Origin of the sequence: Streptomyces anulatus (genome assembly GCF_000721175.1) — a bacterium.
GTDB classification, from domain to species: Bacteria; Actinomycetota; Actinomycetes; order Streptomycetales; family Streptomycetaceae; genus Streptomyces; species Streptomyces anulatus_C.
The window spans coordinates 1-56215 of sequence record NZ_JOEZ01000020.1; the positions used below are offsets into that span (position 1 = coordinate 1).

Consider the following 56215-nt stretch of genomic DNA (forward strand, 5'->3'; position numbering starts at 1 on the left):
CTGTGGTGCTCAGCCACCGCCGCCACACCGGTGGACGTGGAGCGCTGGTGGCAGTCGTTCCTCCGCAGATTCGATCTCGAGCACACGTTCAGGCTCCTGTGATCTGCCCGAAATGCGGAAACGTGCTCGGCGGAGCCACCCAGAACCGAGGCAGCCTGATCCGGGAACCACAGCGCGACGACCTCCACCCTCTGCAGTGCCGCAACCCGACGCCGGAGCAACGCGCTGCCGGGAAACGCAGGGACGTCTGCGGGGCCCGGCTGGACACGGCTCCTCAGACCAGCGGAAGCCACCTGTCCGCGACGGAGCGAGCCCGCCTGATCGACCTGCAGGAACGCCTGGACCGGCGGCTCGCACCAGCCCCTGCCGAACCCACTGCCGGAGAGCCGGGCGATCCCTTCCCTGACCTCATCCTCGCCGCCCAGTTGATCAAGCTCAGCTGGCCTGCCGGCGCCGATCTCTCGCCCACGCACGCGACAGCCGCTCTCATCGACGCCCACGCCACACCGTTCACCGCGGTCCTAGACGGGCCCTTGGCCACCACCAGCAAGTACCTGCGGATGGCGGACCTGCGGCCGGCCCCGAGTGACCCGGCAACGTGCGGATCCCTCCTCCTTGCTGCTGACACCCTCCTCGGCGATCGCGAGCCGTCGTCCCTGCGAGAACGTGTCCAGCCACTGGTACAGGCGGCCTACGAGCGATCTTCGAAGCGTGCCTACCAAATCCTGCGAGGCACGAAGGTTTCCGCGTCCCTGGCCCGCGCCCTGGTCCGGCGACGTCAGATCTTCCACGCCGGCGGCAGCAGCCGTGGACCCGGTCGCCTGCGCGTTCCCTCACGGGACTGCGCCTTCAGCCCCGAGGAGGTCCCGCAGCTGCTGCCGCAAGCCTGGTTCGACGACCATCTCGCTCACCTCATCGACGACATGTTGCAGGTCAACAGCGGGACCGTGCGCCACCTGCGGCGAGCAGCATCCCTGAAACTGATGGAGATGACCGCCGGCGGCACCTGGGCCGAATGCGCCGAAACGCTGGGCATGCCGCGGGGCTCGGCCGCCGGGACGCTCGCCGTACTCGACGGGGCGATGCCAGGCAATCTCTGGGAAGAGTTCGAAGCCGGCGTCGAGCGGATCGCCGCCGGGCTCGACAGCAACCCCCACCGGGTCAACTACGCACGACGGCGTCGCACCATGGCCACTTGGCAGATGCCGGCTCGCGATTGGCCCGAATTGTGCAACGGGATTCCCAAGCTCGGCCGCCTGGCGCGGCAAGAGCCTGACTTTGCCACGGTTCTCGTCTGGGTTGAGGTCACCCAGTCCGAGCATCTCAACTGCCCTCTTCTTGCGACGGCGGCTCTTTCCCGCCAGGACAGGAGGCTGCTGGTCGACCAGGTTGCCCAGTTCCTCACCCCGGCCAACCAGAAAGCCGGACGGCTCGAGCTCCGCCGCCGGCTCAACGTGTATGCCGCCCGTCTCGCCGTGCAATGCGACCGCAAGGGCGAGCCGAATGCGGCCTCTGTGTGAGGGGCGGGGGCGGCGGGAATCACGTGCTGAGGCGCTCGAGTGGTCAGTCGGGCGGGGTGCGCGGGGCAAGGATGGCCAGTCGTGTCGGCTCACCGTGAGGCGGAGGCGGGTGGCTGACGGGCTGTGAAGCGAGGGCCGGAGGCGTCGCATCCGTCGTACCGGGGTGGGCGGGTTGTGCGCCCCGGGGCTTACTCGCTCTGGTGGTCGACAGGGTCGCCGGAGGTCTCGGCCGTGTTCTGTTCGGGGTGGTGTTGCAGGCTGAACACGGTGTTGCGGATGTCGCGGATGATGTCATCGAGGCGGCCGACGGTGCGCATGAGCTGTTGCTGCTGTTCGGGGGTGAGGGTGGTGGCCAGGCTGTTGAGAGTGAGGCTGACAGCGAAGATCTGCTCGATGACGCGGTCGCGCAGGCCCTGGGCGATGCGGTCGTGGTCGTGAAGGCGGGTGAGTTCTTCGGCGTTGGTGCGCTGGCGGGCGAGTTGCTGGGCGAGAGCGGCGTGGGCGGCGAAGGTGCCGATCATGGTGAGCTGTTCGGTGTCGAAGCCTTCCCGTCCGGGGTGGCGGGTGACGAACAGGACCCCGGCCGGCGTGCCTCCGTTGGTGAGCGGGGCGAGCATGGCAGGGCCGAGCGCGGTGGACCAGGCGGCGCCGGCGGTGTGGGCGCGTTCGTCGGCGGCCATGTCGGGGCTGACTATGGGTTTGCGGTCGGACATCACTTTGCCGCACAGAGATGTGTGGACAGGCAGTTGCTGTCCGGTCAGATGTTCGGCGTCGTGGCCGGTGGCCACGTGGATCACCAAGGTGTCGGGGGTGTGGGGCAGGGCGACGGCGGCGAGGTCGGCGTTGGCTGTCGTCCGTGCGTGTTCGGTGATCAGCTCCAGGGCCTCGTCGGTGTCGATGCCGGCGAGGAGGGCGGCGGTGATACTGGCTGTGGCGTGCTGCCAGGCTTCGCGCTGACGGGCCAGGCCGAACAGGCGGGCGTTGTCGATGGCCACTCCGGCCGCGGCGGCCAGGGCTTGCAGTAGTTCCTCGTCCTCGGTGGTGAACGGCTCCGGGGCGGGGCCGGTGCCGTGTTTGTCGGCGAGGTAGAGGTTGCCGAAGACCTGCCCGCGTACCCGGATGGGGGTGCCGAGGAAGGTGTTCATCGGCGGATGGCCGGGCGGGAACCCGACGGATTCGGGGTGGCTGCCGATGTCGTCCAAGCGCAGCGGTTTCCGGCCCTGGCCCAGGGTGCCGAGGACGCCTTTGCCTTCGGGCCAGTGTCCGATCTCGCGGACGCTTGCCTCGTCCATCCCTGTGTGGACGAACTGGGACAGGCGGCCATCGGCACCAAGGACGCCGAGGGCGGCGTAGCGGGCGTCGGTCAGTTCCTGGGCGGCGCTTACCAAGTGGCGCAGCACGTTGGGGGAGCTGACATCGGTGGTGACCGCCAGGACGGCGCGCAGCAAATCTTGGAGGCGTCCTTCGGTGCGCAGTACCTCCCCGGCGAGGGTGACCAGGTCTTGGACGGCGCGGTCGAGGGCGAGGCGGGCGGGGTCGGGGAAGTGCAGCAGGCTGGGGGCGCCGCCGGCCTGCTTGCCGGTGCCGGGTTCGGGCTCCGTGGTCGATGGCTCGCCCACCGGTGGCCTCCCTGGGGTGCGGCATGACTTCGCTCTTCCAGGCTAAGGCTGCGGGTACTCGGGGGCAGGCCGGTCATATCGGGGCTGCCGGGAGGCTGGGGGGGGCGGGGGCGCCGCCCGGCCAGGGCAGGGGGTCGGCCTGGCCGTCGGCGGAGCGGTCGAGGAGGGGGAAGACGCGGCCGGTGACCTCTGTCGTGGCCAGACGCAGCAGCGGCTCGTCCGGCTGGGGCAGCCAGCGCGCACTCACCACGCGCAGACGTTGACCGTCGGTGAGGGGGCGGGCGTATCCGGTGACGGTCACGCTCCAGGCGTGACCGGCGGTCGTGTCCTGCCCGCCGGCCTCGAAGCAGACCACCGTGTCCCCCGCGGTCTGGGTGAGCCCGGCGCGGGACCCGGCACCGATCACCACCTCGTCACTGGCGGTCAGGCAGTAGTTCACCGGCACGATCACCGGCAGTGCCCGCTCGGTGACCGCCACCCGGCCGTAGCCGCCGTCACGCAGCAGTTCCATGCACCGTCGGCGCGCCAGGTCGCCTGTCAAGGACAGGACGTCGTTCATATCCGCCATATTTCGCCGCCTGCCGCCGTGCGTGTAGGGGGCAGACGGGCCCTGTGTGGGACCGAACGGCCCCGCCGCACCCCAGGCGGCGTTGTGACCGGGCCTGTGCGGCCGGTCCTGCCTATGGTGAGAGGACCGCAGGATCGAAGCCGTGTCGCGCGGGCAGGTGGATCGTGGATGGACCCGTAATCGACTACCAGGCCGTCTTTCAGGCTCTGCCCGGCGCGGTCGCGCTGCTGACCACCGACTTGGTGTACGCGGACGCCAACGAGGCGTTCCTGTCCATGTCCGGGCGCACCCGTGAGCAGGTGGTGGGCCGCTACTTGTTCGACGTCTTCCCCGACAACCCCAACGATCCAGGGGCGACCGGTATGCGCAACCTGTACGCCTCCCTGCGGCGGGTCGCGGCCACGGGGGAGCGCGACACCATGGCCTTGCAGCGGTACGACGTGGAGTACCCCGACCGGCCCGGGGTGTGGGATGAGCGTTACTGGAGCCCGGTCAACGTCCCTGTCCTCGGCATGGACGGCACCGTGGTGCTGTTGCTGCACCGGGTGGAGGAGGTCACCGAACTCATCCGCGCCCGCGGCACGCGCGGTGGCGGGGACCGGGCCCAGGTCCTGGAAGCCGAGCTGTACACCCGCGCCCGGGAACTGCAAGAAGTCAACGAACGCCTGCGCCAGGCTCACGCCCGCGAACGCGAAGTCGCCCTCCACCTGCAAGAAGCGATGCTGCCCCCGCCCCGCCTGCTCGGACACCACCCGGCCGCCGTGCGCTACCGGCCCGCAACCGGCGCCCTGAACGTGTGCGGGGACTGGTACGACCTCGCCGACCTGCCCGGTGGCGACCGCATCGCGGTCGCTGTCGGTGACGTCGTGGGCCACGGCCTTCGAGCGGCCGGGGTCATGGGCCAGCTGCGCAGCGCGCTGTCCGCCGCTTCCCGCGTCGCCGCAGGACCCGCCCAGGCCCTCGAGGTCCTCGACCTGTACGCCCGGTCCGTCGACGGCGCCGAGTCCACCACAGCGGCAGCAGTCTTCATCGACTGCGACGACCACACCCTCACCTACAGCAGCGCCGGGCAGCCCCCGCCCGCCCTTCTTCACCCCGATGGGACCGTCGCCTTCCTCGACCAGGCCACCGACCCCCCACTCGGTGCCCGTCCCGAACACGCTCCCCGCCCTCAAGCGCAGACCGCGTTCAGCGACGGCTCCACCCTCGTCCTGTACACCGACGGACTCGTCGAACGCCGCCACGAAGACATCGACACCGGCCTTCACCGCCTCGCCGACTCCCTCACCCGCCACCACACCGCCGCCCCTGAGGCACTCGCCGACGCCCTCCTTGCCGACCTGATCCCGCCTGCCGGCGTCACCGACGACACCGCCCTGGTCATCATCAGCTTGTAGGCGGGCCGCACCCCGGTGGCATTTCAACGGGGGTGAGAGGGCCGTCCGCCGACGGCACGAATCACCGAGGTTGCTCAATCCGGGTGGCGGCCGGCGCTGGATGGCGGAGCCCGCGAGCCCGCGACGGGTTCACGCACCAGGATGGGCAGCACCCGTAACTCCCTGGACCGCTGGAAGGAACCCGCCCATGCTGGAACGAAGGCAGCGCAAGGATCGCACCGAAGTCACCTTCGTTCTGCCCGCCGACGACCCGCCCGGGCCGGTCAGCGTGGTCGGTGACTTCAACAACTGGCAACCCGGCGCCCACACCCTCACCCCGCGCAAGAACGGCACGCGCGCCGTCACTCTTGCGCTGCCCGGGAACCAAGTCCACGCGTTCCGCTACCTGGCCGCTGGGGACTACTGGTTCAACGACGACCATGCCGACGGGCAGGACGGCCCCAACAGCCGTCTGCACACCTGACCCGGCGGCACAGCGGCTCGGAAGCACGCGTCACCCGGCCCCCGCCGGGAAGAGCGGGCCACCGCGCCTGCGCTGACCGGCCGGGCCATCCCCGGGAGCCTGTGCCCGTGTGGCGGGCTCCCGGCTGCCGCGGGGATCATTCCCGGACGAGGCCGGCTCGGTCGACGGACCGGCGGCGAGTCCGGCGCCTCCGCCGTGACCAGCCGAGCGGGCGCCCGCACGCGGGTCGCGTTTGTCGTCGGAGGGTTGTTGGGCGCGATGGGATCAGGCCACGCGTGGCCGCGGCGGTTCGTCGGGCGTTGAGTGCTGCGATGGTCACCGATGGGGGGTGCGGATGGCCACGGCAGCCAGGAGGGCGGCGGCGAGCGCGATCGCGGCGTTGACCTGGAATCCGATGGCGATGCCGTCGGTGAACGCCTGGGGGTCGACTCCGGAGTCGGCCAGGTCGCCCGGCCACTGGGCCGCGACGATGGCGCCCATGATCGCGATTCCCAGGGAGAGGCCGATCATTCTGGAGGCGTTCAGGGTGCCGCTGGCGATGCCTGTGCGCTCCGCCGGCACGGCGCCCATCGCGGCTGTGGTGATCGGTGTGGTGGCCAGCCCGATTCCGACGCCGGCGATCACAAGTCCGGGCAGCAGCTGCTGTGTTCCCCATCCGGGGTTGATGCCGGCCAGTGTGAAGAGCCCGGCCGCTGTCAATGTCATTCCCGCGCCGATCAGGATGCGGGCGCCCGTTCGGGAGACCAGCCATCCGGCGACCGGCGCCACCACGGCGACGAGGAGGCTCAGCGGCAGCAGTGCCACCCCGGCCCGCACGGGTGAGAAACCGGTGGCGAACTGGAGGTAGAGGGAGAGGAAGAAGAACAGGCTGCACATGACGGCGAGGCTGGCCAGGCCCAGGAGATTGGCGGTCAGGACGTTGGGGAGCCGCAGCAGGGTCCGGTCCAACAGCGGTGTGCTGACGCGTCGTTCGATCAGGGCGAAGACGGTGAAGCCGGCCACTGCGAGGCCCATCACGCCCCACAGCGCGACTGATCCCCATCCGTAGGCGTTGGCCTGGGTGAGGCCGAAGATCAGGGCCGACAGGCCGAGTCCCGAGGTGATGCCTCCGGCGATGTCCATCTTGCCTGGGCGACCAGTGCGTTGAGCTCTTCTCGGCAGTACCGCGCGGGTGATGATCAGCATGAGGATGCCGAGTGGGACGTTGAGGAAGAAGATCGAGCGCCAGCCGAAGGCGTCGGTGAGCATGGCGCCGAGCAGGGGGCCGATGGCCAGGGCGGTGGCGCCGACGCCGGACCATACGCCCAGGGCCAGCGCTCGGCGCGGTCCAGCGAAGGACGTGCACAACAGGGCGAGGGCGGCCGGTCCCATCAGTGCCGCTCCCGCGCCCTGGCCGGCACGCATGCCGATCAGGACGCTGCCGGTCGGCGAGAGGGCGGCCCCGAGGGAGAGGCCCACGAAGATGGCCAGTCCGGTGAGGAAGACCGGCCGTGCGCCGTGCCGGTCGGCGAGCATGCCGCCCCACAGCGTGAGTACGGCGAACGTGAGGGTGTAGATGTTGACGACCCATTCCAGCCCTGCCAGGCCGAGGCTGAGGTCACGGCTGAGCGAGGGCAGCGCGATGGCCACCGCGGTGTCGTCGAGCAGCACCAGGAACCAGGCGAGGGAGACCGCCGCGAGGAGGAGCCACTGGCTGTGGCTCCCTCGCGTCGCCTCGGGCAGGCCGCCTCGGGCGCCGGTGCCGGCGGCCGTGTCCTCTTTCACCGGGACGGCACCGGCGTCGTTGCGACCCACTGAGGCGTCGCCCGCAGAGAAGCCGCGCCCGTCATCGTTCCTGTTCCGTGTACTGGTCCGGGTCGGCGGTGAAGCGGTCCTTGCAGGCTGCGCTGCAGAAGAGGTATGTGCGCCCCTGGTAGGTGGTGCGGGGCGTGGTGGGCGAGTCTTCGACGGTCATGCCGCAGACCGGATCGGTGGTTGTGGCTGCCATGTCCTTCTCCTTGGTGCGGTGTTGAGTCCTGGGGGTTGCCGAGGTCAGGTGCTGGGGTGGCCGCTGTCATGGCCGTTCCCCGTGCCGGGGGCTGCGGGGGTGCCGGGCAGTGATGGTGAGCGGGACGTTGCCGCCTGTGGCAGGCGGAGGCGTTTGAGGGCGAGGGCGTTGACGGCGACGATGATGCTGGACCCGGACATGGACAGCGCGGCGATCTCCGGCCGCAGCACCAGGCCGAGGGCGGGCTCGAAGACGCCTGCGGCGATGGGCAGTGCGATGGCGTTGTAGCCGATGGCCCAGCCGAGGTTCTGCCGCATCTTGCGCAGGGTGCCGCGGCCGATGCGCAACGCGGTCGGCACGTCGAGGGGGTCGGAGCGCATCAGGACGAGGTCGGCGGTCTCGATGGCCACGTCGGTGCCGGCTCCGATGGCGATGCCGAGGTCGGCCTGGGCGAGGGCGGGGGCGTCGTTGACGCCGTCGCCGACCATGGCGACCTTGCGGCCGCCGCGCTGAAGTTCGGAGATCTTGGCGGCCTTGTCGCCGGGGAGGACCTCGGCGATGACGGTGTCGATGCCGAGGTGCTGCGCGATCCGCTGGGCGGTGGCCTGGTTGTCGCCGGTGAGCATGACGACCTCGACGCCGAGCGCGTGCAGTTCACTCACGGCGGCGGCGGAGGTCTCCCGGGGGGCGTCGGCGATGCCGATCAGTCCTGCCGCCTGGCCGTCGATTGCGGCGATGACGACGGTGCGGCCGGTGGCGGCCAGTTGCTCGCGCCGGGTAGCCAGTGGGCCGAGGTCGACGCCTTCGCGCATCGCCAGGCGGCGGTTGCCGACCGCGACGCGGTGGCCGTCGACGACGGCCGTCGCGCCGTGACCGGGAACGTTCTCGAAGTGCCGGGCACTCGCAGCCTCAACGGAGCGTGCCAGGGCGTGGCGGACAACGGCTTCGGCCAGCGGGTGCTCGGACTCCCGCTCGACCGCCGCGACCAGCCGCAGCAGATCGGCCTCATCGGTCCCCGGAGCGGTGATCACGTCGGTGACCTCCGGTTCGCCCCTGGTCAGGGTGCCGGTCTTGTCCATGACGACGGTCTGGATGCCGGCGGATGCCTCCAGGGCGACGGCGTTCTTGAACAGCACTCCGCGTTTCGCACCGAGGCCGGTCCCCACCATGATCGCGGTGGGGGTGGCCAGGCCCAGGGCATCCGGGCAGGTGATGACCACGACGGTGATGGCGAACAGCATTGCGGTGCCCAGAGTGCGGTCGGTGGCCAGCAGCCAGATGGCCAGCGTCGCCGCTCCGCCGAGCAGGGCGACGAAGACCAGCCAGAACGCCGCCCGGTCGGCGAGCCGTTGGCCGGGGGCCTTGGAGTTCTGGGCCTGCTGGACGAGTTTGACGATCTGGGCCAGCGCCGTGTCGGCGCCGACCTTGGTGGCCCGTACCCGCAGCGTGCCGTTGGCGTTGATGGTCGCGCCGACGACCGGCGAGCCGGGGGCCTTGTGTACGGGCAGGCTCTCCCCGGTGACCATCGACTCGTCGACCTCGCTCTCCCCCTCCTCGACCAGACCGTCGACGGCGATCTTGGCTCCGGGGCGGACCAGCAGCAGGTCCCCGGCCATCACCTCGGCGGTGGGAATCTCGACCGGTTCGCCCTCGCGTACGACCAGGGCCTTGGGCGGGGCGAGGTCGAGAAGGGTGCGGATGGCGTCGTTGGCGCCGCCGCGGGCGCGCATCTCGAACCAGTGGCCGAGCAGGACGAAGGAGGCCAGCACGGTGGCCGCCTCGTAGAAGACGTCTCCGCCGCCGGTGAGGGTGACGATGAGGGAGTACAGCCAGCCGGCGCCGACGGCGACCGCGACCAGCACCATCATGTCCAGGGTGCGGGCCCGCAGGGCCCGCACGGCGCCGCCGAAGAAGATCGTGCACGAGTAGAAGATCACCGGCAGGCTCAGCAGCAGCGCCCACACGTCCTGGCGCAGGCCGAAGGGTACGGGGGCGTGCCAGCCGAAGACGTCCTCGCCGATCGGCGACCAGACCACGATCGGGATGGAGAACAGCAGCGCCACCAGGAAGCGGTTGCGCATGTCGGCGACCATTGAGGCCATCGACATCTCGCCGTGCCCGCCGTGGCCCATGACCTCGTGTGGCGACGGCATCCCCTCCGGTGGGGCCGGGGCCTCGGCGCGTTCCGCGTGCGCCGCTCGTGCCGGTGCGGCGGGCTCGGGCAGTACGGCAGCAGCGCCTGCCCCGTGCTCGTGCCCGGCGCGCCCGTGGAGCATCTCGACGGCGGGCGGGTCGGGTTCGGCCATCGGGTCGCACACATGGGCGGGCACCGACTGGCCGGCGCAGTGGTAGCCGCATGCGGTCACCCAGCCGCGCAGCTCGGCCAGAGAGGTACGCCGCGGGTCGAAGACGACTGTCGCCGACTGCGCGACCGGGTTGACCTCGACGTCCAGGACACCGGGCCGCCGCCCCAGCACGGTGGTGACCGTGCTCTGCTGCGAGGCCCACGCCAGGCCGCGTACATCCAGCACGGCGGTACTGCGCTCCTTGCCCGGGGCGGCCGGGGGATGCGCATGATGGCCGTGTTCATGTGCGGAGTCGGACACCGTCGATCCCTCCCTTCAGCGTTCGTGTCCGCCGTGGTCAGCCGGCTGGGAGCCTGGGGTGCGTCGCCATGTCGGCAGGCGGGGCGGGCTGGTGAGTACGGTCAGAATCCGCGCGGCCTGGACTGCGGACGCGGCCAGTACCAGGGCGCTGGCAAGTACGAGCAGGCCGGTGCCGGGTCCGGGAGCAGAGCGGAGCGCCTCGTACAGCACGCCCGTCGCGAGGACGGCGGTGGTGGTGAGCGCCCAGAACCAGCGTCGCGCGCGCCGCAGGGCGGTGGCGGTGGCGGTCATCAGTGGCCCTTCGGGTTGGCGATCCAGACCTGGATCGTGATCGCGGCGAGCGCGAGCAGCAGCACGAGGGCGGTGCCGAGGGCGAGTTTGCGTTCGCGCCAGTGCCGCTTGGGGCCGCGGTCGAGGAAGGGCACGAGGAAGATCAGTGCGAAGACGCCCGCGATGACGTAGGCAATGGAGGCGACGCCGAACCACTGCTCCATCGGGAAGAACCACCAGAACATCCACAGCGGGCGGGTGACCTCGATCCCGGCGACCGGGGTCGGGCCGACCACGGGGGGCACCAGCACGCCGAGGAGCGACAGCACGCCCAGCAGCACCAGCCCGAACGCGGCCACCCGCTTGAGGTGTGCGGTGAACGGCTCGGGCGATTCGACCTCGGGCAGCTCGATCTCGGGATGCGGCGAGATCTTGTGCCGCTTGACCAGGAGCGCGTGCCACACGAACAGCAGCAGGACCAGACCGGGGATGATCACCGCGTGCGCGCTGTACAGGCGCAGCAGGATCGGCACCCGGTCGGTGAGCTCCTCGCTGAACCAGATGCCTGCCCCGCCGAGCAGTTCGGCCACGTCCAGGTTGTGGATCAGGGCCTCGTATCCCTCCTGGTCCCACTTCAGGACGGTGCCGGTGAACACGGCGAGGAAGGTGAGAAGGAACATCGCAGCGCCGACGACCCAGTTGCCCTCGCGCGGCTTCTTGTAGGAGGCGTGGAAGAACACCCGCAGCAGGTGCAGCAGCGCCGTGACGAACATGGCCTGCGCCGCCCAGTAGTGCAGGCCGCGGGCGAACGAGCCCAGCCACACGTCGCTCACCAGATCACGCACCGACTGGTTGGCGTCCTCCGGGATCGGCGAGTAGAACTGCGCGATGTAGATCCCGGTGGCCAGCAGGATCACGAACGCCACGGCGGTGATGCCGCCCAGACTCCAGGCCAGGTTGTTGGCGTGCTCGGGTACCGGGTAGGTCAGCGCCTTGAGGCCCATGCGTTCGTCGATCGCGTCGACGGCGCGATGGAACCGGCCGCGTTGGGCCGGCCGCGCTGAGGCCGCGGGGGCCGGCGTGGTCGCGTCGTCGGTCATCGGTCTCGGCCCCCTTCCTCGTTGGAGCGGCGCTCGAGTTCCCGGATGCTGTGAGGGGGGCGTAGCCGTACCGACAGCCACAGCCCGAGCACGATCACGGCCAGGGCCAGCGCGAGAAGGGTCGCGTCCCCGGCATCGGCGATGCCCCGTGCAGGCCGGAATTCATCCAGCACCACGCTTGTGCCGGTCTCGGTGGCCGTCGCGAAGCGCCCCGGTGCCGGAGCGGACGGCAGCTTGCCGTCCAGCGACTTCAACAGGAGCTCGCGGGCCTCCCGCAGATTGGCCTCGTCCTGGCCCGGACGCTCGACGACATCAAGGGCCTTGCCCACCAGGCTGAGATCGACGCCCTCCTTGTCCGGGGCCTCCAGGGCGTCTTGGATCCGTTCGGCGACTCGTTCCTCACCGGCGTCGTTGGCGATCAGGGCGATGGCCTGCTCGACCAGCACCGGCGCCTCCTCGCTCTCCATCTCGTCCGCCCAGGCGACGCCGGGCACGGCGAGGAGGAGCAGAGCAACTGCCGCGTCTGCCAGGCCGGCAGGACGCCGGGCGGGGATGAGGAGACACGCCCGCCGCCGCACGGTCACCTTCGGGCTGGATGGGTCCTTGCGCATGACGATTGCCTTTCGTGGCGTCAGGGACACGGCCCCTGCTTGACCAGCACCAGCCGAGTGTGGGTGATCCGAGGAGGGTTTCCGGTCTCTGACCCGCCGACCTGCCTGGCCGTTCACCCGAGCGAGCACAACGCCGCGAGGACGTCGGCGGCGCGTGGCCGGTCGATGCCGGCGAGCCCTGCACGGTGTCCCGCCGTTCTCCGGCCGCGGCACGGTCAGTCTTCGCGCCAGCCGAGTTTGATGAGCAGGTTCTTGGCCTCTTCGGCGACCTCCGCGTCGGCGACCACGTCGTAGCGGGCGGCCACGATCTGGCTGCGGGAGGCGAAGTCGCGGTGGCCGCCGCTGAGCGAGTGGCCCGCGAAACCGAAGACCGCGCCGAACGCCGCGCCGTACAGCAGCCCGCTGCCGACCAGTACCAGGACGTGGTGGCTGCCGGCGGCGAACAGCGACAGCAGCAGCCCGATCAGCAGTCCGAACCAGGCGCCGCTGCCGGCGCCGGCCAGGGTGGCCCGGAGGCGGGTGAGGCGTCCAAGGACGGTCTCGACCATGCGCAGGTTTGTACCGATGATCGCGGTGCGCTCCACCGGGAACTTGCTGTCGGACAGGAAGTCGACCGCGCGCTGGGCACCGGTGCAGGTCGGGTACGAGCCGACAACAGGACGGTCCACCGCCGCGGTAGGCGACTGCTCGGTCATCAAAGACTCCCTCTGCTCGGGGATGACTGGCCTGTGCCCTGCCTCTTGGCCGCCGGGCCGCAGGCCGCCGGTGGGGCAGGCGGCATGCCGCCTGCCCGCCCTTGTGGGTCAGCTCTTGCCCAGCATCGTCTTCATCTGGGCGATCTCGGTGGTCTGGGCGGTGATGATGTCGTCGGCGAGCGTCTTGGCTGGGCCGTAGGCGCCTTCGGCCTTCTCGGTCTTGGCCATCTCGACCGCGCCCTCGTGGTGCTCGATCATCATGGTGAGGAACATGGTGTCGAAGGCTGTGCCGGAGGCACCGCGCAGCATGTCCATGCGCTGGTCGTCCATCATGCCGGAGCCGTCGTGGTCCCCACCGTCCATGCCGTCCATGCCCGTGGGGACCTTCTCGCCCCAGGCTTTCAGCCAGCCGGTCATGGTGGCGATCTCCGGGTCCTGCGCCTTCTTGATCTTCGCGGCGAGGGCCTTCACCTCGTCGGAGGCGGCGTGGGTCTGGGCCATCTCGGACATGAGGATGGCCTGGCGGTGGTGCGGGATCATGCCCTGGGCGAAGGTGACGTCGGCCTGGTTGTGCTCGCCCGTGGGGACGGTGGCCGGGGCGGAGGCAGTGGCGGGCGGCGGGGCGCTGGTCGCGCTGCTGTTGCCGTCGTCTCCGCAGGCGGTCAGTGCGAGTGCGGCGACCGCCGTTGAAGCGGTGGCCAGAGCGGCACGGCGGCGAAGGCGGAAGGGGGTTGCGTTCATGGTCCACAGCTCCTGGACGTGGGGGATCGAGGAAATGCCGGTGTGCGGCGGCGAGCCCAGCGGGCCCCGCACCGCGGGGGCGATTCCTAGATCCGCAGGAGCTGGAGCTGGGCGAGTGTGGGCGGGGAGCGCCCTCCAGACGGCTCGTACGGCACCGGCAGGGGAGACGATGCCGGCGTGTCGATGCCGCTCGGCGCGCACGCGGTCAGTGCGGGGACGAACACTGCGCCGGGAACGGCTCCCGACGCGCACATCTGGTCGGCGTGGCCGGCGTGCCTGTCCGCACGGCCGTCGTCGGGACACGCGCATGGCTGTGCGGCTGCCGCCGGCACCGCCTGGTGCGCCGAATGCGGCAGGACAGCGCCCGCCGGCATGAGGCTGGCAGAGCCCAGGCCGTGCATGGCCACCAGCCGGTCAGTACGGCAAGCACCAGCAGCATCGTGAGCCGCAGCACCGGCTGCGGCGACGCACTCGGCTCGCCTCGGCTCACGGTTTCAGCGTAGGCGAGGTCGGCATGTGGCGCGCGGGCGTGGAGCCCTGGTGATGGTGTCAGGTCACGGTGAGGGTGCCTTTCATGTTCGGGTGGATGGTGCACAGGTAGGAGTAGCTGCCGGGCGTGGACGGCGCGGTGAAGGTGGCCGTCGCACCGGCCCTGATGGTGCCGGTGTCGAACGCCTTGTCCCCGGTGGCGGTCACGGTGTGTGAGGCCGAGTCCCGGTTGACGACGGTGACCTGCGCCCCGGGGCGCACCTGAAGATCGGCCGGGCTGAAGGTGAAGTTCTCGATCACGATGCGCACCGCGCCGGGTACGGCGCTGGACGTGGTGGGGGCTGCGCTGGTCGAGGTGGGGGCTGTGCCGTAGCCGTTGTCGTTGCCGCTGTTCGAGCAGCTGGCCGTCGCGAGCAGCAGGCAGGCTACTCCCACAAGGGCGGTGCGGCCCCGCCGCGGAGAGGTGAGTGACATGCGGGGCGGCCTTTCGGACAGGGGCTGCTTGTGCTGGGCGCGGCTGGTGATCGGCCGCGCACTCAGGGTCGCTGGCCAGGGTGGCGCCCGCCAGGGCAGTACCGCCATCCGCCGTATCGGCTCACCTGAAAGCCGACGTGGGGCCGTGCCTGGTACGGGCCGGGGTGTCACCGGGTCGTGGCGGCAGTGCGGCGGAACATGACGGCCGCTGCGGCGGTGAGGGCGGCGAGCCAGCCGAGGCCGAGGAGCAGGGCGCCGGTTTCGTCGAAGGTGGGGGTGACGGCGGCGTCGATGAGGACGCGGCCTGGGCCGTAGCCGGGCAGGGCGTGTGCCCAGGTGGGTGGCTGGGGGTGCAGCATGGGGCTCTGCTCGATGCCGACGTCGACGAAGGGCAGCAAAAAGGCTATGAGTACGCCCCCGACACGGCCGAAGACCGGGCCGATCAGGACGCCGACGAGACCGTAGGTGAGGGCGATGAGGATGCTGGCGGCGATGTAGAGGCCCCATTGACGGGCGGTGAAGACGGTCGCCGTGACCGCCAGGGAGGCCGCGGTCGCGAGCAGGGCCAGCAGGGTGACCACGGTCAACCGGACCGTCAGCAGACGGCTGGGGCGGAAGCCGGCCAGGACCAGGCGCCGGTCGCCGGAGCGGGCGTCCAGGACGGTGAACAGTCCGGCGAGGGTGGCCAGGGAGGCGATGGCGATCGGGGCCATCGTGCCGCCGTGGACGTCGGGGAGCCAGACCTGCTGGGAGAGGGCGTGGCCCTGCTCGCGCACGGTCAGCGAGGTGGACTCGTCGGGTGTGGTGGCCACGGCGAGGAGGACGAAGACGACCGGTACGGCGACGAGCAGCACCCACAGGACACGGTTGCGTCCGGCTTCCCGCAGGCCCGCCCGCAGCCCGGCGGGGATTTGGTCGGCGGCCGACCCCGGCGTGTGACGGTGGCGGGGCCGGGCGATACGGATGGTTGCCGTGATCACCGCCCAGCCGACGGCGGTCGCGGCTACGACCCATGCCAGCGCCCAGCCGAGATCGCCGAGCCGCCCCGCGTGCTGGGAGGGCAGCTCGATCATCCACAGGGTCACGAAGTGGGTCGGCAGGATCCGGGTGACCGGCCGGTCCGCCGAGCCGATCGCCGGGCCGAAGAACACATCCAGGATCCAGACGAACAGCACCAGGACCATGCCGTTGACCGGGTTCGCGACCAGAACGCCGATGAGAGCGCCGATGGCCAGGTAGATCAGGGCGAACATGAGCGTCCCGGCCACCACCCGGCCCGGCTCGTCGATGCCCGTGCGCAGCTGCAAGGTCACCAGGGCGGTGGTGGCGGCCAGCAGCGCGAGGACCAGACCGGTGGCCATGCGGGCGGCGACCAGCCGGGAGGGGGCGAGGCCGGCCAGGACCAAGCGGCGGTCGGCGGCGCGGGCCGCACGCATCTGGAAGTACATGGCGACGGCGGCGATGAACCCGGCGGCCCAGCCAGCCGTCGCGGTCTGCACCGCCGGTCCCCCGGGGCCGCCGAGCAACTCGGCGGCATCCGCCATCGGGCCCGAAGCCACCGCCACGAACACCACCGGCACCAGGACGAGCGTCAGCACGTTGACGGGGGTACGGGCGGCGTCGATCAGAAACCGGCGGGCGATCGGCCGGCCGGTCATCGCTCCACCGCCTGCCCGTCGCGCAGCTCCACGATCCGGTCGAAACGCTCCTGGTCGGTGACGAAGTGACTGATGATCAGCACCGTGCGTCCCGCCTGGCGCCGCTCCGCCACCAGGTCCCAGAACTTGAGGTAGGTGTCGAAGTCGAAGCCGGCGTACGGCTCGTCCAGCAACAGAACCTCTGGGTCGGCGAGCAGCGCCAGGCCCAGATTCAGCTTGGCCAAGGTCCCGCCGGACAGCCGGTCCGTACGGGTGGTGGCGTAGCGTTCGAAGCCGAGCGCCGCGTAGATCTCCCGGCGGGCGCGCGCCTCCGCTTCCCGGGACAGGCCGTAGGCGCGGCCGAACAGCTCGAAATGCTCGTCGCAGGTGAGGCGTTCGTAGAGGATCGGCTCCTGGGGGCAGTAGCCGAGCCTGCCACTGCGGGTCACGGTCCCGGCGTCGGAGGCCAGGGCCCCGACCAGGATCTTCATCAGCGTGCTCTTGCCAGAGCCGTTCTCACCGACCAGGCCGACCACCTCACCCCGGGTCAGCGTCAGGTCCGCGCCCCGCAGCACCGGCACACGGCGGCGGGCCGGCCACAGGCCGCGCTGGTACGCCTTCTCGATGCCGGCCGCCGTCAGCACCGCACGGTCGGTGTCCGGCCCGTCCTCGGGACGGCCGTCGGCTTGTGTCACGTGGTCACCTCCCCGGATCGAAGGGACTGGCCGTCCTGGTCACAGGCCGGGCACGCCCCAGAGCGGGAACCAGCGGGTCAGGTCCTGCTCGATCCGCAGGTCGTCCTTGATCACGGCCTTGACCTGGAGTTCCAGCGGATTGTCGCGCCTGTTGCCGGGCAGTGGGGCGAACGGGTAGAAGGTGCCGCGCTTGTAGAGGTAGACCAGGGCGAGGGGCCGCAGCTCGGCGTCGTGGAAGGTGACCAGGGAGCAGAGCAGTTGCGGGCCGAAGCCGCTGTCCTGCAGGGCGGTGTTCACCGCGTGGAGGTCGCCCACGAGAGCGGGCAGTTCGTCGGAGGTGCGGCGGGAGAGAAGCCATGAGTATCCGTAGGTGTCGCGGCTGAACTCCACCGGCGAGCCGCCGCGTTGGGTGTCCGCGTCGAGGAGGTCGCGTACCTCCTGCTGGACCTGCGCGAACGCCCCGCCTTCGATGGCTGCGAAGCAGACCGAGCCGGCTCCGGTCGGGGTGAAGCCGATGGCGGCCTGGAGCGTGATCGCCGCTGAGGGCAGGCCGAAGAGCTGATCCAGGTCTGGCCGGGCCGGCTTGGACCGGCCGAACAGGACGTCCAGGAATCCCACGCGCCCAGCTCCTTTCGGTCTTCCGGTCAGGCCCCGGCGCCCGGTTCGCCGCCCGCCTCGCCCAGCTGCGCGGAGATCTCGGCGAGCGCCTCGATACGGCGTTCCAGGGTGGGGTGGGTGGAGAACAGGTTCGCCACCACCGTGCCGGGCCCGAGGGCCGGGGTGAAGAAGAACGCGTTGAACGCCTGGGCGGTGCGCAGATCCTGGGTGGGGATGCGTGCGATGTCTCCGCTGACCTTGGTCAGCGCCGACGCCAGGACGGAAGGCTTTCCGGTCAGCATGGCCGCGGCCCGGTCGGCGGCCAGTTCGCGGTATCGGGACAAAGCCCGGATGAGCAGGAAGCTGACCGCGTAGACCAGGGCGGAGACCGCCATCACGGCCATGAAGACGACGGCGGTGTTCTGGTCGCGTCCACGTCCGCCGAACAGCTGGGAGTAGAAGGCGAAGCGGACGACGAGTCCGGCGATCACGCCCAGGAACGAGGCGATGGTGATCACCGCGACGTCGCGGTGCGCGACGTGGGAGAGCTCGTGGGCGAGGACGCCTTCGAGTTCCTCGGTTTCCAGACGCCGCATGAGGCCGGTGGTGACGCAGACGACGGCGTTGTCGGCGTTGCGGCCGGTGGCGAAGGCGTTGGGCAGGTCCATGTGGGAGACGGCGACCCGGGGTTTGGGCATGTCCGCGGTGGCGCAGAGCCGGTCGATGACGCCGTGGAGCTGGGGCTGCTCCTCGGGTGTGACGAGGCGGCCGTGCATGGCGTACAGGGCGATCCGGTCGGAGAACCAGTACTGCGCGCCCAGCAGGGCGGCGGCGATGACGACGACCAGAACGACGGACTTGAGCAGGACGATGAGCGCGGCGATGAACGCCACGTAGACCAGCCCGAGCAGGAACATCGTGACCACCATGCGGGCGGTCAGCTGCCGGTCGGGCTCGAAACGGCTGCGCATCACACACTCACCCGGGGATCAGGCCCTCGTCGGACAGCAGCTCGCGCACCTGCGTGAGGCTGGTGTCCTCGTCGGGCAGTACCAGGTCGGACGGCGTGATCCGCTCGTCCGGTACCCCTGTGCCGAGGCTGCGCACCGCGTCCAGCAGGGCCGACAGGGCAGAGGCGAACGCCGCCTCGTCACCTGCATCTGCTGCGGATTGCAGGTCGGAGTCCAATGCGTTGAGGTGGCCGAGGTGTTCTTCGGTGATCTCGTACTGGCCCTCGCCGAGAATCCGCATGATCATGACGTTGCCTCCTGGTCCGGCGGTGCCTGCCTGGTCCCACCCGCCTCGACGGCCCGCGCAGTCGCGGACGCGGGGAGCTGGGCCTTCATCCGGGCCAGTTCGATCTCCACGTCGCTGCCCGCGGTGACGCGCTCGAGTTCGGCCTGGATGTCGTCACGTCCGGCCGGCAGGGTGGCGTCGTCGAGCGCGCCGGAGGCGATCAGCTCGTCGAGCGCGCCGGCGCGTGCCTGGAGCTGTTCGGTCTTGTCCTGGGCGCGCTGCATGGCCAGGCCCACGTCGCCCATTTCCTCGCCGATGCCGGTGACGGCCTCGGTGATGCGGGTCTGGGCCTCGGCGGCGGTGTAGGTCGCCTTGATCGTCTCCTTGCGGGTACGGAACGCGTCCACCTTCGCCTCCAGACGCTGCGCGGCAAGGGTGAGCTTCTCCTCCTGCTCCTTCAGCGACGCCTGCTGCCCCTCAAGATCGGCGATCTGCGAGGCCGCTGCCGTACGGCGGGCCAGCGCCTCGCGGGCCAGATCCTCACGCCCCACCGCGAGCGCCTGCTCCGCCTGGCCCTGCAGCTTGCCCGCGGACTGCCGCAACTGGCTCACCTGCAGCTCGACCCGCTTACGGCTGGTCGCCACATCGGCCACGCCGCGCCGGACCCGCTGCAGCATCTCCCTCTGCTGCTCGTAGGAGTAGTCCAGGACCTCACGCGGATCCTCGGCCTTGTCCAGAGCCTTGTTCGCCTTGACCCGGAACAAGGTGGCGATGCGTTGGGAAATACTGGTCATGGCGACCGCCTTCCTCTCAATAGCGGAGTCGCGCCGGAGCGATCGGGCGAGACATACCCGGCATCCGCGCCGTCGGCCCGCCGCCGGTCCGCAGTCCGGAACGCGTCTCCTCCATTGTCCGGGTGCTTTCCCCTCCTGGCAGCCTGATCGTGTTCCGTGCGGTTTGTGGCTGGGTCATGGCCCGCTCCCGGCGTGGGTCGCCGCCTGCGGGCTGGGAATGTCGCGCAAGGTGTCACCGACGGCATAGGCCAGGGCGGCGGCAATGGTGCCGGCCCCCCACAGTCCCCAGGCCACGGCGGGCGCGTCGGCGACGAGCAGGGCGGGAACGGGCAGCGCACCGGCGGCCAGGAGGGCGGGGGCGGCGCGGTGGAGAGTGCGGGCCAGGCCCGAGGCGTCTGTCCGGTGGCGCCGGGCGAGAAGCATCGCGCACGCCGCGACGGTCAGAGCCTGGACGGTGATCAGGAGCCAGACCAGGGCAAGGGGGGCAGCCATGTCTATCGCCTCCTGCCCGGGCCGCGGGGCCGGCGGTGGCGCTCCGTGCGGGCTAGCACGACGAGCACCAGCATGATCCCGGCGAGCACGCCGGCCACGATCGCCGCCTGGACAACGACGGGGAGCGCGGTCATCGGCTCCTCCCGGTGGCGGAGCGGCGGGACGCCTCTGGCTGCGGGCCCGGCTCGTGTCCGGCCGGGGTGGCCTTGCCCGGCGACGTGGGGCTACCGCGGCGGGGCCGACGTGGCCAGAAGCGGGGAGTACGGGCGGCGTAGGCGGTCCACTGCTCACCGAAGCGGGTGGCGACCTCACGTTCCTCGCTGCGGGCCAGGCGGCCGTACACGTACACCAGGACCGGGAACATGATCAAAGTGGGGAGGGTGGGCCACTGCAGCAGGAATCCGATCATGATGAGCAGGAAGCCGTCGTACTGCGGGTGGCGCACCCAGGCGTAGAGGCCGGTAGTGGCGAGCCTGTCGTGCTGAGCGGCGTCGTGCAGGATCTTCCAGGCGGCGGCGATGAGCCAGAAGCCGACGCCGATGGCGGCGTAGCTGGCCAGGTGGAAGGGGCTTAGGTGGGGGTCGCCGCTCCAGCCCGTCAGGTCGTTCCACAGGTGACCGCCAGCGTGGGTGTCCTTCAGGAGCGGGAACTGGTTGCCGAGCCAGCTGCCCAGCAGGTAGACGGTGAGCGGGGTGCCGTACATCTCGGTGAACAGCGCCACCAGGAATGCGCTGTAGGCGCTCATCGCCCGCCAGTCCCGCTTGGTTTTAGGGTGGAAGAAGCTGGCGGCGAAGACGATGAACAGTGCCGTGTTGAGCACCACCAGCGGCCACAGGCCGTATGCGGCGTCAGCCATCACGTCCTCCTCGGGGCAGTGTCCGCTGTCCGCGGGCCAGGCCGCTCATGCGCCGCTGGTACGTGGCCGCGTCGATCCGCTCGTGCGTCCGCAGGCCCGCACACCAGCGTTCGGCGGCCTCCAGGGCGGCACGGCGGCCCCTCAGCCGCGCCAACGGAGGGCACCGGCTCTCGCGGGGTGTGACCAGGCGGCCGATGTCGTAGGCCAGGGCCGCGAGGATCAGGGCGCCGATCAAGATTGCGATCAAGGCTTGCATTGCCATGGACCGTGGCCTCGCCGGTAGTTTCAGCGGAAGGGCTTGTGGTCGTGCGGGTCGCGGTCCTTGGGCGCGTCGTCGTGACTATGTCCGTGCATGTCGTCTCCGCCGTGCCCGCCGCGCATCATGAAGAACATCATCAGCGGGCAGGCGAGCACGATGAGAAGGATGGCGAGGGTGCCCACGGGCACACCGAGCGCCAGCGCGCCGACCAGGGCGATCGCGATCGCGACCGCGTACAGGCCGTAGTTCCTGTTGTTGTTCATGGCCGGTCCTCCTCCTTGGGGGGCGTCAGGGTTTGGCGGGGCCGGAGGAGCGCAGGGCGGCCAGGCGCCGCTGGTAGTCCTCTTCGTCGATGTCGCCGCGGGAGAAGCGTTCGGCGAGCAGCTGCTCGGGCGAGGGCCCGGCGGAGACGTGGGTGTGTTCGGGGGTGCGGTTCAGGGCGCGGAAGAGTAGGATAGCGGCGGTGATGATCAGCGCCCAGAAAAGGATCATGCTGGCCGACATGGCGAACCAGCCCCAGCCGCTCATGTCGCGGTCGAACCAGAACATCATCGCGATTCACTTCCCCGGATTCGGGGGGCTGCGGGCGTGGAGCCCGCCGTCCGGCCGGTATCTGTTCCTTTCACGGTCACTCCCGCCGCACCGCGTGCACAGGGCCGACCGGTCCCCTGTATCGGGACCGTTCAGCCCCTACCTGGTTGGGGTAGCGAGGGACGAGGCTGGAGGGAGTGAACACGCAGGGAGGCCATTGCCATGGGTGTTGCCGATATCGTTGTGGTGGTCTTGGCCGCCTTGCTGATCGCCGGCCTGGGGTGGTTCTTCTTCGGCCCGCGCCGGGCCCGTGCCGCGCATCTGGAGGGAGGGGTGCAGCGGGTCGATGTGACGGTGCGGGGCGGCTACAGCCCCGATCTGATCCGGGTCCGCCAGGGGATTCCGGTAGAGCTGGTCTTCGACCGGCAGGAGTCCGGCGAGTGCACCAACCGGGTCGTCTTCCCCGACCTCAGGGTCAGCGCCGGGCTGCCAGCCTTCACCCGCACCGCCGTGCGCGTCAGCCCGGATCAGGCCGGATCGTTCGGGTTCGCCTGCGGAATGAACATGATCCACGGCACGCTGCTGGTCGAACCGGCGGACGGTTCCGGCGCCACGGAAGTCACTCCGGACGGAGACGGCAGGGAAACGGCTGCCGCCGCCACCGAAGCGGAACGTACGGGCGGCGGGGAGACCGGGGCCGACGCGGAAGCGGCCGAGGCCGCCGAGCGGCGCGCGGAGATCACAGACCTGACGCGCCGGGTCGCCGTAGGCGCCGTGCTCACCGCCCCAGTGCTCTTCGCCGTCATGGCCCATGAGCTCTTCGGCGCCGACTGGGTTCCCGGCTGGATGCTGAACCACTGGCTCCAACTGGCCCTGATCACCCCGGTGATGCTCTATACCGGCTGGCCCATCCACTCGACCGGCTGGCTCATCTTGCGCCACCGCGGCGCGGACATGAACTCCCTCATCACGCTGGGCACCACCGCCGCGTACGGATACAGCCTGATCGTCACGCTCGCCCCTGGTCTGCTGCCCGAGGATGTGCGCGAGGTGTACTTCGAGGCGGTCGGGGTGATCCTCACCCTGATCCTGCTCGGCAGGCTGCTGGAGGCACGCGCCAAGGCCGGCACCGGCGAAGCGATCCGCGCACTGCTGGGCCTGCAGGCCCGCACGGCCCGGGTGATCCGCGACGGCACCGAGACCGAGATCCCGGTCGAGGACGTGGCGGTCGGCGACGAGGTGGTGATCCGGCCTGGGGAGAAGGTGCCGGTCGACTCCGAGGTGCTGTCGGGTTCCTCGGCGGTGGACGAGTCGATGGTCACCGGCGAGCCGATGCCGGTCACCAAACGCGCCGGGGACACGGTGATCGGTGCCACGGTCAACGGCACCGGCTCCTTGCGGGTACGCGCGAGCAAGGTCGGCGCCGACACGATGCTCGCGCAGATCATCCGCCTGGTGCAGCAGGCCCAGGCGTCCAAGGCCCCCATCCAGCGGCTCGCCGACGCGGTCTCCGCCTATTTCGTGCCCGCCGTCATCGCCATCGCCATCGTCACCTTCGCCCTGTGGTTCACCGTCGGACCGGCCCCGGCCCTGACACTCGCCCTGGTTTCCGCGGTCGCGGTGCTGATCATCGCCTGCCCGTGCGCGCTGGGCCTTGCCACCCCGCTGTCGGTCATGGTCGGTACGGGCAAGGGCGCCCAGGCGGGCATTTTGATCCGTTCCGCCGAAGCCCTGGAAACCGCGCACGAGCTCGACACCGTCGTCCTGGACAAGACGGGCACCGTCACCGCGGGCAAGCCCGTCCTCACCGACGTCCACACCGCCGACGGATTCGCGGACGACGAGCTGCTGGCCCTGGTCGCGGCTGCCGAGGCGGACAGCGAGCATCCGCTCGCCCAGGCCGTCACCGCCGGCGCCCGGGAGCGCGGCCTGTCCTGGCCCGCGGCGGCCGGCTTCGACTCGGTCACCGGGAAGGGCGTACGGGCCACCGTCGACGGCCACACCGTCCTGGTCGGCACCGCCCGGCTGCTGCGCGACAGCGGCATCGACACCTCCACTCTGGCCCCCGTCGCGGCGGACTTCTCGGCCCAGGGCAAGACGCCGGTCCTCGCTGCCGTCGACGGGCGGCCCGCCGGCATCCTGGCCGTCGCCGACACCGTCAAGGACGACTCCGCGCAGGCCATCGCCGCCCTGCAGCGCCTCGGCGTCGAGGTGGTCATGCTCACCGGCGACAACGCCCGTACCGCCGCTGCCATCGCCGCCCAGGTCGGCGTCACCCGCGTGCTGGCGGAGGTGCTGCCCGAGCACAAGGCGGACGAGATCCGACGCCTACAGGGAGAGGGCCGCACGGTCGGTATGGTCGGCGACGGCATCAACGATGCCCCCGCTCTCGCCGCCGCCGACGTGGGACTCGCGATCGGCACCGGCACCGACGTCGCGATCGAGGCAGCCGACATCACCCTCATCTCCGGCTCCCTGACCGGAGTGGTCACCGCCATCCGCCTCTCGCGCGCCACCATGCGCAACATCCGGCAGAACCTGTTCTTCGCCCTCGTCTACAACGCCGTCGGCGTCCCCCTCGCCGCGGGAGCCCTCTACCCGGTGTGGGGCATCCGCCTCAGCCCGATCATCGCCGCCGCCGCCATGGCCCTGTCCTCCCTGTCGGTGGTCACCAACGCATCCCGCCTGCGCCGCTGGCATACGACGCCGCTGCCGCCCGCCACGGTGGAGCCCGTCGAGCCCCGGGTCGAAGCGGCTGCCGACCAGGCCGGCACCGAGGCCACCACGGATAGTGGCGGACCGCCCCACGGCCGGCCCGGGGCCGGGAAGGAACACCAGCAGCACACCGAGGCGATGGCGGTGGACCCGGTGTGCGGCATGCACCTGGACCCGGCGACCGCCGCCGAACGGCGGGACGCCGACAGCGGCAGCTACTTCTTCTGCTCCGCGCACTGCGCGGCAGCTTTCGACGCCGACCCGGACCGCTATCGCGCGACGGCGGCGGAAGGGGCACACGAACGAGGCGAGAGCAGATGACCACCATCCCCGACCACGCAAACGCTTCAGAACCGGCACCGGCACCGGGCGCAGCACGGCACGGATACGCCGACCACAAGGGCGACCACCTCGCCCGCCTGCACAAGGTCGAGGGCCAGGTCCGCGGGATCACCCGCATGGTCGACGACGACAGGTACTGCATCGACATCCTCACCCAGATCAGCGCCGTCACCCGAGCCCTGCAAGAAGTCGCGCTCGGCCTGCTCGACGACCACGTGCGGCACTGCGTGACCGACGCCGCACGCTCGAATCCGGCAGCGGGCGAGGAGAAGTTCGATGAACTCACCGTCGCTCTGCGCCGCACGCTACGGCTGTAGACCGACAGGTCGCAGGCCTGAGGCAGTGCTGCCCAGCCGTCCCGCTACGGACACCGCCCCAACCCAGGAAGGGAGCGCAAGATGCTGCAGAGTGTCGATGTCGGGCGCCGGAGTCTGGACGCCTACTGCCCGTGTGTGGGAGGCGAGGCAGTGGAGGAGCTGAGGGCGCTGGCCGCGCCGCTGGACGGGGTGCGGGTGCTGCACGTGAACGCGACCGGCTATGGCGGTGGTGTGGCGGAGATCCTGCGCTCCGAGGTGCCGCTGCTGCGCGACCTCGGAGTGGTCGCCACCTGGAAGACCATCAGCGCCGAGCAGGACTTCTTCGAGGTGACCAAGGCCATCCACAACGGCCTGCAGGGCGACCCGCACGGCATCAGCGACCAGCAGTGGGAGACATATCAAGCAGCCTCCGCGCAGGTGGCGGCCCAGCTGGAGGAGTCCTACGACGTCGTGGTCGTACACGACCCGCAGCCCCTCGCACTCCCACACCTGCACGGCCGGGGCCAAGCAACCTGGGTGTGGCGCTGCCACATCGACAGCTCACAGCCCAACCCCGGCGTGTGGGCGCGGATGCGGCCCCTGCTCGCCGACTTCGACGCCGCCGTCTTCACCCTCGGCGCCTTCGTCCCGCCGGACGTACCAGTGGAACGCGTGGAGATCATCCCTCCCGCGATCGACCCGCTGAGCCCCAAGAACATGCCCATCGACGACGCCCTCGCAACCAGCGTGCTGGACTGGATCGGCGTGGACACCACCCGTCCGCTGCTGGTCCAGGTGTCCCGCTTCGACCCGTGGAAGGACCCCCTCGGAGTCATCGCGGCCTACCGCGCCGTCAAAGCCCACGCTCCGGCCGTCCAACTGGCCCTGGTCGGCTCCATGGCCCTGGATGACCCGGAGGGCTGGCAGGTCTACCAGCAGATCACCGCCGCGGCGGCCGGTGATCCGGACATCTCCCTGTTCACCAACCTCACGGGGGTCGGCAACATCGAGGTCAACGCCTTCCAGCGGCACGCCGACGTGGTCATCCAGAAATCGCTGAGGGAGGGCTTCGGTCTCGTGGTCTCCGAGGCCACCTGGAAAGGCACCCCAGTGGTCGCCGGCCGGGCCGGCGGCATCCCCCTGCAACTGGCCGACGGCGCCGGAGGCCACCTCGTCGACTCCGTCGAGCAGTGCGCCGACGCGGTGCTCCGCGTCCTCGCAGACCCTCCCGCAGCCCGCCGCCTCGCCGCCGCCGGCACGGATCTGGTACGCGGTCGCTTCCTGCTGCCCCGGCTGATCGGCGACGAACTGCGGCTGATCACCAGCCTCCTGGGCCAGCAGCCCGCCGCGCCGACTGCCCTGGCCACCATGGCGGGCACCGGCAACGAGGAACGCGACCCCGTGTGCGGCATGCGGGTCGCCCCCACCAGCGAGCACCGGATCCGGCACGACGAGACGACCTTCCTCTTCTGCTCCGCTTCATGTGCCCGCCAGTTCACTGCCAATCCCGGGCTGTTCCTGCGTGCCGTTCACCGCGCCACACGCACCAGCCCGCCCGTAGGCCGACCCGCACCGTAAGAACGGACAGGATGGCCATGTCGGAACTCCGCCGCGACCCCTTCACCCGAGACTGGGTGGTCATCGCCCCCGAACGGGCTCACCGGCCCCAGCACACCCCGGCCGCGGCCCCGCCCGCGCCTGCCACCGATCCACACTGCCCCTTCTGCCCCGGACACGAGCAGGAAACCCCCGGGGAACTGTGGCGCCGGCCCGCCTATCCAGACCATCCGCCAGGTGCCTGGGCGGTGCGCGTGGTCCCCAACCGCTACCCCGTCCTCACCCTCGGACACGGCCCCGCCCGCCACCGCACCGCCGGATTGTTCATCTCCGCCGCCGGCATCGGCAGCCACGAGGTGGTCATCGAATCCCCCCGTCACGACTGGGACCTGCCCGACGGGGAAGACACCGCTGTCGCCGATGTCCTGTGCGCCTACCGCGCCCGCTCCCTCGTCCTGCGCGAACGCGGCCCCGGGCTGGTCCTGCCCTTCCGTAACCATGGCCCGGCGGCCGGCACCTCCCTGGCCCATCCGCACTCCCAGATCGTGGCCACCCCCATTGTGCCGCTGCGTCAGCGCCTGCTCTTCGATGTCGCCCGCACCTACTACGACGACTACGGCCGCTGCCTGTACACCGACGTCACCGCCGCCGAACTCGCCGACGGCCGGCGGACCGTCGCCATCGGCGACCACGTCGCCGCCTTCTCCCCGTACGCCGCCCGAGCCGCCTACGAGACGTGGATCGTGCCCCGCCACCACCAAGCGTCGTTCGCCGACGCGGGCGACGAGGTGCTCACCGAGACCGCCGCGATGCTGCGCCGACTGCTCGACGCTCTGCGCCACCTACTCGGCGACGTCCCGTACAACTACGCGCTCATCAGCGCGCCCAACGGCGAAGAGGCCACCGCCTACTTCGCCTGGCACCTCCAATTGGTCCCTCGCCTGGCCGCAACCGCCGGCTTCGAACTCGGCAGTGGCATGGCCGTCAACCCCGTCCCACCTGAACGAGCCGCCGCCGAGCTGCGCGGGACACCCCCGCTGGGCCCGCACATCTGACTCGCGCCTCTGACAAACGGGCCGGCCCGCCACGGCGGTGATCGGCGCCGTCCTCCAGGCCCTCCCGGAAGTCGCGCTCGGATGCGATGACCACGTACAGCACTCTGCCCACGGTGCCGTCCGGGTGGACCCGGCCAAGGGCGAGACCAAGGTCGATGACCTCGCCCTCGCCGTGCGCCGCTCGGGGCGTCTGTGACCGCCTCCGCGACCAAGAGTCAAGAAACCCCGCAGGGGTATATTGGGCGGGCGGCGAGTTCCCACCCACGGGGCTCGGAGAGCAAGGCGCGGGTGGAGGCGATGGCAACATACAAGGCCCTCGCGGGTGCCCTGCGCTGGGCGCGCGGCGCCGTCATCGTCCTGTGCGCTGCCCTGGCCGTCCTCGTCCACCATGAGACCGCCGCGATCGCCGTCACCTCCGTGCCCTCCGCCACGCATGCCGGGCACGCCATGCACGGATGTGCTCGGTGCGAGTCCGTCCGCGCACAGCTCTCCGTTCGGCGCCTGCGCCGGCCTGGGCATGCAGCACTGCGCGACCGCGAGCGCAGAGGCGGCCAAGGTTCCTGCACCGTCGCAGGCATATGACGCGCTGTCGGCAGACCCGGACCGTGGCCACGCCCGGCCGGTGTTCGCCGCAGCGATCGGCTGCGCCCCGCCCGACCTGTCGGTCCTCTCCCAGCTGCGCATCTAGGCCGCGCCCACGGCACCCGTGTGCCGTTAAGCCAGCGACCCCACATGCAGCTCGAACAAGAGGACTCACATCGTGAACAGCATCGACCGACGCTCCGTCCTGCTTGCCGGACTCGGCGCCGCCGGCGCGGCCACGCTCGCCGCCTGCGGCAACTCCGCCACAACCCCCTTGGTCAGTCCGTCCGGCTCCCAGGTCGCCCGCGCGGAGAAGAAGCGGGCCCGCACCGGCCAGGAGCACAAAACCACCCTCACCGCGGCACCCGCCATGCTCGACCTCGGCGGCGGCATCCGGGCCAAGACCTGGGCCTTCGACGGCCGGACCCCGGGCAAGGAGATCCGGCTCTCCGCCGGGGACACCCTGGCCGCCGAGCTGTCCAACCAACTGCCCGGCAAGACCACCACCTCCATCCACTGGCACGGCATCACGCTGCGCAACGACATGGACGGCGTGCCGCCCGCCACCCAGACCCCGGTGCGGGCCGGCGCGAACTTCACGTACCGGTTCATCGCCGACGCCCCCGGCACGTACTTCTTCCACCCGCACGTCGGCACCCAGCTCGACCGCGGCCTGTACGCCCCGCTGATCGTCGAGGACCCGCGCGAACCGCTGGCGTACGACGACGAATGGGTGGTCGTCCTCGACGACTGGGTCGACGGCGTCGCCGGCACGCCCGAGGAGGTCTTCGCCGAGCTCAGGCAGGGCATGGGCGGCATGGACATGGGCGGGGCCTCCGGCTCGGGCATGGAGGGCCACGACATGCACGGCATGGGGAACACGAGTGACGACGCATCCCCGTCCGCCTCCGACTCCTCGGGCGGTATGTCGTCGAGGTTCATGCTCATGGGCGCCGCAAGCGACCTGCTCGGCGGCGATGCCGGTGATGTGAAGTACCCGTACCACCTGGTCAACGGCCGTGTTCCGACCGACCCGGACGTCTACACCGGCAAGCCCGGCCGCAAGGCGCGGCTGCGGATCATCAACGCCGGTTCCGACACCGCCTACCGGGTCGCGCTCGGTGGCCACCGGCTGACCATCACCCACACCGACGGCTTCCCGGTCCAGCACCAGCAGGTGGACGCCCTGATCATCGGTATGGGCGAACGCTACGACGTCCTGGTCACCCTCGGCGACGGCGTCTTCCCCCTGGTCGCCGCGGCCGAGGGCAAGAACACCGGCGGCCTGGCTCTGGTCCGTACGGGATCCGGCCGCGCACCGTCGGCGTCCGTACGGCCGAAGGAACTCGACGGCCTGATCCTGACCGCCTCCCGGCTCCGCGCGGCCGACGACGTGCGCCTGACGTCCGCCAGGACCGACGTCACGCACGAGATCAAGCTCACCGGCGGCATGATGCACTACAACTGGGCCATCAACGGCAAGCCCTTCGACATGGCCCACCCGGAGGCCAACCCGATCCTGGTCGAGGAGGGCCAGCGGGTGCGGCTGGACTTCATCAACGAGACCACCATGTGGCACCCAATGCACCTGCACGGCCACACCTCTACCAGCTCGGCGACTCCGGTCCGCGCAAGGACACCGCGATCGTCCTGCCGAAGAAGAAGCTGTCCGTCTTCTTCGACGCCGACAACCCCGGCCAGTGGATGCTGCACTGCCACAACGCCTATCACGGCGAAGCCGGAATGATGACCAACGTCGCATACCAGACGTGACGCCACGGCAGGTGGCACGCGTCGATCGCCTGCCACCTGCCGCCAGTGAACCCAGATCGGCCGCTGAACGGCGTCGGCAATCTTGGTGACAGTTGTCGCTGTTATGTGTCAACTAGAGGCGTCCGTCGCAGCGCTCAACGGGGCGGGGGAGCAGCGCGTCACGCCCCGGCCACCGGAACACCAGGCGGCAGTGCTCCTTGTCCAGGACCTCCCCGGCGGGCAGCAGATCGTCAGGCGTCCCGGCCGGGTAGACCGTCAAGGCGGGATCAGCGTGCTTGCTGTTGTCGTCGGCGCGCACATGGCGGTCCCAGGCCCGGACCGTGACCGCCAGCTGCTCGGCCAGTCGCGGGCCCTGCTCGCCGAACGCGCGGACCACCCACTCCCACTTCTTGTCCTCGCGGCGCTCGCCGTCCTGGATCTGGACATGGGTGAGGTAGGCGAGCGAAGCGCCGCCGACGATTGCGGGTACGTCACGGCCCTTCACGATGCCGGTCACGTCCTGGTCCGGGTCCCGGTGGGCGGCCAGTCGGCAGAAGCCGGGCAGCGTGGTGGCCGCGTACAGCTGCAGGGAGCCGAAGTAGGCTCCCGCCCCCATGGTCACACCGGTGGCGACCTCGTGCCGCGTCCCACGCAGCGCCTCCTCCAGGCCGTCGGTGTCAGCGGCGGTGCCGTGCTCGAAGCGAAGCGTCAGCCCGCCGTCGAGCAGGGAGACAACCGGAATGGTGCGGGCCTGCTGCCCCTGGTCGCGGACGAACCCGCAGTACGTGAAGTGCCGGGCCTCCAGCACTGGCCCGCGCCGCTCGAAGGCGATCGCCCGGGTGTAGCCGCCGATCTCCAGCGGCAGAACCAGGCGTCCGCCCTCGGCCAGCTGCTTCCACCAGGCCGGGGCGATGTCCCAGCAGTTGTAGGTGACCACGCTGGCGTCGAAGCCGCCGCGGGGCACGAGGCGGGCGGGTGCGCCGAGGGCCGCGTCGGCTTCGACGACGGTGACGCGGCCGCTGCCGGCCTCAGCAAGGGCACGGCGGGTGCGGCGCACGACCCATGGGTCGATGTCGGCGGTGATCACGAGTCCGTCAGGCGCGGTGACCTGGGCGATCAACTCGGCGTTGTAGCCGCCGGATCCCGCCTCGAACACGACCGCGCCCGGCGTCAGGCACAGAGCCTCGATCATGTCGGCCTGGAGCCACGCCGCGGACACCGAGCTGATCGGCGCTCCGGTCTCATCGCGCCGGGTGATCACGGCCCGGTCGCCGCCGTCGTACGCGTCTGCGAGGCTCGCCTCCGGGGCGAAGCGGTGACGCGGCACGGTTCGCAGCGCATCACGGACCGGCTCGGACGGGGCCCAGCCGCCGTCGATCACCTGCTTGGCCATCGCGCGGCGCAGCCGGGGCGCCGCGGCCGGCTCACCCGGTACGGTCGGCTGCTCGACGGCGAGCGGGTAGGAGACCACGGGCGGCAGGTCGGGGATCACTCCGGGCCACACGGCATCCAGAGACTGGGCGGCGGGGACGAACACTGCACCGATGCAGGCAAGGGCGTGCAGGTCGACGAACTCCCAGCGGGCGAACTTGTCCGGCTCCGGATTGGCGAGGGTGCCGGACCAGTTGGTGATGCGGACGACTGCCGTCAGCCGCGGGACGTCGCTGGCGGCGTCGGCGAGCATCGTCACCACATACGCGTTCTCGGCGTCGGCGGTGAGCCCAGTCTCCTCGGCGAGTTCGCGCACCGCGGCCGCCTCGAACGACTCCGATCCGTCACTCTTCCCGCCCGGCAATTCCCACATTTCCCGGTGCGAGCGGCCGAGCAGGACTCGGCCGGCTTCGTCGGTGACGACCGCGAGGGCGCCCGTCACGGCCAGACCAGTGGGCGGTCGCTGCCGCTCCACCGCCCGGGTGCCGGTGTGGCAGGGGCCGCGCAGGACCAGGACGGCGAGCTGGTCCGCCTCCAACCGCTCGACCGTCTCCCACCCCTCGGTGAGCAGACCGATCTCGTCCTCATCGAGAGCGATCCTGCGGCGCTCCTCAGGCGTGTGCTCGACCACTGGGGTGATCACGACGAGGGCGCCGCCGGGCCGCAGCCGCTCACCGAGCGCGTGCACGGCACTCATCCGGTTGGCCAGGAAGGGATACATCAAGCGCAGCGTGACCAGGTCGTACCCGTCCTCGTGCAGCGGCTCCGGGTCGTCGCGTTCAAGGTCCAGACACAGCCAGCGCACCCCCTCGACCGCGGCGTGCTCCGCCCGGGCCCGCTCGAGGGCGCCTTCGGCGAAGTCCAGGGCGTCCACGGTGTAGCCGAGCGAGGCCAGGAACACCGCCAACTCGCCGGTGCCGCAGCCGGCATCGAGGGCCCGGCCGCCGGCAGGGGCGGGCGCGTGCTCGGCGAGCAGGGCCTTCTCCTTGTCCCCGAGCTGTCGGAAGCCGTTCCCATCGGCGTAGTGCTTGGACCATTCGGTCCGCGTGTATCCCACAGATCCCTCTCCTGGTACGTCAACGGCGGGTAGTGCCGTGCTGCCGCGGCAGCACAAGGGGCCCGTACAGAGCGAACGGCTGTTTAGTGGTGAATGCCCAATATCGGTCGCCGTAGGACCAATGCCAGTATTCCGTCGGGTAGTTGACCAGTCCGGCCGCGGACAGCGCGGCCTTGAGGGTGCCCCGGTTCGTACGGGCCTGGTCGCTGAGACCGACGGCGTCGGTGTAGCAGGCGCCCGCCGACTCCTCCGGCGACGCATTGACTCGGACACCCATGTCCAGCTCGCGGCCCTGGTGGTCGACGAGCGTCACGTCGACGGCCGCACCGGCGGAGTGCGGCGCGATCTCCGGAGGCGACACGAAGCGGCTGGCGGCCTCCCGGATCGTGGCGGCCTGCCAGTCCGGATGGGTGCGGGCCAGCTCGTCGGAGTACTCCTCGAAGTACCGCCGCTGCAACGCCGGCGGCCGATACCCCTCGACAAAGAGCAGTTCCACCCCGGCGGGCAGCAGTGACTGGGCATGCAGCAGCCGGGTCAGCACCCCCTGTCGCACGTGGGCGAAGGCCCCGGCCGCGTCCTGCTTGCGGGCATCGACCTTCAGACCGTGCGCCCGCACGTCCACGAGCTCCTCGCCGCAGTCCGTGAAGGGGATCGCGGCGATCCTCCGGTCGGACATCAGCACAATGCTGCTCACTTCGTCCCCCAGTCCCAGGCGTCGAAATAGGCGGCCACACCGGTGGGGCGGGCCTCGGCCACGGCGCTCAGCCGGGCGAAGTCGCGAGGCGGCATCAGCGCCTCCCACTCGGCCAGGGGAAGCACGCGCGCCTCGTCGTGCTCACGCGGATCCAGCGCGATGCCGCGGATCTGCTCCGACGTGAGGCGGCCGCCGTCGAAGACCAGGCCGAGCGTGCTGTAGGGCCACTCGGCACCAGGCAGCCCGTACACCGTCGCCAGCAGACGCGGCGGACCGGACACCGTCAGCCCGGTCTCCTCCCGGCACTCACGCACCGCCGTGCCAAAAGGCCTCTCCCCGGGATCCATCGTGCCGCCCACCAGCTGCCACGGGTGCACGGGCGAGTAGACGGAATGCAACTGCAGGGGCCGGTCGTCCTCGTCGGTGAAGTACAGGCACGCGAAACAGGTCGCCTTCAGCACCGTCTCGGCATAGACCTCGGGCGGCATCCACCCGGAACCCTCGCCACCCTCACCGCCCTCCGGCAGACCGCGGCCGACTGCCTGCTCGTCCTTGGCGGCCGGCGCTTCCAGGCGCGTCATCCGCATCAGCGCCACACTGCTGGCGAACCCCAGGTCGCGGTACAGCGGGGCGGCCTCCTCGCTGGCGTGGAGCTCGAACAGCGTGACGTGTTCGGCATGGAGCTGCTCGAGGAGCGCGGTCACCACCGCCCGGGCGTAGCCGCGGCGCCGGAAGCCCGGGCGTGTGGCGACGGCGTGCACGCGCGAGGCCAGCCCCTTGGGATAGGCGGGCGCCGGGAGCACGGGATGGATCAGGCCGAGGGCGCAGGCGGCCATCGAACCATCCGGGGCGTCGATGACGAACGCCCGCGCGTCCCCGCCCGCGGTCAGCCGCGGCGCCAGCTGGGCCGTGCACCGCCGGATCCACTCCTCGCTCAATGGCTCGGACAGGATGTACTCGGAGCGCATCCGCACGATGCCCTCGGCATCGGCCGGCGCCGCCGCGCGGACCGGCGCCTGCTGCACGGCGCCCGGCACCCCGATGGTGAGTGCGGGCGAATTGTCGCGGCTCATGAAGGTTCTCCCGCAGGCGAGTTGGCTTCGTGCTCGGCGCGCAGGCGGGCCAGCGTCCGGTGGCCCCGCTCGACCAGCTCCGGATCGCCGTGGGCGGCACCGAACTGGATGCCGCTCACCGCATCGAGCGCCGTGTCGATGATCAGGCGGGCTTCCTCGGCAGCCGTCAGGGGCCTGCCGTACCCGGCCATGAACGCCTCATACAGGTCAGGCCGGTTGGCCCAGGCGTCGGACAGACGGACCAGGTCGCGCACCGCGGGACCCGGTTCGCTTCGCTCCAGATCGATCACGGCCACGCTGTCCTCGGAGTCCTCGGAGTCATGGGGGGTGTCGGCGTCGTCGTGCAGGATGTTGCGGAGCTGGAAGTCGCCGTGGGTCTCCACCCACTCCAGTGGCGCCAGGTCCTCGGCCTGGCGGACCAGCTCACGAACGAACTCCTCATCACCCGGGACGAGATGAGGGCGCGCCGCTTCCAGGTGCCGGTCGGCCTTGGCGACGGCCGGGCCGCTGCCTGCGGGAGCCGGCCGCGGAGGCGAGGCCTCATGGATACGGCGCGCCAGCACACCAATCTGGCGGAAGACCTCCCGCTCCCGAGCCGGGACGAGGATCCTGCCGTGCAGGGGCCGGCCGGGCAGCGCGGTGATCACGACGGCCCGCAGTTCCCCGTCGGCGGCCACCAGCCGGGGCGCGGCCGAACCCAGAGATCCGGCCCAGGTCCGCAGCGCCCGGACCTCCCGGTCATGGAACTTGTCGTTCTGATGGGCTTTCACGTACCAGGTGCCGCCGGCGGCACCCCGCACACGCCAGACGCGGCTGTTCTCCCTTGTCCATGAGGTGTCGGTCCACTCACTGATCCGTCCCACCGCGCGCTGCGCGAAGGCCTCGAGCGCAGCATCGGGACGGGTGCCGCGGTCCGGGCCGGTCGCGTCCGGGACCAGGCGCAGACGGTCAGCGCCGGGGTCGTAGGCGATGGCGTCACCGGACATTTGGAAGTGCACGGCGATCCTGGCACCGGCCCGGTAGGCGTCCAGGCCGGCACGGCAGTACGCCACCATCCCGTGCGGCAGTGCGTCCAGCCGCGCCCACATCATCGCGTCGCACACGTCCTGCTCGGCGACGTGCGGCTCCCCGAGCCAGTTGCGGACTTCGAAGAAGTAGCCGGTACGCGAGGCGCCGCCTGGGCTGCGGTGGTGCACGACGACGGCTCCCCGTACGTTGGCCGGGGCGATGACGACGCCGGTCTCCTCCCGTGCCTCACGCACCAGAGCGTCGACGACGTCTTCGTGCGGGCCGTCCAGGTGCCCGGACGGCAGGTGCCACAGCCCGGCCGCATACACCTGCCCGGCCCGCCGCGACAGCAAGACCTCCAGCCCCTGTGCTGCCTCGCGCAGCAGCATCAGATGAACGTCCACCGGTTCGGTGTGCCGCTGCCCCGGGTTCACCGCGCTCCTCCGCCGCGCCGGGCGAGGAGGACCGTGAAGACGGCGTGCTCCGTGAGGGACCCACCGCAGGCGTGGGAGTCGAGCAGCGTCCGGGCCTCGTCCTCGAAGGCGGCGTGCCGCTCACCGAAGAGCTCCGGGCTCGCGAAGGACGTGCTGCGCAGGTAGCCGATCACGTCCTTCGGCGCCCAGGCACGGTCCACGGAGTAGGGGTGCTCGGTGACGTCATTCCACGCCGATGCGGCGAGGTCCTCCTCGTACGAGCGGCCAGGCTCACGGTAGGCGGCATCGGTGCCGGCCCGGCGCTCGGCGCCCAGGTAGTGCTGGATGAGTTCGCGCAGAGCCCGGGTCCAGTCCGCCTCGTAGGTCCACAGGCTGCCGTCTCCCATGATCGCGACGGCAGCGTCCGGTGCGGCCACCTGGTCCGCCATCGCCAGCACCGCTGGACGGTCCATCCAGTGGAACGCCCGGCAGCAGGTGATCAGGTCCGGGGCGTGCGCCTCGGCTCCGGGCAGCGGTGCGTACGCGTCGGCCGCGGCGTGGACGAGGCGGAGGGTGCAGCGGCCGAGAACCGGCGCGAGAGCGTCCTGGGCCTGGTCCAGCATCTGCTGGCTGACGTCGACCGCCTCGATGTGCGCCAACCCGGGTGCGGCGGACAGGAGCGCTCGAGGCACCTGCCCGGTGCCTGTGCCCAGGTCCAGGAGGACCGGGTTCGGCCGGCCCTGCAGTACGCCGGCCAGCAGTTCGGCCGCGGCCGTTGGAACACCGGGCCGGTAGCGCTCGTAGTCGGTGGCCGCCGCCCCGAACAGGGCTGGCTGCTCCGGTGTACGGCCTGGAGAGGACGTGTGGGGACCGGTCACGAGGCAACTCCTTGAGCAGCTGGGCGGGGGACTGGCAGGTGCCAGGTCAAGCCGCCGCACGGCGACGTGACGCGCTGCCCGCCGTCCGGGGCGATGACGAGGCCGTAGCGGTCGGGCGAGCCTGCCGCCCGCCATCGAACGGCGAGGTCTTGGATTTCCTTCCAGATGTCGCGCGGCCCTTGGATGGTCACGTTCCACCGCGTCGCGCCGGTCGGCTCGACCCGCAGCCAGGATCCGCAGCCGGGCGCCCCGATCACCAGGTGGTCGGCGCCGAAGTCTCGTACCAGCCCGCCGAGTAGGTGGTCGGCCGCAAGCCACAGGCCCCGGTCGCTGTCGGCCGGCGGGCTCAGCTTGCTCCGCTGCGTCCAGGTGCCCGGCTCGGCGGCGATACGCTGCCGGAACTCCTCGCTGAGCCAGATCCTCTCCAGATCACGGCCGGCCTGGTGGGCAAACTCCACGGCCCGCAGCTCCCCTTGGATCTGCCCGTCGGCGGTGCGCTCGACGATCGCAAGGGCGGGCCACGACGGGGAGGCCGTGGTCACATGCGCAAGCAGCCGCCCCCCGGGCGCGAGCTGCGCGACCAGGGCGGGCGGTACGTGATCGACCGTGTACGAGATGAGAATCCTGTCGAACCTCCGCCCTGGCACGCCCTGTTCACCAGCGCCACACACCACCTCGGGCCGGAAGCCGAGGTCGCCAAGCCTCAGCGTGGCCGCTTCGACGAGGTGCTGGTCCCGGTCGAGGGTGACCACTCCCTGGTCGCCGCACACCTGGCAGGCCACTGCGGCCGTCACCCCCGCGCCCGTGCCGACGTCCAGCACCCGCTGACCGGGGCGCAGATCCAGTCCCTCCAAGAGCGTGGTGGTCAGGCTCATCAGCGTGGCCGCCGACGTGATCGACGCGCCCGACCGCGAGCCGCGTACTCGTTCCACCAGCCGTTCCCCGTTGTGCTGGACGAGCACGCTGGCCCCGCCGTACAGAATCCCGAGCAGCTCGGGCCGGTCTTGCGGCTCCGCCCAGTCCAACAGGTCCCAACGGCCCGGCCTTTCCTCCCGGGCGTTGCGACGCACGTAGGCCTGCGGCATCAGTCGCTCACGAGGAAGCACCAGCAGCGCATCGCGCACGGGCCCCGCGCCCAGCGCGCCTTCCGCTTCGAGCCGGGTGACCATCCTCGCCCGCGCGGCCGCTGTGTCCACGGCCGCGTCCCCATCGGCTGGCCGCGCCTCCTGCCTTACGCCCGGGCCGGACTGTGCCGGGCTCGTGTCCAGGGTGCTCACCGCCTACTCGCCCCATCCCGTCTCCGAGTACAGACGCCCGGCGACAATCCCTTCGATCGCCACTCGGCTGTACGGCACCACGGCGGCGGGAAGATCCGTCGGGTCCCACCACCGCCACTCCACGCACCGGTCAGGCTCCAGGAGCCTCGGGGTGCCAGACCAGGAGTGGGCTCTGAACACGAGTCCGATGCGCGGCCGCGCAGTCGGCGAGTCGCTGTGGTGGATTACGTGTACGAGCTCGACGCTGTCGGGATCGACGAGCAGACCCGCCTCTTCCTCCGCCTCTCTGACCAGGCATCTGATCGCGGCCTCTCGCTCACAGTGCCCGGCCAGGAAGTGCCACTCGTTCGCCCCGAACTTGGAGTCGGGGTGTCGCAGACCCAGCAGGATCTGTCCGTGCGAGTTCTGGAGGTAGAGGTGGACTCCGATGATGTGGAGTTCGGTCCCTTCGGGCGCCTCGTCACACGGCCGACCAGTGGCGGACGGAGCGTCGCGTTCCTGAGGATGCCCATCCGGCGCGGTGTCGACGACCGTCCGGACGTGGGTGCGGGTGGGCGGCACGCTGGTTCCTTACCTTCTCGGGGAGGCTGGGGGAGGCTTCTGTCCAGGTCGGCGGACCGTAGACACCTGGACACGGGTGAGACGGTCATCGGGCTCGTCAGCCGTCCGCCGGGGGGACGGGCAAAGGGTGGCGTCATGTGTCCGCGATCTCGGTGGCCTGGTAGCCGGCGGCCTGAAGGGCGAACATCGCGGCGTACTCGCCCTTGAGGCTGAGCAGCTCCTGGTGTGTGCCGGACTCGATGATCTTGCCGTTGTCGAAGACGTAGATGTGGTCGCAGTCGATGACGGACGCGAGCCGGTGCGAGATGAGCACGGTGATCCGGTCGGGGCGGCGCTTGCCGCGCAGTACCGTCTGGTAGACGGCGTGTTCAGCGCGCGGGTCCATGCTGGCCGTGGGCTCGTCCAGCAGCAGCACCGGAGCATCCTTGTATTCGCCGCGGCCCACCGCGACCTTCGCCCACATGCCCGCTGACAGCTCCTGGCCGCCGCGGAAGCGCTTGGAGAGCGTGGCGGACCAGGTGCCCGGAAGGCCGGCGATGACCTGATCGGCCCCGGAGGCGACAACGGCGTCGAGGACGCGCTGAGGTTCCGCCCTGGTCAGGGTCCCTCTGGAGACAGTGATGTTGGACAGAGCGGAGAAGGGGTACCGGGTCGGATCTTGCAGGACCGAGGCGACCTGGGCCTGTAGGGATTCCGTGTCGTAGTGCGTTGTGGGCACGTCGTCCCATCGGATCTCGCCGTTCGTGGGGTCGTACAGGCCGGCCAGCAGTTTCGAGCAGGTGCTCTTTCCTGATCCGTTGGCTCCGACGAAGGCGACCGTCTGCCCGGCGTGCAGAGTCAGGCTGATCCCGGCGAGAGCGGGTGTGTCCTTGCCGGGGTAGGTGTAGTGCACGTCCTCGAGGGTGATGGTCGTGATGGTGTCGGGGGCCGCGACGCCGGTTCGGCGCGGCAGCAGGCTTCGGCAGCGTTGCTGATGTTCCAGCAGGTCTCCCACCCACAGGCTGGTCTCGTACAGCAGGTGGGCGACGTCCACAACGCGGGTCATGGACGAGCGGGCACTCTGCAGTGCCAGGACGGCGCCCGCGCCGGCGGCCAGCGGCAGCCAGCCGTGGATCAGCATCAGGCCGAGAACCACGTAGGTGATGCCTGTGCCGATTCCCCCGGCGCTCCTGCCGATCAGGGACATGCGGGCCTCGGCGAGGTTCAACCGGATGTCCTCGGCGGTGATCTGCTCGGTGAGCCGGGCGTGCTCGTCCAGCAGTGCCCGCTGGGCGGTGTGGGAGCGCAATTCGGCTGCTGTGTCGCGGTCCAGCATCAGCCACGAGAACACGTCGGTGCGCCGGGACATCTCGTTGAAGCGGCGGAAGCTGTGGAACCGGGCCTTCGCCGACTTCACCGCGGCCGCGCCGACGGGCAGGACGGACAGCGGCAGCAGGAGCAACAGCAGCGGATGCAGGACAGCAAGGACGCTCGCGGTGCCGACGAGTACGAGCGCGGCAGCGGCGAGCGTCACGACGTGACCGACGATCTGCCGTGCGTAGTGCAGCCCTTGGTTGCGGGCTCGGTAGCACTCGTCCTGCCAGGTCGGACTGTCGACCGCCTCGAGCTTCACATGTGAGGTGAGGCGGTAGAAGTCGCGCTCCAGGGCGGCCCGGATCAGAGGAGTTAGCTTCCCCTGCGCGACCGTGACTCCGTACTCGAGCGCCGCGCGCAGGGACAACAGGACGACAACGAGCAGCAGTTGTGGTGCAGCCGCGCGCACCCGGTCAGGGGTGGGGCCATCGGCGAAGATGTGCTGCGCCACCCCCACCGTGGCGACGAGCCCGAAGGCGGACAGGACGGCCGAGGCGGTCTGCAGCAACACCAGGGCGACGGTTGCCGTCCGGTTCGCCCGCCAGGCGAAGCCGCCGACCTGCCGCACGGTGCGGGGCAGCTCGCCCAGGATCTGCCACACGCTGGCACGGGCGGCCGCGCCCTGGTGCAGCAGCCACCAGGCCTCGACCATCTCCTCCTCGTCCCCGTTCTGCACGATGCTGGACGTCGTGGCGGGCGGTGGTGGGAGGACTTCGGCGCGCGGGCGCGGCACCTCGGCCGCTGCCTCGCCGTTTTCGACCTCGGTCTGTTCACTCATCGCCGCCTCCCGACGGATTCGCCTGCCGCGGCGCCAGCTGGCACCGGAAGCGACGTGCAGGGCGCCGTCCGCGGGCGCGCTGCGCACGATCTCCTTCTCAAGGCCAGCGGCCACGTCCCGGCGTGCTGCCGCGTGGAGCGGGGCACCGGCCGGGGGCGAGGGGAGGGGGTATCGAGGCCGGGAGCGGAAGATTCGGGGGCGTGCATGGTGAGGACTGCCTCCAGCAGGTGACGGTACGGGGCGCGGCGTCGGAACGGGCGGGGGCGCTCCTTGCTGCCGACGGGCCGAACGGACAGGTCAGAGCAGTCGGGCACTCACCCGCTCGAGGATGGTCACCGCCCGGGCGATCTCGGCACCGTCGTTGTTGCGGTGCGCCCACTGCAGGTCGTCGAGGGCGGCCAGCACCGAGTAGGCGTCCAGGGCACGGGCCTCGTCAGCGGAGAAATCGCGGCCGTACCCCGCTTGGCACGCGGTCTGGAGATGAGGGTGCGATGGCCATGTGTCGGCGGCCAGCCACACGAAGTCCTCGACCGCTATGCCGCTGCCGGACTCCTCGAAGTCGAAGAGCCCGAGGGCTCGCGCCGCCCCGTCCCACTGCCAGTTCCTGGCCTGGAAGTCACCGTGGCGAAATCCGAGCGGCAGGTAGGGAGCGAGTAGCCGCAGTACCTGTCCGGCCCGCTCAATCCCGCTCCTGTGCCGGTCGGACAGGAGATGAGTGATCTTCGGTACATGGGCGGCCGCCGCCTCCACCTTTTCGTCGACGTCCGCGATCGCGCGGGCGCGGGCCGCGGGATGGGGGCGCTCCAGCTCGTGCCAACGCCGCAGCAGGCCGCCGGCGAGCGAATGCACCGTCCGCTCCTGCCCCGTCCGCAGTTTCAGCCCCAGAACCCGGGAGCCCGGCAGCGCCGACGTCATGATCACGCCCAAGCGGGGATCGGTGTCGAGCAGCCGCGGCGCCCGGCCCGCGCCGAGCGCTGCCGCAGCATGCCGGTAGGCATACACCTCACGCTGGTAGCGGAGCGCGTTCCGGCTCACCTTGACGTACACGGAGTGTGTCCGCAGGTGCACGCGCCACACCCGCGAGCTGGACCGGCGCGGCCAGGGCGCGTCGGCGATGAACTCCACACCGGGCACCTTGCGCTTCACCCAGAGGTCCACCTCGGGCGGCATCACCGTGTTTCCGCTCATCGGCCTGCCTCCAGGCGCACGCCTGCCGGAGGAGCCGGGTTGACGGGGCAACGGCCGCGTTCGAATACCTGGCTGCGCATCCGGTGATCGGGTCTGCACTGCATCGCACCCCTTCATGTCGAACGAATGAGTGGAACACCGGGGGAAACGACCCCCTCCGGTGTGGCGTCACGGCCAATTCCGGGCGATCTGTCGCACTGGACTTCGATTCGCGTGGTCTGGCCGTGACGGGGCAAGGGCGGCCTGTGCCGCAGCCGTCGAACAATCACCCTCGCGGTGGTCGTGTCATCCGATTCGGCGATGGCGTCCGCAGGCCGCCTTGTGCCCCGTCCTTGCCGAGCCGTCAGTGCGCCGCGGCGAAGGGGGCTCTCAGGGCGTCGATCAGCGCGTCGGCGTCCAGGCACACACGCACGATGTGGTGGTCGGACAGATCGAGGGGGACCTCGATCACATCGACCGACACGACGGCCGGCAGCAGCTCCGGCGTGGCGTACACCCGGTCGATCCGCGAGTCCGGCCCGTGCGTGTCACAGGCGTTGACTGTCCGCGCCACCGCGCCCGCATCCCCGGCCAGGGCACGATGCCGGGCAACGTCCTGCAGACCAGCGGTGCGCAGCGCTTCGTCCGGGCGCGTATCCATCCGCCGGACACCGTCCGCGCCGACATAGGACCGGTGCAGGCGATGCGGCCGGTCCCGGATTGCTTCCAGTTCCGGCAGAACCGGATCACCGGGAATTCCCGGGACCGGGTAAGAGTTGTTGTCACCTCCCATGAGCGCGGGCAGGGTGACGGAAGGACCGTCGGGAATCTGCCACTTCTTGTCGGCCCATGTGCTGAGCCACTCTGTCTCGGCAAGCCGATGGGCCGTGCTGGCGTAGTTGAGGTGATAGGACACCGCAACAAGGGGGAGTGCCCGCTCTCCGGCAGGGGTGTACCGCAAGGTCAGTGCGGTCGGCGGCAGCACGTACGGAAAACTGGTGGACCATTCACGCACGGGCGTGAATTCGGTGCTCGCGAAGACGGCCGTACAACTGGAGGCTCCGAGCCAGCCCCGCATTCCGAGCAGGCTCTCGGCCTCGGACATGACCTGCTTGCCGTCCTGCCCCGCATCCCACATCTCCTGCCGAAACACCAGGTCCGGGCCCAGGCTGGCGAGCGTCTGATAACCGTCGCGGCGTCGCGCCGGATCCTTCTTCCCGTTGTTCTCAAAATTCCAGCTCAGAACAGTGATGACGTTCATGGTCCCCCTCTGTTGAGGTCTCGCTTGGCAGGGCAGGAATCAGTTTTCGGAGAGCCTTGTTCGGCGGACGCCTCCGCGCCTGCGGAAGGTCACCCCGGCTTCCTCCAGGAGCTTGTGGACGAACCCGTAGGAGCGGCCGGAGGCGGCCATGAGGGTGCGGATGCTGGCGTTGTTGTTGTAGTGCTTGGCGAGTTCAGCCGCGTATTCCACGCGGGCTTCTCCGACAAGGCGTGTCTTGGGAGCGAGTGGCGTGAGCGCCATGGTGGGTTGGCCTTTCGGTGGCATAGGGACGGAGGCTGCGGGATTCTGCATGGCAGGCCGGGCCCAGGAGAGCTTTCCCGAGACTCAGGCGACGAGCTCCCCTGCGGCCAGGGGCTCGAAGGTCCGGCGCAGTGCTTCGACGAGCGCCGGCCGGGAGAGGACCACCTCCAGGGCGTGGTGGTCGCTGACGCCGGTCATGTCGATCACGTTGACGTCCTCGACGGCCTGCACGGTCCAGGCGTCCATATAGCCACGGTCGATGCGCCGACCGCCGCCCTGGCCGATGGCACGGTGCCCGGCGGTCGCGTTCAGGGCCTCCGGCTTGTCGTTGCGGCGGGCGGCGAAGCGAGCGGGGTCGTGCATGCCGCAGTCCGTCATCAACTCGTCCAGGAACGTACAGCTCTTCCACGTCCCGTCGGGCTGCCTGCGGGCTCGGTGCCGCCGGTGCACGAGGTCGGTGATGTCCGGTGAGGCCCAGTCGATCTCGGGTACGACCTCGCCGGTCGGCACCGGGTACTCGTTGGTGTCACCGAACAGCCAGCATCCGGCCCGGGAGCGGTCCGGGTCGCGGCCGTGCTGGGCTTTGACCTTGTCGACGAGGGCTGTCAGTTCCTCATACTCCCGCTCCCGGCCCTGGGGGGAGCAGAACGAGCCGTGGAAGGAGGCGGTGACGATCGGTGTCTCGGGCACGTCCGGCAGGCCGATGACCACGTTGGTGGGCGGAGTGCGCCAGATGAAGCGGTGCTCGTAGTCGGCGTGGATGGTGAACGTGCTCTCCCGGACGAGCAGACCGGTCGGGTTGCGGCCCTGCCCCAGCGGTGCACGGAAGCCCCGCATGCCCAGGGTGCGTTGGGCGGCGTCCCACCGCCGGGTCGCGGCGGCGATGTCCTCGGTGCTCGAGCGGGGCCCGGTCTGGGAGTACGTCAGCTCGGTGACCGCCAGCCAGTCCGGCCTCCTGGGCGCGAGGATTCCCTCGTACGCCTGGCGCCACCGTTCCGGTAACACACCAGGGGAGGGTTCCGGCCCGCCGTCGTGCTCGAGGTTGACCAGCATCAGACGCAGTTCGTCAGCGTGCGATGTCGTCATCGAAGCCCTTTCGCTGCATGCGGCGCACGGCCCCGGCTCGCCATGGCCTGGTAGGCCTGCCGGCGGGCGCGGCGCGTGGCCGCCTCGTGAGATGGATGCAAGGTGTGCACGGTCATGAGCGGTGTACCTCCTGCGGGTCGGGGAGGTGCCGCGTGGCCGCCGAGCCCGGATGACTCGGGTCCCAGGGAAAGAGGACGGCGGCGCTTGTCTTCCAGACCGACCAGTCCGGCCTGGGTTCACAGGCACGGTGGGATACCAGAACGGCTGTCTCGACGCGTCCGCCTTGGGCGAGTCCTCTCTCCAACTCGTCGACAGCGCGCCGCAATTCGGGAGAGCGGTCGCTGTCGCAGACCACCAGGATCCGGTCGGCCCAGCTCTGGTCCGGCATTTCGCCAACCGGATGGAACGGGACCCGATGATGGGCGGCCAGGGTTTCCGCCGGGGTCAGCGCGCCCGAGGGACCGGGCACCCCGATCACGCAGGTGATGGAGCCGCCGGCACTGGTGGCCGTGGCAAGCAAGTCCAGCGCATCGAGCACCTGCTGCACGGTCAACCGGTACGGAGGAGAGGGAGCCAAGAGCGTCTGAAGACGCTGCGCGGAGTACCCCGGGGCGGGCAGGGCGCACCCCGGTGGCTCAGTGAGAAACGTCGGCTCTGCCCTCACCGTGCCACCTCCTTCCGCGCAGCCACGGGGATGCGCACCGCTGCGGCCGCAGCAGCGAAGGCGTCCCGGGCTTCGCGCAGGCGGGCGAGGCTGGCTTTGGGGCTGAGGGCGTTGTTCAACGCGGCCTCCAAGAACCGATGCCGTGCTGCGCCGTGGTTGTGCCCGGTGGAGTAGATCGCGCCTTGGACCTCCTGCACGTAAAGGCGCTGCCGGGTCAGGAAGAGCTCGCTCAGGGTGCCGAGGGGAAGAACGAGGGGCGCGGCCAACGGGACGATGAGCATGCGAATGGAGCCGTCTGTGGCGGCCTCGAGGACGTGAGTGAGCTGGTTGCGCATGAGGACGGGGCCGCCGATGGCACGCATCAGGACGGACTCGTCCAGCAGGACGGTCATGGTCTTGCCGCAGTGGGCCGGAAGGCGGCGGGCCGCGGCTTCCGCCCTGCTCGGCGGGTGTCCGCCGTGCTGGACGGAGCGCCACACGGCGGCGTAGGCCGGAATCTGGAGGAAGCCGGGGATGAACCAGGCGCTGTAAGTGACGAGCGCGTGGGCGGCACGTTCACAGGCGCTCAGCCGCGACAGCCACCCCGGCCCTCCATCGTAGGTGACTTCCTGCCCCCGGGCTGCGTCGTCGAGGAGCCGCATCAGGACCTGAGCATGATGGGGTGCGGTGACGCCGTAGGCCTTCAGCAGCGCATCGACCATCACCTCGTCCGGACACAGATTCCCGGTCTCGATCTCGCGCGCGGTCGCACAGGGCTCGCTGAGAATGTCGGCGGTGCGGCTCAGCGGCAGGCCTTGCTCCTGGCGCAGCGTGCGCAGGTAGGTCCCCGTGACCAGTGCCCCGGCCGGCGCGAGATCCTCGGGCGTGCTCACGCCGCGGCCCCGGCGGTGCGGCATGGCGCGACGGTCCGTCCGTCAGGCAGAAGTTCGCCAGTGTCTTCGAAACGAACAATGCCGTTGCACAACAGGCTCCAGCCCTGTTCCGGATGGGAGGCCACGATGTGGGCCGTGTCGCGTTCGGGGGTGTTGGCCGCAGGGCAGGGCGGCTGGTGCAGGCACATCTGTCGACGTCCTTGTCGTCTATCGGATAGGCAGGCTGGTGGTGCGCCGATCCCGTCGATGGGGAGCGGGTGGCGGAGGTGTGCGGCCGTCGAGGGCGGCACGGAGGTCGTCCGGTCGGGTCGTGCCGCGGCCGGGCAGGACGACCCAGCGGACATCGCGGCCGGTGGTGATGAAGGCCGGCGGGACCGAGATGATCGTGCCGGGGCGCAGCAGGCGGCTCCCGCGAACCTCCCAGGAGCCGGGCGCCACAGCGCCGGGCTCCAGGAGGAAGAACCAGGTCCGCGTGTCGCTGTTGGCGAGGACCGGGCCGGAGTGGGGGCCAAGGATCTCGTGGGCGCTCGCGGCGCTGTCCGCGCCGGCCCGCACCGCGTCGAAGTACTGCCCGCACGGCAATCCGAGGGTTTGGACCTGGGGCACCCACGCTGGCTCCAGTGTGCTGTCGGCCCAGCCCCACGCGTTGTCGAACATCCTCGTGCCCCCTTTACATCAGGCCGCCGCGCCGGTGTTGCCGGCTTGGGCGGTGGTGAGGACGACGGGCAGTTCGCGGTAGTCGTTGCCGATGAACGACGGCTGGGGGAGCAGGCCGTCCTCGTCGGTGGCGAGCCGCAGGCGGGGGAAGCGGGCAAAGAGCGCCGGCAGGGCGACGCGGGCTTCGAGCCGGGCGAGGGGCGCGCCGAGGCAGAAGTGGATGCCGTGGCCGAAGGCGAGGTGCTGCCGATCGTCGCGGTCGATGTCGAAGTGATCGGGCTGGGGGTTGGTCTTCGGGTCGCGTCCGTGCGCGCCGAAGCCGATCAGGATGAGGTCGCCCTGGCGGATCGTGACGCCCTCGCCGAGGTCGATGTCGGCCGTGGCGTAGCGCAGCGGCAGGTGCATGATCGGGGGGTGTTTGCGCAGCGTCTCCTCGGTGACGTCGTCCCAGCGTGTGGGGTCGGCGATCGCGGCGGCGAGCTGGTCGGGGTGGGCGAGCAGTTCGACGACCGCGTGGTTGATCAGGGAGACGGCGGTCTCCGAGCCCGCCCCGATCATGAGGATGAGGGTGCTGACGAGTTCGTCCTCGCTGAGCCGGTCGCCATGGGTTTCGTGGGTGGCCAGCAGGATGCTGGTCATGTCGTCGCCCGGGGTGGCCCGCTTGGTGGCGATCAGAGTGCGCATCGCGGCGAACATGTCGTCGCGGATCTGGGCGGCCGTCTCGTCGGAGGCGCTGGTGTCCAGCACGGCGTCGATGACCCGCAACATCTCGGGCCGCTGCTCGTCCGGCACGCCGAAGAGGTCGCAGATCACCCGGGTGGGAACCGGGTAGGAGAAGACGGCCCGCAGGTTGACGGGCTGGTCCGGCTCCAGGGCCTCCATGGCGTCCAGGAGGCTGGTGACGATCGCCTCTACCGCGGGACGCATCGCCTCGATCCGGCGGGCGGTGAACGCACGGCCCACGAGGTCCTTCAGGCGCTTGTGGTCGGCGCCGTCGCTGGTGAACATGCTGACGACGTCGACCCAGGCGGCCAGCCACGGTATGGCGAAGGGCCGGTAGCCGGGCCAGCTCTTGCGGGCGTCCTTGGAGACCCGCGGGTCCACGAGCAGCGTCCGTGCGATGTCGCCGCGGGTGACGGACCAGGCGGTCAGGTTGCTGGGCATGGTGACGCGGACTGCGGGGCCCTGGGCGCGCAGCTGGTCGGCCTGCGCGTACAGGTGTCGTCCGGTGGTGTCGAGGGTGATCGGCGAGCTGGTCACGCGGTACCTCCTGCGGATGTGGTGGCGGTGAGGACATCGGCGGGCTGCTTGCGGAAGCTGACGTTCAGCGAGACGGGGCACTGGTGGAACGGGCCCGGCCGGTTGGGGACGTCGGGGTCGGTGAGGTCGAGGTCCCAGAGGCGGTCCAGGATCGTCTCGATGGCGGTCTGGGCGATGACGCTGGCCTGGCCGTCGGCCGGGCAGCGGTGCGGGCCGGCCGACCAGGCCAGGTGCGAGCGGTTGTCGTAGCCGAGGCCGGGCGGCAGCGCGGGGTCGGTGCCGGTGGCCGCGTGACTGATGAGGACCGGCTCGCCTTCGGGGATGGCGACGCCGTGCAGCATGGTGGCGTGACGGGCGAAGTGGGCGCTGAAGTTTGCCATCGGGCTGCGGGTCCACAGCACCTTCTCCATGGCGCGTCGGACGGTGACGGTGCCGCCGGCGAGGTCGCCGGCGTAGGTGTCGTCCTCCAGGAGCAGGCCCAGGCCGGAGGCGATCCACGCCGCAGTGGGGATGGTGCCGGCGCCGACGAAGCAGAAGAGCTGGTGGACCATCTCCTCATCGGTGAGGCGGGCGGGATGGGCGAGCATCCAGGACGTGAAGTCGGCACCGGGCCGCTGCTTCTTCGTCTGGATGAGCTCGAAGAGGATCCGCGCGAAGTCCTCCGCCGCCTGCGCGGCCGCAGCACCGGCGCTGATGATGCCCTGGCATGCGGTGACCATCCGCCCGGCCAGCTGGGTCGGGCAGCCGAGGATGTCGGCGAAGATCAGCAGCGGCAGGGTGTCGGCGAAGTCGACCATCAGGTCGGCGTGCCCGCGGGGGGCGATCCGGTCGATGAGCCAGTTGGCGTGGGCCTGGGTGGTCTCGCGCAGCATGTGGACGTCGACGCGGGCCAGGCACTCCTCCAGGGCGATGCGCAGCCGCTCATGGCGCTGCCCGTCGGCGTACAACAGGCTGGGGCGGAAGGCCATGAGGGCCAGGACCGGGCTGTCCGGCGGGACCCGGCCGTTGTTGAGCGCGGCCCAGCGGCGGTTGTCCTTGCTGTAGGTGGCCGTGTCGTTGAGCAGGGTGATCGCGGCCCGGTGGCTGGTGACGACCAGGGCGTACACGTTCTCCGCGATCTCGGCCCAGCCGACGGGCCCGGCGGCCCGCAGTTCGGCGTAAGCGTCCTGGGGCCGCAGTGCGAAGCCGTCGCCGAACAGGCGAGGCGGGCGCGGGGAAGCAGTCATTGGGCGGGCTCCAGGCGGGGGTGGGTGAGGATGTCGGTGACCAGGGCGATCAGGCCTTCTTTCGCCGAGTGGCGGAAGCGGGCGTCCAGCCACACCAGCGGGCGGTCGTCGGCCATGGTCAGGGAGTCGCGGATCTCGGCGTCGCTGTAGCGGGGCGCGCCTTCCTCTGCGAAGTGGTTGATCGCGACGGTGTACGGCAGGCCGGCGGACTCCAGCAGGTCGATCGCGTCGAAGCTCTCCTCGATGCGGCGGGTGTCGACGAGGACGAGGCCGCCCAGAGCGCCGTCGAGCAGGGAGCGGACCATACGGTGGAAGCGCGGCTGGCCTGGGGCACCGAAGAGGTAGAGCACGATGTCCTCAGCCAGCGTGACGCGCCCGAAGTCCATCGCGACAGTGGTGGTGGTCTTGTCCTTCATGCCGCCGAGGTCGTCAATGAGTTCCCCGGCCTTGGTCATCTGCTCTTCGGTGCGCATGGGGCGGATTTCCGAGACCGCACCGACCAGGGTGGTCTTGCCCACCGCGAACGGACCGAGGACGACCACCTTGACTGAGCGGGCCCCGGCCGACACATAGCGGTCAGAGCTTCTGTAGTCCATCCAAAACCCTTCTCAGGAAGTCCTCATCGTGCTGCTCCGCAGCGGGAACGAACGGTGCACGGGCGACCAGGTGACCGCTGTCGACGAGACCGGAGACGACGACCTTGGTGACAGCCCCGGGCAGTTCGAGGTGGACGGCGACCTCGGACACGGCCAGGACGCCGGGAAGGCACAGGTCCATCACCCGGTACGCCTGTGCACCCAGGCCGGCCAGTGGCACATTGGGGTCGGCGATCAGCAGGGTGGCCTCGTCCAGCGTGGTGCGCGAGGGTGTGGCGCGGCCGCCCGTGGCGGTGTAGGACCGCACCATTCCGCGCCGCTGGCGCCCGTGCGCGGTCATACGGTGCTGCTCCGCTCGCGGGCGCCGAGCACCGGGCGCAAGCCCTGGATCATCTTCAGCGTGGCCGTGATGGCGAGTGAGGCCTCCTTGCTGAGCGCGTCGCCTCGCACGGAGACACCGACTCCGGTGCGCTCGCCCGCCGCGAACAGCAGCACGGTGGCGTCCTTCAGATCGCTGACGACGTGCCGCATGACCAAGGAGCTCTTGCTCTGGTCGGGGTATCCACAGAACGCGCCGAGGTCGGCCTGCAGAGACTTGACGCCGGAGAGGGCGGCTGCCGTGCGCTCCGCGTCGTCGCGTGTCAGGTCGTCCGACTTGGCGATCACCAGTCCGTCGCTGGAGAACAGGACTGCGTGCATGACGCCCGGCTCCCCGCACAGTCGGTTCAGGGCCCAGGTCATGTCGGTGGAGTCGGCGGTGTGCTGATCGGCGGTGGTCACTGTCACAGTCCTTCGGGTTCGGTATCGGTGGCCTCATAGCCCGTGCGGAAGGCCTGGTGCAGGCTGTCGAAGCCCGCGGTCAGGGCATCAGGGTCGGCGGAATCGGTCAGCGCCTCTTGGGTGGGCCCTTGAGGCGCGGGCATCAGGTGTTGTGGCGTGCGTTTGGGCAGGCCCGAGACTGTGGTTCGCGACGCCGGGCGCGCCGTGGCCTCCGCCGGCGCAGACGCGGAAGGTCCGGGTGCTGGGGCCGCGAGCGCTGCAAGGGGTGCGCTGGGCGCGACCGGTGCCTGTTCGGGCTCTGCCGTCCTCGGGGGCTCGCCCATCAGGGCGCTGGGGACCAGGAGTGCGGCCTTGACCCCACCGCTCGCTGAGGGGGCACCCACGTCGACGCGGAACTTGTAGTCGTAGGAGAGACGCCCGATGACGGCGAACCCGAGCTTGCGCTCGTCCTCGAGGCCCGCCGCGTCCAGCAGAACCTTGTGGGACAGAAGCCGTTCGGCGTGGGCGAGTTGGTACGGGTTCATGCCCAGGCCCGTGTCCTCCACGACGATGCGATAGCCGGCCTGGACCCGCTGGACGTAGACCGTCACCTCGTCGCTGGAGTAGGTGGTCGCGTTGATCATCAGCTCGGCGAGGGCGACAGCGATGGGCTCGACGACCCGGCCCTCGACATACTGCTCGCCGACGTCGGGCAGGTAGGTGTAGTTCACCCGGTCGTACGGGCCGATGCGTCCGCGCGCGCTCTCGATGATCTCGCGGAAGGTGGCGTTCGCTCGCTGAGTGCCGGGCCATGAACCGGCGAGAATCCGCAGGCGCTGGACCATGTGCAGGGCTCGCGTAGCGAAGTGGTCGATCTCGATCAGGCTCTGGTGGTAGGTGCTGGCTTGCGAGTGCTTGCCCAGCTCCTCATCGATCTTCATCTGCAGCTTGGTCAGGAAGGTCTGGACTTCGTCCGCGGTTCCGCGGACGCCGGCCCGGGCCGAGCGGCCGATGCCCTCATGGGTCACGGCCACGGCCTCGCGCACCATCTCCACGACCGCCTGGTGGAGCTTGTCGAACTCGGTACCGGACAACATCTCGCTGGCCAGGCCGGGGACCAAGACACCCGGGTGTCGCCGGGCCTCCGCATCGACCACCGCCGGCAAACGCTGCTCCACCAGGTGGTGGAACTCTTCACGGAGGGCCTCGTACCAGCTCCAGTTCGTGGTGAGCTGCTCCTGCAGCGCCTCTTGCTCGGCGGCCGCCTGCCGTCGGACCTCGCCCACTTTCTGGTCCGTCGCCGCGTCGGCCTTGGTGGCGCGCTCCTCCGCAGCCAGGCGGTCCCGGATTGCCTGACGCTTACCGCGGGTCTGGAGGACGAGCGCGCCGGAGACAGCGGTGAGTCCACCACCCAGCGCTATCTCGGCCACAACGTGCGGGAAGAGATTCATGACAGTCCTTCAGGTGCGGGGGCATGGCGGGTGCAGAAGCCGCGGTGGCACGGCTGGCGGGCACCGTGCGGGAGGAAGGCCGCCGGGACGGGCCTCACCGAGCGCTGCGGCCACGGGGGGAGGCCTTCACGCTCGGGGGTGCGCACCCGTCCCGGCGACCGGTCTAGGGGGAGATGCCGCCGATGACGTCCGCAACGCCCTGGACGGCTTCGCTGATGGTGGGGGCCAGTGTGGAGTCGTGCAGGTAGAACCCGAGCAGCACGGCGGCCACCGCGTGCGAGGGCCTGAGCCCTGACTTCCTGACGAGCAGCACCACGACGACGCCGAGGACGACCACGAGCGGCAGAGTGAGAAACACGCGGATCCTTCCTCACGCGGCCACCATCCTCAACTGAGCACGGCTGGCACTGAGTTGCTGGTGGAGGCTGCCGGGCGAGGTGGTGGGAAACGACGTCTCGTACGGCAGTAACCAGAACCGACGGGGACACCGGGGCCATCCCGACCCGTACGCCGCGCCGCAGACCCAAGAGTCCCGCAAGCACTGGGAATGCGCGGCGCCCCAGCGGTGGCTGGTGCCGGCCTCCACGGGGATGAACATGGATCCGTGGGCCGGGCAGCAGAGCACCGGACCTACGGGCTCCCCCTCGGAACGCAGTGCCTCGAGTGCGGGCATCCCCACGCGCAGCGCGGTGACAACGACGTCAACGCCCGTAGCAGCTTCCGCTCGCGGCCGGGGGCTTTCCGCGAACTGGACGTGCCAGGGAAGGCGAGTGGCCAGGATCATCGGAACTCCATCAGCGGCAACGTGGACGGTTCGACAGGCGGAATGATCGTGAATCCAGCGTGATGCGTTTCGCGTGCCACCGATACGCCAAACTGCCGCCACTTCTTCGCCACTTCGCAGTCGCGGACAGTGATCGACGGACTCAGGAGGCCAGAACAGACGGCGCGAATCGGACGATCTCTCCTCGTGGGCTCTGCAGCTGCGCATAAGGGCGACGGTGTCGCCACTTGTTCGCCACTTCCCAGCTTCCTCTTGACGCAGCGGCGGAACTCCGGTAACGAGCGGCTTCCGTGTCCTGCCTCACCTACCCGGCTCCCCCTCACAGTGGGCGTTGGAGCGAAAGGGGTGCGGCGGTTCATGACACCGTCCCGGCGGACAAGACGGGGGCCGGATCGATGCGATTTGGGCGGGTGGACACGGGCCCCGTCATCAACACCACACGGAGGATGGCCAAGTGGCTGAAGCCCTGAGGGAAGTTCCCCAACTGGCGTCTGGCGCGCAGGTCGTACTCCTCGGCGAGCAGGCCCACCTCGTTGCGCAGTGAAAGCAGACGCTCGCGGACCGCGGCGGCCTCCTCATGGCGGCCAATCCTGTCGAGCGACTCGGCCAGCCAGCCGGTGCAGATCACGAAGTAGCCCTCGTCGCCGGCCAACCCGTCAACGCCGGCGCCTTCGCCCTCGGTCCGGTACCGCAGCACCAGCCCACCGGTGGTGCTCAGTTCGTTCTGAACCGACTCGACCGTGCCAATGACCCGTTTGTCCTCTGCGGGCAGGAAACCGCTGAGTATGGCGTGCAGGAGCGACGCGTCGAGCGTGCTCCCCCCGTAGTACTGGGTGAAGGTGTTCCGCTCGGCGTCGTACCCGTTCTCACACACCTCACGGTGGATCGTCTCGCGCAGCGCCTTCCACCGCTCGAGCGGGCCGGTGGCGTAGCCGAGTTCGATGAGCCGGACGGCCCGGGCTACGGCGACCCACGCCATGATGGCGGAGTGCGTGAACCGGCGGCGCGGCCCACGAATCTCCCAGATGCCCATGTCAGGCTGGTCCCAGAGCGTCTCCAGCTCCGTGACGAGCTCCACGATGATGGCGGCGATGCCGGGCGCCTCGTCTGGGCAGGCGAGTGCGATCTCGTAGAGCGCGTCGGCGACCTCGCCGTAGACATCGATCTGGAGCTGGCCAGCTGCATCGTTGCCGATCCGGACCGGCGCCGAGCCCTCGTATCCAGGGAGCCAGGGCAGTACCTTCTCGCGCAGGTCGGATTCGCCGCCGATCCCGTACATGATCTGCCGACGGCCTGGGGTGCCGGCGCAGGCACGCACCAGCCAGTCTTTCCAGGCGAGAGCCTCGGCCAGGTACCCAAAGCGCGCGAGGATACTGGCGATGAACGCGTCGTCACGCAGCCATGCGTAGCGGTAGTCCCAGTTGCGGACGCCGCCGAGCTCCTCCGGCAGTGACGTGGTCGGCGCGGCCACGATCGCCCCGGTCGGGCTGTAGATGAGAGCCGCAAGGGTCAGCAGGGAGCGGACTGCCGTAACCCGGTCCGGGCCGGTGTAGGTGCAGCGAGCCACCCACGCCTCCCAGTGGTCGAGGGTGTGCTTCAGCAGGGCATCGGGGGACGGATGCGGCGGAGGGCTATCGGCGCCCTCCCGCCACGAGAGCGCGAACGAGACCTGCTCTCCTTCGACGACGGTGAAGTCGGTGTGAATGTCGCCGGCGTTGACCTGGACGGGCCTGGTGGTGTTGAGCCAGAGCCGCCCATCGCCGTCCCCACCGGGCACGACGGCGAGACGTTTGTCGTCGATACGTTCGAGCCGGGGGACGGTGCGCCCATATCCGGGCCGGGCCCGAAGCAGCGAGCGCATCGTGACCTGCCCCTGCATCCCGGTCACAATGCGGACGACCTGCGGCGCTTCGTCGCCCGGGACCATGAAATCGGTGACCTTCACCGTGCCGGACTCGGTGGTCCACTCCGTTTCCAGGACCATCGTGTCACCCACGTACCGGCGGACCGCGACGGGCGCGGAGACGCCATTCGGGAGGATGGCGGGAGCGATCTGCCAAAAGCCGTGCTCGGAGGTGCCGAGGAGACGGGTGAAGACAGCAGCCGAGTCGAACCGCGGCAGGCACAACCAGTCGATGCTGCCATCCAGGCGGACCAGAGCAGAGCCCCTCTGGTCGCCGAGCAGGCTGTAGTCCTCGATCCGCCCCGCATTGCCGTCCACCCCTGGTGCTCCGGTGGCCACACACAGGCGGAGACCCCCGGGCTCGCTCCGGTTCACGAGCAGCCCGTCGGCAAGAAGCGGCCGGCACACCCGCGCCATCCGACGCGCGCCGAGGCCATGCCGATGGGCGAGCAGCCCGACGGGCAGTGGTGTGCCAGCCCGGTAGCGCCCGGAGCGGATTCCGTCACGGATCTCCCGCACGAACTTCCTGTCCTTCGGGTGCGCCTCGTTCGGGCGCAGGCGCCGAGTCGCCCCGCGGCGCGGTACGGCGATCTCGCCGTCCGCGTCCAGCTCACGCAGCACAGCTCGGGTCACCTTCACCGACTGGCCTATACGGTGCGCCAGTTCCTCAACAGGTGGCAGCGCCTTGCCGTACGGGTGCTCCCTGACGAAGCCCCGTAGCGCGGCGCACGCCTCGTTCAGGCCCTTTTGCGCGGTGGCGGGCGTCACGCGGCCACCGCCTGGGCGCGAGCGGTGCCTTCGAAAGCGACCCGCCGCAACGCGGTGGGGTCCTTCGCCAGTAAGGCCGCCGTCTGCACGACGGCAGCAACCGCCGACCGGCGGCGGCGCAGAGCATGGAACACGGTCACTCCGAGGGGACGTGGGTTGCGACGGTGGGGGCCGGTGGTCACCGCGGTCGTCAGGCAACGACGGACCGGGCGCGTCTTCCGCACGGCTGTTCCAGCACCGGGATGGGCGCGCTGGCCCTCTCGCCACCCGGCCGGGAAGCGAGCACGCGCACCGAACGGTGAGCTGCGCGCCGGCGGTGAATCGCAAGCCCCTGCCAGCGCGTGGCCTCCCCGCCCAGAAGTGCGCGGGGAGGCCACGTGCTGGTCCATCTCCACGATGACGGTGATCTCTTCGCATCGGTACGCCAAACCGTCGCCACTTCTTCGCCACTTGGGCGGGGGACAGCCTCAAGCCGGACTCTCATTTGTCATGTTTTGCCGTTCTTTCCTGGAGTGGAATTCCGTGTCGCGGGGCGCGAAGTGGCGAAGAAGTGGCGACGGTTTGGCGTACCGATGCCGCTCGTCTTCCGCCACCGTTGAGGCAGGCCGCGATCGTGGCCACGCCCCAGGGCGTCTCGAACACGAGGAGACGAGGGTGCCCTCAACAACCGCCGAGCTGATCCGTGACCGGAGCCTCGGAGAGCTGGTGAGACACAGCAACGTCGAACTCGCCGGCCTCGACGCCCCGCAGCGCGTGGCCCGCGCGGCAGTCCACGACGCGCTGGACGGCGATGCCGATGACGCCTTGCTGGACGACCTGGACATCGTCGCCAGCGAGGTCGTCACCAATGCCCTGAAGCACACACCTGGAGCGGTCCGGATGCGCCTGGAGATCTACGAGCGGGGCGTGGCCATGGGCGTGATCGACCGCGGCGCCGACTTCGACGCGCTCACCGTGGCCCCGGCCAACGAAGACCCCGCGGCGCTCATCGAGGCCACCAGCGGCCGCGGTCTGCTCATCGTCAGCTGCCTCACCCGGTGC

The 56215-nt window shown here is 70.4% G+C and carries 58 protein-coding genes and 1 pseudogene (1 of these 59 cut by a window edge); 11 read left to right on the plus strand and 48 right to left on the minus strand.

Annotated features, from left to right (window positions below):
• On the plus strand, positions 1-1520 hold a 1520-nt coding region (locus IG90_RS0123230), incomplete at its 5' end, for a hypothetical protein (protein ID WP_209443568.1).
• A gap of 188 nt (positions 1521-1708) precedes the next feature.
• Here IG90_RS0123230 and IG90_RS0123235 read toward each other — a convergent pair.
• Positions 1709-3139, minus strand: a complete 1431-nt coding sequence (locus IG90_RS0123235; protein ID WP_051860226.1) for a GAF domain-containing protein — start codon at positions 3137-3139, stop codon at positions 1709-1711.
• 73 nt (positions 3140-3212) lie between these two features.
• Entirely contained in the window at positions 3213-3698 is a 486-nt protein-coding gene (locus IG90_RS0123240; RefSeq protein ID WP_051860227.1) for a pyridoxamine 5'-phosphate oxidase family protein, read from the minus strand.
• 173 nt (positions 3699-3871) lie between these two features.
• Between IG90_RS0123240 and IG90_RS0123245 the strand changes: the two genes are divergently transcribed.
• Positions 3872-5104, plus strand: coding sequence for a PP2C family protein-serine/threonine phosphatase (locus IG90_RS0123245; RefSeq protein ID WP_030587770.1), 1233 nt, complete (start codon positions 3872-3874; stop codon positions 5102-5104).
• Between the two features lie 187 nt (positions 5105-5291).
• Positions 5292-5567 (plus strand): isoamylase early set domain-containing protein, encoded by a 276-nt coding sequence (locus tag IG90_RS0123250; RefSeq protein WP_030587773.1) that lies wholly within the window; start codon positions 5292-5294, stop codon positions 5565-5567.
• A 315-nt stretch (positions 5568-5882) separates the two neighbouring features.
• Here the strand turns inward: IG90_RS0123250 and IG90_RS0123255 are convergent, their stop codons facing one another.
• The 22 genes from IG90_RS0123255 to IG90_RS0123355 all read right to left on the minus strand — a co-directional run bounded on the left by IG90_RS0123255 (position 5883) and on the right by IG90_RS0123355 (position 21658).
• Entirely contained in the window at positions 5883-7331 is a 1449-nt protein-coding gene (locus IG90_RS0123255) for an MFS transporter (protein WP_209443569.1), read from the minus strand.
• Positions 7332-7392: 61 nt separating this feature from the next.
• Positions 7393-7554: a YHS domain-containing protein gene (locus tag IG90_RS42310; protein ID WP_078585389.1), complete on the minus strand. Its 162-nt coding sequence runs from the start codon at positions 7552-7554 to the stop codon at positions 7393-7395.
• A 44-nt stretch (positions 7555-7598) separates the two neighbouring features.
• Complete coding sequence (locus IG90_RS0123265) at positions 7599-10160, minus strand: heavy metal translocating P-type ATPase (protein ID WP_051860228.1); 2562 nt, start codon at positions 10158-10160, stop codon at positions 7599-7601.
• Between the two features lie 15 nt (positions 10161-10175).
• The gene (locus tag IG90_RS0123270; RefSeq protein ID WP_030587782.1) at positions 10176-10451 is read right to left on the minus strand and encodes a hypothetical protein; all 276 of its coding nucleotides are present in this window, start codon (positions 10449-10451) and stop codon (positions 10176-10178) included.
• Positions 10451-11530: a cytochrome b N-terminal domain-containing protein gene (locus IG90_RS0123275; protein ID WP_078585390.1), complete on the minus strand. Its 1080-nt coding sequence runs from the start codon at positions 11528-11530 to the stop codon at positions 10451-10453. The genes IG90_RS0123270 and IG90_RS0123275 overlap by 1 nt, the downstream gene beginning before the upstream one ends.
• Positions 11527-12141 carry a hypothetical protein gene (locus IG90_RS0123280; protein WP_030587787.1) on the minus strand — a complete coding sequence of 205 codons (615 nt, stop codon included), beginning with the start codon at positions 12139-12141 and terminating at the stop codon, positions 11527-11529. The genes IG90_RS0123275 and IG90_RS0123280 overlap by 4 nt, the downstream gene beginning before the upstream one ends.
• A 215-nt stretch (positions 12142-12356) precedes the next feature.
• Entirely contained in the window at positions 12357-12836 is a 480-nt protein-coding gene (locus IG90_RS0123285) for a YflT domain-containing protein (protein WP_033894582.1), read from the minus strand.
• Positions 12837-12944: 108 nt separating this feature from the next.
• Complete coding sequence (locus IG90_RS0123290) at positions 12945-13577, minus strand: DUF305 domain-containing protein (protein WP_030587793.1); 633 nt, start codon at positions 13575-13577, stop codon at positions 12945-12947.
• 86 nt (positions 13578-13663) lie between these two features.
• Positions 13664-13978: a DUF6153 family protein gene (locus IG90_RS47135; protein WP_411572644.1), complete on the minus strand. Its 315-nt coding sequence runs from the start codon at positions 13976-13978 to the stop codon at positions 13664-13666.
• A gap of 148 nt (positions 13979-14126) precedes the next feature.
• Positions 14127-14540: a cupredoxin domain-containing protein gene (locus IG90_RS42315; protein WP_030587796.1), complete on the minus strand. Its 414-nt coding sequence runs from the start codon at positions 14538-14540 to the stop codon at positions 14127-14129.
• Positions 14541-14707: 167 nt separating this feature from the next.
• Complete coding sequence (locus IG90_RS0123300; RefSeq protein WP_030587799.1) at positions 14708-16198, minus strand: ABC transporter permease; 1491 nt, start codon at positions 16196-16198, stop codon at positions 14708-14710.
• Complete coding sequence (locus IG90_RS0123305; RefSeq protein ID WP_030587802.1) at positions 16195-16872, minus strand: ATP-binding cassette domain-containing protein; 678 nt, start codon at positions 16870-16872, stop codon at positions 16195-16197. Before IG90_RS0123305 ends, IG90_RS0123300 begins: the two co-directional genes overlap by 4 nt.
• Before the next feature lie 39 nt (positions 16873-16911).
• A complete protein-coding gene (gene pspAB, locus IG90_RS0123310) occupies positions 16912-17490 on the minus strand; it encodes a PspA-associated protein PspAB (protein ID WP_030587805.1) in 579 nt (192 codons plus the stop codon).
• A gap of 26 nt (positions 17491-17516) precedes the next feature.
• Positions 17517-18440, minus strand: coding sequence for a zinc metalloprotease HtpX (gene htpX / locus IG90_RS0123315; protein ID WP_030587808.1), 924 nt, complete (start codon positions 18438-18440; stop codon positions 17517-17519).
• Between the two features lie 7 nt (positions 18441-18447).
• Positions 18448-18726, minus strand: coding sequence for a PspA-associated protein PspAA (gene pspAA / locus IG90_RS0123320; RefSeq protein ID WP_030587811.1), 279 nt, complete (start codon positions 18724-18726; stop codon positions 18448-18450).
• The gene (locus IG90_RS0123325; RefSeq protein ID WP_030587814.1) at positions 18723-19499 is read right to left on the minus strand and encodes a PspA/IM30 family protein; all 777 of its coding nucleotides are present in this window, start codon (positions 19497-19499) and stop codon (positions 18723-18725) included. Before IG90_RS0123325 ends, pspAA begins: the two co-directional genes overlap by 4 nt.
• A 174-nt stretch (positions 19500-19673) precedes the next feature.
• On the minus strand, positions 19674-19991 hold the full coding sequence (locus IG90_RS0123330; protein WP_030587817.1) for a hypothetical protein: 318 nt from the start codon (positions 19989-19991) through the stop codon (positions 19674-19676).
• Between the two features lie 2 nt (positions 19992-19993).
• Positions 19994-20125 carry a hypothetical protein gene (locus tag IG90_RS46705; protein WP_267958697.1) on the minus strand — a complete coding sequence of 44 codons (132 nt, stop codon included), beginning with the start codon at positions 20123-20125 and terminating at the stop codon, positions 19994-19996.
• Entirely contained in the window at positions 20122-20847 is a 726-nt protein-coding gene (locus tag IG90_RS0123340) for a methyltransferase family protein (protein ID WP_030587819.1), read from the minus strand. Before IG90_RS0123340 ends, IG90_RS46705 begins: the two co-directional genes overlap by 4 nt.
• A complete protein-coding gene (locus IG90_RS0123345) occupies positions 20840-21103 on the minus strand; it encodes a hypothetical protein (RefSeq protein ID WP_030587822.1) in 264 nt (87 codons plus the stop codon). The genes IG90_RS0123340 and IG90_RS0123345 overlap by 8 nt, the downstream gene beginning before the upstream one ends.
• Before the next feature lie 29 nt (positions 21104-21132).
• Positions 21133-21369 (minus strand): DUF2933 domain-containing protein, encoded by a 237-nt coding sequence (locus IG90_RS0123350; RefSeq protein WP_030587825.1) that lies wholly within the window; start codon positions 21367-21369, stop codon positions 21133-21135.
• 25 nt (positions 21370-21394) lie between these two features.
• Complete coding sequence (locus tag IG90_RS0123355) at positions 21395-21658, minus strand: SHOCT domain-containing protein (protein WP_030587828.1); 264 nt, start codon at positions 21656-21658, stop codon at positions 21395-21397.
• A gap of 201 nt (positions 21659-21859) precedes the next feature.
• Here IG90_RS0123355 and IG90_RS0123360 point away from each other — a divergent pair, with 201 nt between their 5' ends.
• From IG90_RS0123360 to IG90_RS39665, 7 genes and pseudogenes are all read left to right on the plus strand, one after another.
• The gene (locus IG90_RS0123360; protein ID WP_033894583.1) at positions 21860-24673 is read left to right on the plus strand and encodes a heavy metal translocating P-type ATPase; all 2814 of its coding nucleotides are present in this window, start codon (positions 21860-21862) and stop codon (positions 24671-24673) included.
• A complete protein-coding gene (locus IG90_RS0123365; protein WP_030587834.1) occupies positions 24670-25011 on the plus strand; it encodes a metal-sensitive transcriptional regulator in 342 nt (113 codons plus the stop codon). The genes IG90_RS0123360 and IG90_RS0123365 overlap by 4 nt, the downstream gene beginning before the upstream one ends.
• 81 nt (positions 25012-25092) lie before the next feature.
• Positions 25093-26568 carry a glycosyltransferase gene (locus IG90_RS0123370; RefSeq protein ID WP_051860229.1) on the plus strand — a complete coding sequence of 492 codons (1476 nt, stop codon included), beginning with the start codon at positions 25093-25095 and terminating at the stop codon, positions 26566-26568.
• A gap of 11 nt (positions 26569-26579) precedes the next feature.
• Positions 26580-27602, plus strand: coding sequence for a galactose-1-phosphate uridylyltransferase (locus tag IG90_RS0123375; RefSeq protein ID WP_267958698.1), 1023 nt, complete (start codon positions 26580-26582; stop codon positions 27600-27602).
• 37 nt (positions 27603-27639) lie between these two features.
• A complete protein-coding gene (locus IG90_RS44370; protein WP_157846342.1) occupies positions 27640-27798 on the plus strand; it encodes a hypothetical protein in 159 nt (52 codons plus the stop codon).
• Positions 27799-27899: 101 nt separating this feature from the next.
• On the plus strand, positions 27900-28184 hold the full coding sequence (locus IG90_RS44375; protein WP_157846343.1) for a hypothetical protein: 285 nt from the start codon (positions 27900-27902) through the stop codon (positions 28182-28184).
• A 370-nt stretch (positions 28185-28554) separates the two neighbouring features.
• Positions 28555-29957: pseudogene (locus IG90_RS39665) on the plus strand (multicopper oxidase family protein).
• Positions 29958-30069: 112 nt separating this feature from the next.
• On the opposite strand, the gene fxlM reads toward IG90_RS39665, so the two are convergent.
• The 24 genes from fxlM to IG90_RS39680 all read right to left on the minus strand — a co-directional run bounded on the left by fxlM (position 30070) and on the right by IG90_RS39680 (position 55027).
• Entirely contained in the window at positions 30070-32424 is a 2355-nt protein-coding gene (fxlM, locus tag IG90_RS0123395; RefSeq protein ID WP_030587846.1) for a methyltransferase, FxLD system, read from the minus strand.
• Between the two features lie 19 nt (positions 32425-32443).
• Entirely contained in the window at positions 32444-33100 is a 657-nt protein-coding gene (locus IG90_RS0123400) for a M15 family metallopeptidase (RefSeq protein WP_030587849.1), read from the minus strand.
• A 14-nt stretch (positions 33101-33114) separates the two neighbouring features.
• Entirely contained in the window at positions 33115-34191 is a 1077-nt protein-coding gene (locus IG90_RS42320) for a bifunctional GNAT family N-acetyltransferase/NUDIX hydrolase (protein WP_030587852.1), read from the minus strand.
• Positions 34188-35633, minus strand: coding sequence for a phosphotransferase (locus IG90_RS0123410; RefSeq protein WP_030587855.1), 1446 nt, complete (start codon positions 35631-35633; stop codon positions 34188-34190). Before IG90_RS0123410 ends, IG90_RS42320 begins: the two co-directional genes overlap by 4 nt.
• Positions 35630-36490: a class I SAM-dependent methyltransferase gene (locus IG90_RS0123415; RefSeq protein WP_030587859.1), complete on the minus strand. Its 861-nt coding sequence runs from the start codon at positions 36488-36490 to the stop codon at positions 35630-35632. Before IG90_RS0123415 ends, IG90_RS0123410 begins: the two co-directional genes overlap by 4 nt.
• On the minus strand, positions 36487-37686 hold the full coding sequence (locus tag IG90_RS0123420) for a methyltransferase domain-containing protein (RefSeq protein WP_245170721.1): 1200 nt from the start codon (positions 37684-37686) through the stop codon (positions 36487-36489). The genes IG90_RS0123415 and IG90_RS0123420 overlap by 4 nt, the downstream gene beginning before the upstream one ends.
• An 84-nt stretch (positions 37687-37770) precedes the next feature.
• Entirely contained in the window at positions 37771-38328 is a 558-nt protein-coding gene (locus tag IG90_RS0123425) for an NUDIX hydrolase (RefSeq protein ID WP_030587864.1), read from the minus strand.
• Positions 38329-38461: 133 nt separating this feature from the next.
• On the minus strand, positions 38462-40459 hold the full coding sequence (locus IG90_RS0123430; protein WP_030587867.1) for an ATP-binding cassette domain-containing protein: 1998 nt from the start codon (positions 40457-40459) through the stop codon (positions 38462-38464).
• A gap of 297 nt (positions 40460-40756) precedes the next feature.
• The gene (locus IG90_RS0123435; RefSeq protein ID WP_051860230.1) at positions 40757-41647 is read right to left on the minus strand and encodes an aminoglycoside phosphotransferase family protein; all 891 of its coding nucleotides are present in this window, start codon (positions 41645-41647) and stop codon (positions 40757-40759) included.
• Between the two features lie 343 nt (positions 41648-41990).
• Entirely contained in the window at positions 41991-42887 is an 897-nt protein-coding gene (locus IG90_RS0123440; protein WP_030587875.1) for an endonuclease/exonuclease/phosphatase family protein, read from the minus strand.
• A gap of 39 nt (positions 42888-42926) precedes the next feature.
• Positions 42927-43148, minus strand: a complete 222-nt coding sequence (locus IG90_RS0123445; RefSeq protein WP_030587878.1) for a helix-turn-helix domain-containing protein — start codon at positions 43146-43148, stop codon at positions 42927-42929.
• Positions 43149-43232: 84 nt separating this feature from the next.
• On the minus strand, positions 43233-44234 hold the full coding sequence (locus IG90_RS0123450; protein WP_030587881.1) for a hypothetical protein: 1002 nt from the start codon (positions 44232-44234) through the stop codon (positions 43233-43235).
• A 112-nt stretch (positions 44235-44346) separates the two neighbouring features.
• Positions 44347-44781 carry a hypothetical protein gene (locus IG90_RS0123455; RefSeq protein WP_157846344.1) on the minus strand — a complete coding sequence of 145 codons (435 nt, stop codon included), beginning with the start codon at positions 44779-44781 and terminating at the stop codon, positions 44347-44349.
• A 113-nt stretch (positions 44782-44894) separates the two neighbouring features.
• Positions 44895-45770, minus strand: a complete 876-nt coding sequence (locus IG90_RS0123460; protein ID WP_139063503.1) for a DUF5753 domain-containing protein — start codon at positions 45768-45770, stop codon at positions 44895-44897.
• Positions 45767-45958, minus strand: coding sequence for a DUF5999 family protein (locus IG90_RS46080; protein ID WP_078585393.1), 192 nt, complete (start codon positions 45956-45958; stop codon positions 45767-45769). The genes IG90_RS0123460 and IG90_RS46080 overlap by 4 nt, the downstream gene beginning before the upstream one ends.
• Positions 45959-45977: 19 nt before the next feature.
• Positions 45978-46427 (minus strand): hypothetical protein, encoded by a 450-nt coding sequence (locus tag IG90_RS39675; RefSeq protein ID WP_051860231.1) that lies wholly within the window; start codon positions 46425-46427, stop codon positions 45978-45980.
• Positions 46428-46445: 18 nt separating this feature from the next.
• A complete protein-coding gene (locus IG90_RS0123470) occupies positions 46446-47687 on the minus strand; it encodes a cytochrome P450 family protein (protein ID WP_030587893.1) in 1242 nt (413 codons plus the stop codon).
• A complete protein-coding gene (locus tag IG90_RS0123475) occupies positions 47684-48913 on the minus strand; it encodes a cytochrome P450 family protein (RefSeq protein ID WP_033894585.1) in 1230 nt (409 codons plus the stop codon). Before IG90_RS0123475 ends, IG90_RS0123470 begins: the two co-directional genes overlap by 4 nt.
• A complete protein-coding gene (locus tag IG90_RS0123480) occupies positions 48910-49509 on the minus strand; it encodes a GTP-binding protein (RefSeq protein ID WP_030587898.1) in 600 nt (199 codons plus the stop codon). Before IG90_RS0123480 ends, IG90_RS0123475 begins: the two co-directional genes overlap by 4 nt.
• Positions 49490-49849, minus strand: coding sequence for a DUF742 domain-containing protein (locus IG90_RS0123485; RefSeq protein ID WP_007490650.1), 360 nt, complete (start codon positions 49847-49849; stop codon positions 49490-49492). Before IG90_RS0123485 ends, IG90_RS0123480 begins: the two co-directional genes overlap by 20 nt.
• Positions 49846-50289, minus strand: coding sequence for a roadblock/LC7 domain-containing protein (locus IG90_RS0123490; RefSeq protein WP_030587903.1), 444 nt, complete (start codon positions 50287-50289; stop codon positions 49846-49848). The genes IG90_RS0123485 and IG90_RS0123490 overlap by 4 nt, the downstream gene beginning before the upstream one ends.
• A 2-nt stretch (positions 50290-50291) precedes the next feature.
• On the minus strand, positions 50292-51719 hold the full coding sequence (locus IG90_RS0123495) for an ATP-binding protein (RefSeq protein WP_051860232.1): 1428 nt from the start codon (positions 51717-51719) through the stop codon (positions 50292-50294).
• 163 nt (positions 51720-51882) lie between these two features.
• The gene (locus tag IG90_RS0123500; protein ID WP_007490656.1) at positions 51883-52077 is read right to left on the minus strand and encodes a hypothetical protein; all 195 of its coding nucleotides are present in this window, start codon (positions 52075-52077) and stop codon (positions 51883-51885) included.
• 781 nt (positions 52078-52858) lie between these two features.
• Positions 52859-55027 carry a glycoside hydrolase family 15 protein gene (locus IG90_RS39680; protein ID WP_030587912.1) on the minus strand — a complete coding sequence of 723 codons (2169 nt, stop codon included), beginning with the start codon at positions 55025-55027 and terminating at the stop codon, positions 52859-52861.
• Between the two features lie 801 nt (positions 55028-55828).
• Here IG90_RS39680 and IG90_RS0123515 point away from each other — a divergent pair.
• Positions 55829-56215: the 5' portion of an ATP-binding protein gene (locus tag IG90_RS0123515; protein WP_030587915.1), read on the plus strand. It continues 72 nt past the right edge of the window; only the first 387 of its 459 coding nucleotides appear in the window; the start codon lies at positions 55829-55831; its stop codon lies beyond the right edge, outside the window.

What these genes read in the sequence shown, in the direction of transcription:
- IG90_RS0123450 (WP_030587881.1), bottom strand. Translation starts at nt 44,234, where the DNA reads ATGACGACATCGCACGCTGACGAACTGCGTCTGATGCTGGTCAACCTC.
- IG90_RS0123325 (WP_030587814.1), bottom strand. Translation starts at nt 19,499, where the DNA reads ATGACCAGTATTTCCCAACGCATCGCCACCTTGTTCCGGGTCAAGGCG.
- IG90_RS0123270 (WP_030587782.1), bottom strand. Translation starts at nt 10,451, where the DNA reads ATGACCGCCACCGCCACCGCCCTGCGGCGCGCGCGACGCTGGTTCTGG.
- IG90_RS0123495 (WP_051860232.1), bottom strand. Translation starts at nt 51,719, where the DNA reads ATGAATCTCTTCCCGCACGTTGTGGCCGAGATAGCGCTGGGTGGTGGA.
- IG90_RS42315 (WP_030587796.1), bottom strand. Translation starts at nt 14,540, where the DNA reads ATGTCACTCACCTCTCCGCGGCGGGGCCGCACCGCCCTTGTGGGAGTA.
- IG90_RS0123300 (WP_030587799.1), bottom strand. Translation starts at nt 16,198, where the DNA reads ATGACCGGCCGGCCGATCGCCCGCCGGTTTCTGATCGACGCCGCCCGT.
- IG90_RS0123240 (WP_051860227.1), bottom strand. Translation starts at nt 3,698, where the DNA reads ATGAACGACGTCCTGTCCTTGACAGGCGACCTGGCGCGCCGACGGTGC.
- IG90_RS0123375 (WP_267958698.1), top strand. Translation starts at nt 26,580, where the DNA reads ATGGCCATGTCGGAACTCCGCCGCGACCCCTTCACCCGAGACTGGGTG.
- IG90_RS0123330 (WP_030587817.1), bottom strand. Translation starts at nt 19,991, where the DNA reads ATGGCTGCCCCCCTTGCCCTGGTCTGGCTCCTGATCACCGTCCAGGCT.
- IG90_RS44375 (WP_157846343.1), top strand. Translation starts at nt 27,900, where the DNA reads ATGGCAACATACAAGGCCCTCGCGGGTGCCCTGCGCTGGGCGCGCGGC.
- pspAA (WP_030587811.1), bottom strand. Translation starts at nt 18,726, where the DNA reads ATGATCATGCGGATTCTCGGCGAGGGCCAGTACGAGATCACCGAAGAA.
- IG90_RS0123475 (WP_033894585.1), bottom strand. Translation starts at nt 48,913, where the DNA reads ATGACTGCTTCCCCGCGCCCGCCTCGCCTGTTCGGCGACGGCTTCGCA.
- IG90_RS0123290 (WP_030587793.1), bottom strand. Translation starts at nt 13,577, where the DNA reads ATGAACGCAACCCCCTTCCGCCTTCGCCGCCGTGCCGCTCTGGCCACC.
- IG90_RS0123480 (WP_030587898.1), bottom strand. Translation starts at nt 49,509, where the DNA reads ATGGACTACAGAAGCTCTGACCGCTATGTGTCGGCCGGGGCCCGCTCA.
- IG90_RS0123370 (WP_051860229.1), top strand. Translation starts at nt 25,093, where the DNA reads ATGCTGCAGAGTGTCGATGTCGGGCGCCGGAGTCTGGACGCCTACTGC.
- IG90_RS0123435 (WP_051860230.1), bottom strand. Translation starts at nt 41,647, where the DNA reads ATGAGCGGAAACACGGTGATGCCGCCCGAGGTGGACCTCTGGGTGAAG.
- IG90_RS0123345 (WP_030587822.1), bottom strand. Translation starts at nt 21,103, where the DNA reads ATGCAAGCCTTGATCGCAATCTTGATCGGCGCCCTGATCCTCGCGGCC.
- IG90_RS46705 (WP_267958697.1), bottom strand. Translation starts at nt 20,125, where the DNA reads ATGACCGCGCTCCCCGTCGTTGTCCAGGCGGCGATCGTGGCCGGCGTG.
- IG90_RS46080 (WP_078585393.1), bottom strand. Translation starts at nt 45,958, where the DNA reads ATGTGCCTGCACCAGCCGCCCTGCCCTGCGGCCAACACCCCCGAACGC.
- htpX (WP_030587808.1), bottom strand. Translation starts at nt 18,440, where the DNA reads ATGCGCAGCCGTTTCGAGCCCGACCGGCAGCTGACCGCCCGCATGGTG.
- IG90_RS0123340 (WP_030587819.1), bottom strand. Translation starts at nt 20,847, where the DNA reads ATGGCTGACGCCGCATACGGCCTGTGGCCGCTGGTGGTGCTCAACACG.
- IG90_RS0123445 (WP_030587878.1), bottom strand. Translation starts at nt 43,148, where the DNA reads ATGGCGCTCACGCCACTCGCTCCCAAGACACGCCTTGTCGGAGAAGCC.
- IG90_RS42320 (WP_030587852.1), bottom strand. Translation starts at nt 34,191, where the DNA reads ATGAGCCGCGACAATTCGCCCGCACTCACCATCGGGGTGCCGGGCGCC.
- IG90_RS42310 (WP_078585389.1), bottom strand. Translation starts at nt 7,554, where the DNA reads ATGGCAGCCACAACCACCGATCCGGTCTGCGGCATGACCGTCGAAGAC.
- IG90_RS0123400 (WP_030587849.1), bottom strand. Translation starts at nt 33,100, where the DNA reads ATGTCCGACCGGAGGATCGCCGCGATCCCCTTCACGGACTGCGGCGAG.
- IG90_RS0123275 (WP_078585390.1), bottom strand. Translation starts at nt 11,530, where the DNA reads ATGACCGACGACGCGACCACGCCGGCCCCCGCGGCCTCAGCGCGGCCG.
- IG90_RS0123250 (WP_030587773.1), top strand. Translation starts at nt 5,292, where the DNA reads ATGCTGGAACGAAGGCAGCGCAAGGATCGCACCGAAGTCACCTTCGTT.
- IG90_RS47135 (WP_411572644.1), bottom strand. Translation starts at nt 13,978, where the DNA reads ATGCACGGCCTGGGCTCTGCCAGCCTCATGCCGGCGGGCGCTGTCCTG.
- IG90_RS0123285 (WP_033894582.1), bottom strand. Translation starts at nt 12,836, where the DNA reads ATGACCGAGCAGTCGCCTACCGCGGCGGTGGACCGTCCTGTTGTCGGC.
- IG90_RS39675 (WP_051860231.1), bottom strand. Translation starts at nt 46,427, where the DNA reads ATGTTCGACAACGCGTGGGGCTGGGCCGACAGCACACTGGAGCCAGCG.
- IG90_RS0123430 (WP_030587867.1), bottom strand. Translation starts at nt 40,459, where the DNA reads ATGAGTGAACAGACCGAGGTCGAAAACGGCGAGGCAGCGGCCGAGGTG.
- IG90_RS0123280 (WP_030587787.1), bottom strand. Translation starts at nt 12,141, where the DNA reads ATGCGCAAGGACCCATCCAGCCCGAAGGTGACCGTGCGGCGGCGGGCG.
- IG90_RS0123355 (WP_030587828.1), bottom strand. Translation starts at nt 21,658, where the DNA reads ATGATGTTCTGGTTCGACCGCGACATGAGCGGCTGGGGCTGGTTCGCC.
- IG90_RS0123485 (WP_007490650.1), bottom strand. Translation starts at nt 49,849, where the DNA reads ATGACCGCGCACGGGCGCCAGCGGCGCGGAATGGTGCGGTCCTACACC.
- IG90_RS0123350 (WP_030587825.1), bottom strand. Translation starts at nt 21,369, where the DNA reads ATGAACAACAACAGGAACTACGGCCTGTACGCGGTCGCGATCGCGATC.
- IG90_RS0123365 (WP_030587834.1), top strand. Translation starts at nt 24,670, where the DNA reads ATGACCACCATCCCCGACCACGCAAACGCTTCAGAACCGGCACCGGCA.
- IG90_RS0123360 (WP_033894583.1), top strand. Translation starts at nt 21,860, where the DNA reads ATGGGTGTTGCCGATATCGTTGTGGTGGTCTTGGCCGCCTTGCTGATC.
- IG90_RS0123440 (WP_030587875.1), bottom strand. Translation starts at nt 42,887, where the DNA reads ATGAACGTCATCACTGTTCTGAGCTGGAATTTTGAGAACAACGGGAAG.